This is a genomic window from Bradyrhizobium sp. (genome assembly GCF_004799445.1).
Lineage (GTDB): Bacteria > Pseudomonadota > Alphaproteobacteria > Rhizobiales > Xanthobacteraceae > Bradyrhizobium.
Genome location: NZ_SSNA01000170.1, coordinates 1 through 56,888, shown reverse-complemented (window position 1 = coordinate 56,888; position 56,888 = coordinate 1). Strand labels below are relative to the sequence as shown.

The 56,888-nt window shown below is 62.4% G+C and carries 54 protein-coding genes and 2 pseudogenes (1 of these 56 running past the window's edge); 38 read left to right on the top strand and 18 right to left on the bottom strand.

The annotated features are described in order from the left end of the window. The 3 genes from hflC to E8A46_RS22415 all read left to right on the top strand — a co-directional run. Positions 1-825: the 3' portion of a protease modulator HflC gene (gene hflC / locus E8A46_RS22425; protein WP_291565944.1), read on the top strand. 90 nt of this gene lie to the left of the window's left edge; the window shows 825 of its 915 coding nt (coding positions 91-915); its start codon lies beyond the left edge, outside the window; its stop codon occupies positions 823-825. Positions 826-910: 85 nt separating this feature from the next. Continuing rightward, the gene (locus tag E8A46_RS22420; protein WP_291565942.1) at positions 911-1,111 is read left to right on the top strand and encodes a DUF2065 domain-containing protein; all 201 of its coding nucleotides are present in this window, start codon (positions 911-913) and stop codon (positions 1,109-1,111) included. A 288-nt stretch (positions 1,112-1,399) separates the two neighbouring features. Next, positions 1,400-2,875: a Do family serine endopeptidase gene (locus E8A46_RS22415; RefSeq protein ID WP_291566066.1), complete on the top strand. Its 1,476-nt coding sequence runs from the start codon at positions 1,400-1,402 to the stop codon at positions 2,873-2,875. A 187-nt stretch (positions 2,876-3,062) separates the two neighbouring features. Here the strand turns inward: E8A46_RS22415 and serB are convergent, their stop codons facing one another. Further along, positions 3,063-3,959 carry a phosphoserine phosphatase SerB gene (gene serB, locus E8A46_RS22410; RefSeq protein WP_291565940.1) on the bottom strand — a complete coding sequence of 299 codons (897 nt, stop codon included), beginning with the start codon at positions 3,957-3,959 and terminating at the stop codon, positions 3,063-3,065. Between the two features lie 3 nt (positions 3,960-3,962). Between serB and miaA the strand changes: the two genes are divergently transcribed. The 8 genes from miaA (at position 3,963) to ilvC (ending at position 12,133) form a co-directional block, all read left to right on the top strand. After that, positions 3,963-4,898 (top strand): tRNA (adenosine(37)-N6)-dimethylallyltransferase MiaA, encoded by a 936-nt coding sequence (miaA, locus tag E8A46_RS22405; RefSeq protein WP_291565938.1) that lies wholly within the window; start codon positions 3,963-3,965, stop codon positions 4,896-4,898. 390 nt (positions 4,899-5,288) lie between these two features. Next, positions 5,289-7,064: an acetolactate synthase 3 large subunit gene (locus E8A46_RS22400; protein WP_291565936.1), complete on the top strand. Its 1,776-nt coding sequence runs from the start codon at positions 5,289-5,291 to the stop codon at positions 7,062-7,064. Positions 7,065-7,079: 15 nt separating this feature from the next. Next, entirely contained in the window at positions 7,080-8,063 is a 984-nt protein-coding gene (locus tag E8A46_RS22395) for a threonine dehydratase (RefSeq protein WP_291565934.1), read from the top strand. Between the two features lie 166 nt (positions 8,064-8,229). Beyond that, entirely contained in the window at positions 8,230-8,772 is a 543-nt protein-coding gene (gene ilvN / locus E8A46_RS22390; protein WP_291565932.1) for an acetolactate synthase small subunit, read from the top strand. A gap of 3 nt (positions 8,773-8,775) precedes the next feature. Next, complete coding sequence (locus E8A46_RS22385; RefSeq protein ID WP_291565930.1) at positions 8,776-9,471, top strand: class I SAM-dependent methyltransferase; 696 nt, start codon at positions 8,776-8,778, stop codon at positions 9,469-9,471. 8 nt (positions 9,472-9,479) lie between these two features. Beyond that, entirely contained in the window at positions 9,480-10,355 is an 876-nt protein-coding gene (locus E8A46_RS22380) for an EamA family transporter (RefSeq protein ID WP_291565928.1), read from the top strand. 9 nt (positions 10,356-10,364) lie between these two features. Beyond that, entirely contained in the window at positions 10,365-10,967 is a 603-nt protein-coding gene (locus tag E8A46_RS22375; RefSeq protein WP_291565927.1) for a LysE family translocator, read from the top strand. 146 nt (positions 10,968-11,113) lie between these two features. Further along, on the top strand, positions 11,114-12,133 hold the full coding sequence (gene ilvC, locus E8A46_RS22370; protein WP_291565925.1) for a ketol-acid reductoisomerase: 1,020 nt from the start codon (positions 11,114-11,116) through the stop codon (positions 12,131-12,133). 182 nt (positions 12,134-12,315) lie between these two features. On the opposite strand, the gene E8A46_RS22365 is transcribed toward ilvC, so the two are convergent. Beyond that, positions 12,316-13,317: a DUF2336 domain-containing protein gene (locus E8A46_RS22365; RefSeq protein WP_291565923.1), complete on the bottom strand. Its 1,002-nt coding sequence runs from the start codon at positions 13,315-13,317 to the stop codon at positions 12,316-12,318. A 434-nt stretch (positions 13,318-13,751) separates the two neighbouring features. Here E8A46_RS22365 and E8A46_RS22360 point away from each other — a divergent pair, with 434 nt between their 5' ends. The 7 genes from E8A46_RS22360 (at position 13,752) to E8A46_RS22330 (ending at position 21,569) form a co-directional block, all read left to right on the top strand. After that, on the top strand, positions 13,752-14,603 hold the full coding sequence (locus E8A46_RS22360; RefSeq protein WP_291565921.1) for an SDR family oxidoreductase: 852 nt from the start codon (positions 13,752-13,754) through the stop codon (positions 14,601-14,603). A 46-nt stretch (positions 14,604-14,649) separates the two neighbouring features. Beyond that, positions 14,650-15,465, top strand: coding sequence for an MBL fold metallo-hydrolase (locus E8A46_RS22355; RefSeq protein ID WP_291565919.1), 816 nt, complete (start codon positions 14,650-14,652; stop codon positions 15,463-15,465). Positions 15,466-15,628: 163 nt separating this feature from the next. Beyond that, positions 15,629-17,338, top strand: coding sequence for a sulfatase-like hydrolase/transferase (locus E8A46_RS22350; protein WP_291566064.1), 1,710 nt, complete (start codon positions 15,629-15,631; stop codon positions 17,336-17,338). A 245-nt stretch (positions 17,339-17,583) separates the two neighbouring features. Beyond that, positions 17,584-18,267, top strand: a complete 684-nt coding sequence (locus tag E8A46_RS22345; RefSeq protein ID WP_291565917.1) for a PilZ domain-containing protein — start codon at positions 17,584-17,586, stop codon at positions 18,265-18,267. A 42-nt stretch (positions 18,268-18,309) separates the two neighbouring features. Continuing rightward, positions 18,310-18,498 (top strand): hypothetical protein, encoded by a 189-nt coding sequence (locus tag E8A46_RS22340; protein WP_291565915.1) that lies wholly within the window; start codon positions 18,310-18,312, stop codon positions 18,496-18,498. Positions 18,499-18,679: 181 nt separating this feature from the next. Beyond that, a complete protein-coding gene (locus E8A46_RS22335) occupies positions 18,680-19,297 on the top strand; it encodes a hypothetical protein (RefSeq protein WP_291565913.1) in 618 nt (205 codons plus the stop codon). 649 nt (positions 19,298-19,946) lie between these two features. Then, complete coding sequence (locus tag E8A46_RS22330; RefSeq protein ID WP_291565911.1) at positions 19,947-21,569, top strand: ABC-F family ATP-binding cassette domain-containing protein; 1,623 nt, start codon at positions 19,947-19,949, stop codon at positions 21,567-21,569. Between the two features lie 84 nt (positions 21,570-21,653). Here the strand turns inward: E8A46_RS22330 and E8A46_RS22325 are convergent, their stop codons facing one another. Together E8A46_RS22325 and E8A46_RS22320 are read right to left on the bottom strand one after the other, a co-directional pair. Beyond that, a complete protein-coding gene (locus tag E8A46_RS22325; RefSeq protein WP_291565910.1) occupies positions 21,654-21,818 on the bottom strand; it encodes a DUF3309 family protein in 165 nt (54 codons plus the stop codon). A gap of 63 nt (positions 21,819-21,881) precedes the next feature. Further along, on the bottom strand, positions 21,882-22,484 hold the full coding sequence (locus E8A46_RS22320) for a Spy/CpxP family protein refolding chaperone (protein ID WP_291565908.1): 603 nt from the start codon (positions 22,482-22,484) through the stop codon (positions 21,882-21,884). 346 nt (positions 22,485-22,830) lie between these two features. Here E8A46_RS22320 and E8A46_RS22315 point away from each other — a divergent pair, with 346 nt between their 5' ends. Beyond that, the gene (locus E8A46_RS22315) at positions 22,831-23,004 is read left to right on the top strand and encodes a CsbD family protein (RefSeq protein ID WP_291565906.1); all 174 of its coding nucleotides are present in this window, start codon (positions 22,831-22,833) and stop codon (positions 23,002-23,004) included. An 86-nt stretch (positions 23,005-23,090) separates the two neighbouring features. Then, on the top strand, positions 23,091-23,927 hold the full coding sequence (locus E8A46_RS22310) for a hypothetical protein (RefSeq protein WP_291565904.1): 837 nt from the start codon (positions 23,091-23,093) through the stop codon (positions 23,925-23,927). Positions 23,928-24,379: 452 nt separating this feature from the next. On the opposite strand, the gene E8A46_RS22305 is transcribed toward E8A46_RS22310, so the two are convergent. From E8A46_RS22305 to E8A46_RS22295, 3 genes are all read right to left on the bottom strand, one after another. Then, positions 24,380-25,105, bottom strand: a complete 726-nt coding sequence (locus E8A46_RS22305; protein ID WP_291566062.1) for an alpha/beta hydrolase — start codon at positions 25,103-25,105, stop codon at positions 24,380-24,382. A gap of 184 nt (positions 25,106-25,289) precedes the next feature. After that, positions 25,290-25,859 carry a nuclear transport factor 2 family protein gene (locus tag E8A46_RS22300; RefSeq protein WP_291565903.1) on the bottom strand — a complete coding sequence of 190 codons (570 nt, stop codon included), beginning with the start codon at positions 25,857-25,859 and terminating at the stop codon, positions 25,290-25,292. 123 nt (positions 25,860-25,982) lie between these two features. Further along, entirely contained in the window at positions 25,983-26,774 is a 792-nt protein-coding gene (locus E8A46_RS22295) for an SDR family NAD(P)-dependent oxidoreductase (protein ID WP_291565901.1), read from the bottom strand. A 227-nt stretch (positions 26,775-27,001) separates the two neighbouring features. On the opposite strand from E8A46_RS22295, the gene E8A46_RS22290 reads away from it, so the two are divergent. From E8A46_RS22290 to E8A46_RS22280, 3 genes are all read left to right on the top strand, one after another. Then, complete coding sequence (locus tag E8A46_RS22290) at positions 27,002-27,481, top strand: MarR family transcriptional regulator (RefSeq protein WP_291565899.1); 480 nt, start codon at positions 27,002-27,004, stop codon at positions 27,479-27,481. 137 nt (positions 27,482-27,618) lie between these two features. After that, positions 27,619-27,936 (top strand): antibiotic biosynthesis monooxygenase family protein, encoded by a 318-nt coding sequence (locus E8A46_RS22285; RefSeq protein WP_291565897.1) that lies wholly within the window; start codon positions 27,619-27,621, stop codon positions 27,934-27,936. A 177-nt stretch (positions 27,937-28,113) separates the two neighbouring features. Then, positions 28,114-28,722 carry a hypothetical protein gene (locus E8A46_RS22280; RefSeq protein ID WP_291565896.1) on the top strand — a complete coding sequence of 203 codons (609 nt, stop codon included), beginning with the start codon at positions 28,114-28,116 and terminating at the stop codon, positions 28,720-28,722. Positions 28,723-28,818: 96 nt separating this feature from the next. Here E8A46_RS22280 and E8A46_RS22275 read toward each other — a convergent pair whose 3' ends face one another. The 3 genes from E8A46_RS22275 to E8A46_RS22265 form a co-directional block, all read right to left on the bottom strand. Continuing rightward, complete coding sequence (locus tag E8A46_RS22275) at positions 28,819-29,097, bottom strand: transglycosylase (RefSeq protein ID WP_291565894.1); 279 nt, start codon at positions 29,095-29,097, stop codon at positions 28,819-28,821. 96 nt (positions 29,098-29,193) lie between these two features. After that, positions 29,194-29,538: a hypothetical protein gene (locus E8A46_RS22270; RefSeq protein ID WP_291565892.1), complete on the bottom strand. Its 345-nt coding sequence runs from the start codon at positions 29,536-29,538 to the stop codon at positions 29,194-29,196. Between the two features lie 78 nt (positions 29,539-29,616). After that, positions 29,617-30,417 (bottom strand): sensor histidine kinase, encoded by an 801-nt coding sequence (locus E8A46_RS22265; protein ID WP_291566060.1) that lies wholly within the window; start codon positions 30,415-30,417, stop codon positions 29,617-29,619. 200 nt (positions 30,418-30,617) lie between these two features. On the opposite strand from E8A46_RS22265, the gene E8A46_RS22260 reads away from it, so the two are divergent. Beyond that, on the top strand, positions 30,618-30,908 hold the full coding sequence (locus tag E8A46_RS22260) for a cyclic nucleotide-binding domain-containing protein (RefSeq protein WP_363252324.1): 291 nt from the start codon (positions 30,618-30,620) through the stop codon (positions 30,906-30,908). A gap of 528 nt (positions 30,909-31,436) precedes the next feature. Here the strand turns inward: E8A46_RS22260 and E8A46_RS22255 are convergent. Both E8A46_RS22255 and E8A46_RS22250 read right to left on the bottom strand, forming a co-directional pair. Beyond that, positions 31,437-32,996: an ABC transporter permease/substrate-binding protein gene (locus E8A46_RS22255; protein WP_291565890.1), complete on the bottom strand. Its 1,560-nt coding sequence runs from the start codon at positions 32,994-32,996 to the stop codon at positions 31,437-31,439. Further along, complete coding sequence (locus E8A46_RS22250) at positions 32,993-33,781, bottom strand: ATP-binding cassette domain-containing protein (protein WP_291565889.1); 789 nt, start codon at positions 33,779-33,781, stop codon at positions 32,993-32,995. Before E8A46_RS22250 ends, E8A46_RS22255 begins: the two co-directional genes overlap by 4 nt. A gap of 129 nt (positions 33,782-33,910) precedes the next feature. Here E8A46_RS22250 and E8A46_RS22245 point away from each other — a divergent pair, with 129 nt between their 5' ends. The 7 genes from E8A46_RS22245 to E8A46_RS22215 all read left to right on the top strand — a co-directional run bounded on the left by E8A46_RS22245 (position 33,911) and on the right by E8A46_RS22215 (position 40,799). Continuing rightward, complete coding sequence (locus E8A46_RS22245) at positions 33,911-34,738, top strand: ABC transporter ATP-binding protein (protein ID WP_291565887.1); 828 nt, start codon at positions 33,911-33,913, stop codon at positions 34,736-34,738. A gap of 88 nt (positions 34,739-34,826) precedes the next feature. Then, positions 34,827-35,393 (top strand): YbhB/YbcL family Raf kinase inhibitor-like protein, encoded by a 567-nt coding sequence (locus E8A46_RS22240; RefSeq protein ID WP_291565885.1) that lies wholly within the window; start codon positions 34,827-34,829, stop codon positions 35,391-35,393. 206 nt (positions 35,394-35,599) lie between these two features. Further along, entirely contained in the window at positions 35,600-36,388 is a 789-nt protein-coding gene (locus E8A46_RS22235; protein ID WP_291565883.1) for an ABC transporter permease, read from the top strand. A 323-nt stretch (positions 36,389-36,711) separates the two neighbouring features. Next, a complete protein-coding gene (locus tag E8A46_RS22230; protein WP_291565881.1) occupies positions 36,712-37,785 on the top strand; it encodes a serine hydrolase in 1,074 nt (357 codons plus the stop codon). Between the two features lie 109 nt (positions 37,786-37,894). After that, positions 37,895-38,923 carry an ABC transporter substrate-binding protein gene (locus tag E8A46_RS22225; RefSeq protein ID WP_291565879.1) on the top strand — a complete coding sequence of 343 codons (1,029 nt, stop codon included), beginning with the start codon at positions 37,895-37,897 and terminating at the stop codon, positions 38,921-38,923. Between the two features lie 21 nt (positions 38,924-38,944). Beyond that, on the top strand, positions 38,945-39,640 hold the full coding sequence (locus tag E8A46_RS22220; RefSeq protein WP_291565877.1) for an NUDIX hydrolase: 696 nt from the start codon (positions 38,945-38,947) through the stop codon (positions 39,638-39,640). A 193-nt stretch (positions 39,641-39,833) separates the two neighbouring features. After that, positions 39,834-40,799 carry a polyphosphate kinase 2 family protein gene (locus tag E8A46_RS22215; RefSeq protein WP_291565875.1) on the top strand — a complete coding sequence of 322 codons (966 nt, stop codon included), beginning with the start codon at positions 39,834-39,836 and terminating at the stop codon, positions 40,797-40,799. A 57-nt stretch (positions 40,800-40,856) separates the two neighbouring features. On the opposite strand, the gene E8A46_RS22210 is transcribed toward E8A46_RS22215, so the two are convergent. The 3 genes from E8A46_RS22210 to E8A46_RS22200 form a co-directional block, all read right to left on the bottom strand. After that, positions 40,857-42,383, bottom strand: coding sequence for a tetratricopeptide repeat-containing sulfotransferase family protein (locus E8A46_RS22210; RefSeq protein ID WP_291565873.1), 1,527 nt, complete (start codon positions 42,381-42,383; stop codon positions 40,857-40,859). Positions 42,384-42,532: 149 nt separating this feature from the next. Next, entirely contained in the window at positions 42,533-44,593 is a 2,061-nt protein-coding gene (locus E8A46_RS22205; protein WP_291565871.1) for an alkaline phosphatase family protein, read from the bottom strand. 861 nt (positions 44,594-45,454) lie between these two features. Beyond that, positions 45,455-46,843 (bottom strand): caspase family protein, encoded by a 1,389-nt coding sequence (locus tag E8A46_RS22200; protein ID WP_291565869.1) that lies wholly within the window; start codon positions 46,841-46,843, stop codon positions 45,455-45,457. A 385-nt stretch (positions 46,844-47,228) separates the two neighbouring features. On the opposite strand from E8A46_RS22200, the pseudogene E8A46_RS22195 reads away from it, so the two are divergent. The 4 genes and pseudogenes from E8A46_RS22195 to E8A46_RS22180 form a co-directional block, all read left to right on the top strand. After that, a pseudogene (locus tag E8A46_RS22195) lies at positions 47,229-47,534 on the top strand (septal ring lytic transglycosylase RlpA family protein); the annotation flags it as partial. Between the two features lie 331 nt (positions 47,535-47,865). Then, positions 47,866-48,699, top strand: a complete 834-nt coding sequence (locus tag E8A46_RS22190) for a universal stress protein (protein WP_291565867.1) — start codon at positions 47,866-47,868, stop codon at positions 48,697-48,699. A gap of 46 nt (positions 48,700-48,745) precedes the next feature. Beyond that, a pseudogene (locus tag E8A46_RS22185) lies at positions 48,746-49,293 on the top strand (cytochrome b). Between the two features lie 26 nt (positions 49,294-49,319). Continuing rightward, positions 49,320-50,549 (top strand): APC family permease, encoded by a 1,230-nt coding sequence (locus E8A46_RS22180; protein WP_291565866.1) that lies wholly within the window; start codon positions 49,320-49,322, stop codon positions 50,547-50,549. 21 nt (positions 50,550-50,570) lie between these two features. Here E8A46_RS22180 and E8A46_RS22175 read toward each other — a convergent pair whose 3' ends face one another. Continuing rightward, on the bottom strand, positions 50,571-51,065 hold the full coding sequence (locus tag E8A46_RS22175) for a hypothetical protein (protein ID WP_291565864.1): 495 nt from the start codon (positions 51,063-51,065) through the stop codon (positions 50,571-50,573). 128 nt (positions 51,066-51,193) lie between these two features. After that, positions 51,194-51,889, bottom strand: coding sequence for a VIT1/CCC1 transporter family protein (locus E8A46_RS22170; RefSeq protein WP_291565862.1), 696 nt, complete (start codon positions 51,887-51,889; stop codon positions 51,194-51,196). A gap of 153 nt (positions 51,890-52,042) precedes the next feature. On the opposite strand from E8A46_RS22170, the gene E8A46_RS22165 reads away from it, so the two are divergent. The 3 genes from E8A46_RS22165 (at position 52,043) to ppk2 (ending at position 55,238) form a co-directional block, all read left to right on the top strand. Beyond that, positions 52,043-52,867, top strand: coding sequence for a universal stress protein (locus E8A46_RS22165; protein WP_291565860.1), 825 nt, complete (start codon positions 52,043-52,045; stop codon positions 52,865-52,867). Positions 52,868-52,934: 67 nt separating this feature from the next. Further along, positions 52,935-54,158, top strand: coding sequence for a DUF4010 domain-containing protein (locus tag E8A46_RS22160; protein WP_291565858.1), 1,224 nt, complete (start codon positions 52,935-52,937; stop codon positions 54,156-54,158). 192 nt (positions 54,159-54,350) lie between these two features. Beyond that, positions 54,351-55,238 (top strand): polyphosphate kinase 2, encoded by an 888-nt coding sequence (ppk2, locus tag E8A46_RS22155; RefSeq protein WP_291565857.1) that lies wholly within the window; start codon positions 54,351-54,353, stop codon positions 55,236-55,238. A gap of 158 nt (positions 55,239-55,396) precedes the next feature. Here ppk2 and E8A46_RS22150 read toward each other — a convergent pair whose 3' ends face one another. Next, entirely contained in the window at positions 55,397-56,842 is a 1,446-nt protein-coding gene (locus E8A46_RS22150; protein ID WP_291565855.1) for an XRE family transcriptional regulator, read from the bottom strand. Between the last annotated feature and the right edge of the window lie 46 nt (positions 56,843-56,888).

The following is a 56,888-nucleotide window of genomic DNA, read 5'->3' as shown; positions in this document are numbered from 1 at the left end:
ACCGAGCAGGCGCTGGTGGTGCGGCTCGGCGATCCCGTGCGCGTCGTCACCGAACCCGGCCTGAATTTCAAGGCGCCGTTCATCGACACCGTGATCCCGATCGACAAGCGTATCCTCGATCTGGAAAATCCGTCGCAGGAAGTGATCGCGTCGGATCAGAAGCGGCTGGTGGTCGACGCCTTCGCCCGCTACCGCATCAAGAACGCGCTCCGGTTCTATCAGAGCGTCGGCTCGATCCAGGCCGCCAACATCCAGCTGACGACGCTTCTCAACGCGTCGCTGCGCCGCGTGCTCGGCGAGGTCACCTTCATCCAGGTGGTGCGTGACGAGCGCGAGACCCTGATGGGGCGGATCCGCGACCAGCTCGATCATGAAGCCGGCGGCTACGGCATCCAGGTGGTCGACGTGCGGATCAGGCGCGCCGATCTGCCGGAGCAGAACAGCCAGGCGGTCTATCAGCGCATGCAGACCGAACGGCAGCGCGAGGCCGCCGAATTCCGCGCGCAGGGTGGCCAGAAGGCGCAGGAGATCAGGTCCAATGCCGATCGCGAAGCGACCGTGATCGTCGCCGAAGCCAATTCGACCGCCGAGCAGGTGCGCGGCGAGGGCGACGGCGAACGCAACCGGCTGTTCGCCGAAGCCTATGGCAAGGATCCCGACTTCTTCGCGTTCTACCGTTCGATGACGGCCTATGAAAACGGGCTGAAGAGCAACGACACGCGATTCCTGCTGCGGCCGGATTCCGACTTCTTCAAGTTCTTCAGCAACGCATCCGGCAAGCCGCCGGTGGCGCGGGCTGAACCGGCGCCGGCACCGAAGCAGTAACAGCGGTTTCGGTCCGGACCAGGGCCGAAGCGGACCCCGCTTCGGCCTCAATTAAAGTAAAAATCAAACGGGGGGTTTCAGTCCGATGAGGTCCATAGCGTTCGCCGACTTCCTCATCGGTGTGGGAATTCTGTTTGTGCTTGAAGGTCTGATGTTCGCGGCGAGCCCGGCCTGGATGCGCCGGGCGATGAAGAGCGCGCTGACGACCCCGGACAATATTCTCAGGGCGGTCGGCATCGGCTCGGCGGTTGCGGGCCTGGTCCTGATATGGGTGGTGCGGCGATAGGGGTAGCTCACCGTCATTCCGGGGCGATGCAAGGTATCGAACTACAATGTGCAATATTGCTCTTCTGAGGTCTGGTGCTTGCGCACCATCCCGGCATGACGGGTTCAAATCACCCGCCATATCAACGCCATCGTGAGTTCCTGCGGCTGTTTTTCGCCGAAATGCTGGGCTCAAACGCTTGCACGGTCACCCCGTTCGGGCGCACTGTGGACGTCAAATTCCGCCCATTTTCGAGAAGAGAGAGCTGATATGACCGTTGTGACCCCAGCCCTGAGCCTGCGCCCGCTGATGGCCGCGATCTGCCTCAGCGCCAGCCTTGGCGCGGCAAGTGTCTTGACCGCAGCGCCTGCGCTGGCGCGCGGTCCCGACGGTATCGCTGACGTTGCCGAGAAAGTCATCGATGCGGTGGTCAATATCTCGACCTCGCAGACCGTCGAAGCCAAGGTTGGCGCCGGCGTTGAGGGCAGGGGCGCGACGCCGCAACTGCCGCCGGGCTCGCCGTTTGAGGAATTCTTCGATGACTTCTTCAAGAACCGTCGTGGTCCGGGCGGCGGTCCGAGGGGCGGCGATATGCAGCCGCACAAGACCAATTCGCTCGGCTCCGGCTTTATCATCGACACCTCGGGTATCGTCGTGACCAACAATCACGTCATCGCGGACGCCGACGAGATCAACGTCATCATGAACGACGGCACCAAGATCAAGGCCGAGCTGGTCGGCGTCGACAAGAAGACCGACCTTGCCGTGTTGAAGTTCAAGCCGGTGAAACCCCTGGTCGCGGTGAAGTTCGGCGATTCCGACAAGCTGCGCCTCGGCGAATGGGTGATCGCGATCGGCAATCCGTTCAGCCTCGGCGGCACGGTGACGGCCGGCATCGTCTCGGCGCGCAACCGCGACATCGCTTCGGGACCCTATGACAATTACATCCAGACCGACGCCGCCATCAACCGCGGCAATTCCGGCGGCCCGCTGTTCAATCTCGACGGCGAAGTGATCGGCGTCAACACACTGATCATCTCGCCGACCGGTGGCTCGATCGGCATCGGCTTTGCGGTACCCTCCAAGACCGTGGCCGGCGTGGTCGATCAGCTCCGGCAGTTCGGCGAGCTGCGCCGCGGCTGGCTCGGCGTCCGCATCCAGCAGGTCACCGACGAGATCGCCGAAAGCCTCAGCATCAAGCCCGCGCGCGGCGCGCTGATCGCCGGCGTCGAGGACAAGGGCCCGGCGAAGCCCGCCGGCATCGAGCCCGGCGATGTCGTGGTGAAATTCGACGGCAAGGACATCAAGGAGCCGAAGGACCTGTCGCGCGTCGTCGCCGACACCGCCGTCGGCAAGGAGGTCGATGTCGTCATCATCCGCAAGGGCGAGGAGCAAACCAGGAAGGTCACGCTCGGTCGCCTCGATGACAGCGACAAGCCCGTGCCGGCCGCGATCAAGTCGCCCGAATCCACCGAGAAGCCGGTGACGCAGCGGGCCCTCGGCCTCGATCTGGCGACGCTGAGCAAGGATCTGCGCAGCCGCTACAAGATCAAGGACAGCATCAAGGGCGTCATCATCACCAATGTCGACGGCACTTCCGACGCCGCCGAAAAACGGCTTAGCCCCGGCGAGGTCATCGTCGAGGTGGCGCAGGAAGCGGTAAGCAACGCCGCCGACGTCAAGAAGCGTGTCGACCAGTTGAAGAAGGACGGCAAGAAATCCGTGCTGCTGCTGGTGTCGAACGCCGACGGCGAGTTGCGTTTTGTGGCGCTGAGCGTGCAGTAGCCTTCATGGTCATTGCCGGGCAAAAGCACGAAGCGCGTCTTCGCGTGAGATAACCCGGCAATCTATCGCTTTCGCAAGAATCTTTTGAAGATTGATGGATGCCCGGATCAAGTCCAGGCATGACGACTGTGGATACGGCCGCGCGCTGCGTCGTCAACCCCGCGTTCGCGGGGACGACGTGGAGAGATTATCCCCCGACGAACTCGTCCCTTCGATACCCCTGCGCATACAGAAGCGCGGTGAGGTCGCCGTAGTCGATCCGGGCCGCGGCGGCGGCGGCCACCGCCGGCTTGGCGTGGTAGGCGACACCGAGGCCCGCGTGCTCGATCATGCCGAGGTCGTTGGCGCCGTCGCCGACCACCAAGGTGTCGATGTCGTCGAGGTCGAAGGACTCAGTGAGCTCGATCAGGGTTGCGAGTTTGGTGGCGCGGCCCAGAATCGGCTCGGCGACCTCGCCGGTCAATTTGCCGTCCTGAACAATCAATTGATTGGCGCGGTTTTCCTGAAATCCGATCATCGCGGCGACCGAATTGGTGAACAGTGTAAAGCCGCCCGAGATCAGGCAGGTCCAGGCGCCATGGGCGCGCATGGTCGCGACCAGCTCGCGGCCGCCCGGCGTCAGTGTGATGCGATCTTTCAGGACATTGTCGACTACGCTGACGGGCAAGCCCTTGAGCAGCGCCACGCGCTCGCGCAGCGCCGGTTCGAACGCGATCTCGCCGCGCATCGCGCGCTCGGTAATGGCGGCAACATGCACCTTGAGGTCGGCAAAGTCGGCGAGCTCGTCGACGCATTCCTGGCCGATCATGGTGGAATCCATGTCGGCGAGAAAAAGCTTCTTGCGCCGGAACCCCTGAGGCTGCACGACAATGTCAAAAGGCAGGTCGCCGCGCGCCTCGCGCAGGCGGTGTTCGATGGCGCGGATATCCTCCTCGTTGCCGGTGAAGGGGATGTCGGCGGCCACTTCGTCGAACAGCCATTGTGCCGGTCCGGCCGATGGCAAAATGGCGCGCGCGCCATCGATCACCGTGCTATCGAGCGCGGGATTGGCGGGATTGCAGATGAGTGTGGCGACCAGGGACATGCAGTGAATTCGCAACCGGAGAACAGCAACGCCGTGCTTATCGCAGGGCCGACCGCCAGCGGCAAGTCGGCCCTGGCGCTTGAGTTCGCGAAAAAAAACGGCGGCGCCATCATCAACACCGATTCCATGCAGGTCTATCGCGATCTCAGGATCATCACGGCGCGGCCGGCGCCGGAACAGGAGGCACTGGTTCCGCACCTTCTCTATGGTCACGTCGATGCCGCGGTGAATTTTTCCGCAGGAAGCTGGGTCGTGGATGCCGCCAAGGCATTGTCTGAAGTGCGCGCACAAAACCGGCTGCCGATCTTCGTCGGCGGCTCGGGCCTCTACTTCAAGGCGCTGACGCGCGGACTGTCGGCGGTGCCGCCGATCCCGCCGGAAATACGCGAGGCCGTGCGCGCGCGGCTGGAGCGCGACGGCGTCGATGCGCTGCACGCCGAGCTCGCGCGGCGCGATCCGGCTGCCGCCGAGCGTTTGAAGCCGCGCGATCGCACCCGCATCGCCCGCGCATTGGAAGTGATCGAGGCCACCGGTCGTTCGCTGTCCGACTGGCACCGCGACGGTCTGCCGCCGCTGCTGCCAGAGGGAACATTCTGCGCGCTGTTTCTCGAGCCCGATCGCGATGCACTTTACGCGCGGATCGACGCGCGCTTCGATGCGATGTTGAAGGCCGGCGCGCTTGAGGAGGTCGAGCGATTGGCCGCCCGACAACTCGATTCCCTCTTGCCGGCGATGAAGGCGCATGGCGTGCCGGCGCTGATGGCGCATCTGAAGGGCGAGATCACGCTTGAAGCAGCGGCGGGAATCGGCCGCGCCGACACCCGCCATTATGCCAAGCGGCAGTTTACCTGGTTCCGGCATCAACTGCCGGAATTTGCCTGGGTGAAGCCAGAGGCGGCGGAGGAGTGGCTCGACCAGCTCCGCGCCAGTTCTCGTTGAGCCGTCATGGCCGGGACAAGGCGGGCATGACGCGGCTATGGTTGGCGCCCGCATGGCTGTACACCCCAAATTCACGCTCGCCGAACGCCGGGAACCCGGCTAAGCTCAGAATCGAGCGTTGATTTCTGCCCTTGGCTTGACTTTCGAGGCTCGGGCGGTATGTTCGCGCAACCTTTGGGAAGCTTGAGCGGTCCTATGCGTAATAAAATTACCAAACTGCTTATCGTCGTCGTACCCAGGCGCACCGCCGGGGATGGCTAGAAGCCATCCAAAATCGGGCGGTGTGCATGGGGCCTCTTTCGGGCCCCTTTTTATTTTCCAAACAATCCACCTCTACCCTCGACCTCCAAACCAAAAAGCCGCGTGAGAACAGCGCATCCGGAGCCAGCCATGAGCGACAAGAGCCACGATCCGAACCAGATGACGGGAGCCGCCATGATCGTGCGCGCGCTGATCGATCATGGCGTCAAGCACATCTTCGGCTATCCCGGCGGCGCGGTGCTTCCGATCTATGACGAGATTTTCCAGCAGAGCGAGGTCGAGCACATCCTGGTGCGGCACGAGCAGGGCGCCGGCCACGCCGCCGAGGGCTATGCGCGCTCGACCGGCAAGCCCGGCGTGGTGCTGGTGACCTCGGGCCCGGGCGCCACCAACATGGTGACGCCGCTGACCGATGCGCTGATGGATTCGATTCCGCTGGTGTGCATCACCGGACAGGTGCCTACCCACCTGATCGGCAACGACGCATTCCAGGAATGCGACACCGTCGGCATCACCCGGCCCTGCACCAAGCACAACTGGCTGGTGCGCGACGTCAAGGATCTCGCCAAGGTGCTGCACGAGGCGTTCTATGTCGCGAGCACCGGGCGTCCCGGTCCCGTGGTGGTCGACGTGCCAAAGGACGTGCAGTTCGCGACCGGCACCTATCACCCGCCGCGCAAATCCGACGTGCATGTGTCGTATGCGCCGCGGGTCAAGGGCGACGCGACCCAGATTCGCAAGGCGGTGGCATTGCTGGCCTCCGCCAAACGCCCGGTGATCTATAGCGGCGGGGGCGTCATCAATTCCGGCTCCGAAGCCTCGAAGCTGCTACGCGAGCTCGTCGAATTCACGGGCTTTCCGATCACCTCGACCCTGATGGGGTTGGGGGCCTATCCGGCGTCGGGCAAGAACTGGCTCGGCATGCTAGGCATGCACGGCACCTACGAGGCCAACATGGCGATGCATGACTGCGACGCCATGCTGTGCGTCGGGGCGCGCTTCGACGACCGTATCACCGGGCGCACGGACGCGTTTTCGCCGGGCTCGAAGAAGATCCATATCGATATCGACCCGTCCTCGATCAACAAGAACATCCGCATCGATATTCCGATCATCGGCGATGCCGCCAATGTGCTCGGCGATCTGCTGCAGGTGTTCAAGGCCGAGGCGAAGAAACCGGATATCCGCACCTGGTGGCAGGAGATCGCGAAATGGCGCGCGCGCAATTCGCTGTCGTACAAGAAGAACAGCGATATCATCCTGCCGCAATTTGCGATTCAGCGGCTGTTCGAGGCTACCCGCGGGCGTGACGTCTACATCACCACCGAAGTCGGCCAGCACCAGATGTGGGCGGCGCAGTTCTTCGGCTTCGAGGAACCGCACCGCTGGATGACCTCGGGCGGCCTCGGCACCATGGGCTACGGCCTGCCGGCGGCGCTGGGCGTGCAGGTCGCGCACCCCGACAGCCTGGTGATCGACATCGCCGGTGACGCGTCGGTACAGATGACGATGCAGGAGATGTCGACGGCGGTTCAATATGAATTGCCGATCAAGATCTTCATCCTGAACAACCAGTATATGGGCATGGTGCGGCAGTGGCAGCAGCTGCTGCACGGCAACCGGCTGTCGCATTCCTACTCCGAGGCGCTACCGGATTTCGTCAAGCTCGCCGAAGCCTTCGGCTGCGTCGGCATTCAGGCGATCAAACCCGGCGATCTTGACGGCGCGATCAAGGAGATGATCAGCGTCAAGCGCCCGGTGCTGTTCGATTGCCGGGTGGCGGCGCTGGAGAATTGCTTCCCGATGATTCCCTCGGGCAAGGCGCACAATGAAATGCTGCTGCCGGCGGAAGCCAACGACGAAGCCACCGCCGCGGCCTTTGCCAGCGGCAAGGCGCTGGTGTGATGGTGAGAAACGCCCATGTTTGACCTTGGCCAATTGGAACGTGCCCATGGCGTCGTCGGCGCGGCGATGCCGCCGACGCCGGCGCATCGGTGGCCGCTGCTTTCCGGGCGACTTGGCGCTGATGTTGTCGTCAAGCACGAGAACCACACGCCGACCGGCGCCTTCAAGGTGCGCGGCGGGCTTGTCTATCTCGAACGCCTGAAGCGCGAGCGGCCCGGCACGGCCGGCATTATCTCGGCAACCACAGGCAATCACGGTCAGAGCCTCGCTTTCGCGGCGAGCCGCTACGGCGTGCCGGCCACGATCTACGTGCCGCACGGCAATTCGGTCGAGAAGAACCGCGCGATGCGCGGGTTCGGCGCCAAGCTGGTCGAACATGGCGCGGATTTCCAGATTGCCCGCGAAGAGGCAGGTCGCCGCGCCAGCCAGGACGGGCTCGAAATGGTGCCGTCCTTCCATCCGGATCTGGTTCTGGGGGTTGCGACCTACGCGCTCGAATTGTTCAGGAAGGCCAGCGATCTCGATATTCTCTATGTGCCGATCGGACAGGGCTCGGGTATTTCTGGCTGCATCATGGCGCGCGACCTGCTCGGCCTGAAAACCGAAATCGTCGGCGTGCAGTCAACGGAAGCGCCATCTTATGTGCTGTCGTTTGCGGCCGGCACGGTGGTGACGACCGAGAGCAGCAATACGCGGGCCGACGGCATGGCGACGCGCGTCCCCGACGCGGATGCGCTGGCGATCATCCGCAAGGGTGCCTCGCGGATCGTGCAGGTCACCGACGGCGAAATAGCCGCGGCGATCCGCACCTACTGGACCGACACCCACAACCTCGCGGAAGGCGCCGGCGCCGCCCCTCTCGCCGCAGCCCTTCAGGAGAAAGCAAAAATCCGCGGCAAGCGCGTGGGCCTCGTTCTGAGCGGCGGCAATATCGATTTCGACTTGTTCAACCGATGGGTTGCTGGCGAGGCCGTCGCCAGCGACAGGGTGATGGTGTGAGGGTGTTAGACACAAATTCGACGGTCATCGTCCGGCTTGACCGGACGATCCAGTACGCCGCGGCGTCTCGATCGTTCTCGGGCGTCTCCGGGATACCGGATCCCCGCTTTCGCGGGGATGGCGAGAATTGCGGTATGACGACGAAAAGGACAATGGGGACCTCAAAATGAACCAGCCCGCCTCCGCCTACTTCATGGAAGAGCGTCACGATCCGAGCGAGTCCCATACGCTGTCGGTGCTCGTGCAGAACGAGCCGGGCGTGCTCGCCCGCGTCATCGGGCTGTTCTCGGGGCGCGGCTACAACATCGAAAGTCTCACCGTCTCCGAGACCGAGAACCAGAAGCACGTCTCGCGCATCACCATCGTCACGACCGGCACGCCGATGGTGATCGAGCAGATCAAGCATCAGCTCGACCGCATGGTCCCGGTCTATCGTGTCGTCGACATGACTCTGACCGGGCGCTCGATCGAGCGGGAGCTGGCGATGGTGAAACTGCGCGGCACCGGCGAGCACCGGGTCGAGGCGCTGCGGCTGGCAGAAGCCTTTCGCGCCCGGGTGATCGACGCCACCACTGAAAGCTTCGTGTTCGAGATCACCGGCAACTCCGCCAAGATCAACCAGTTCATCGACCTGATGCGCCCGCTCGGCCTGGTCGAGGTTTCGCGCACCGGGGTCGCCGCGATCGGGCGCGGGGCCGAGGGGATGTGAACCATGCTGGCGCGCGACTGGTATTACAATGAACGGCGTCGGCTCGGGCTCGATTCCGCTGTCGCGTCGATCTACGACCGCCATGACGACAGCGATTTGCGCGCCCGCGCCGCGCTGACCATGCTGGGGGTGCAGCGTGGCTGGCAGGTCGCCGACATCGGCTGCGGCAATGGCGTCCTGGCCTGCGAAGCCGCGCAGATGGGCGCCGAGGTCGACGCCATCGATATCTCGCCGGCCATGCTGACGCTCGCCGGCATCCAGGCCAAGGACCGCAACGTCGCGATCCGCACCCAGCCCGCCGGTCTCCTGAGCTTTGCCTATAAGCCCAATTCGTACGACCTGATCGTGAGCGAATTCACGCTGCATCATCTGCCGGATTTCTGGAAAGCCGTGGCGCTGTCGCGGATCTTTTCGGCGCTCAAGCCAGGCGCGAATTTTTATCTGCGCGACATTGTCTTCGTCAGCACGCCGGACGGCGTGGAGCGCGATGTGGAAGCGTGGGCCGATTTCAGCATCAAGAACCACGATTTCGACCGCGACAGCGTCGTCACGCATATGCGCGACGAATATTCGACCTTCGGCTGGGTGATCGAACGCATGCTGACCGATGCCGGTTTCACGCTGATCTCGGTGGATTATCACGCGCCGCTGCACGGCACTTACCTGTTGCGGAAACCGAAACACGGCGAGCAGGGCTAGCCACGTCGATGAAGCCCGCCGACGTTTTCCTGGCTGTCCTGGTGGCGGTCACCTGGGGTCTCGGGTTCGTGGCGAGCCGGCTGGCGCTCGACGAACTCTCGCCCGCGTTGATGACGGCGATGCGTTTTGCGATCGCGGCCGTGCCGTGCCTGCTCGTGCGCCGGCCGAAAGTGTCATGGACGGTGCTGATCGCGATCAGCACTACGCTGTTTCTCGGGCAGTTTCTGGCGCAGTCCTGGGCCATTGCGCACGGTGTGCCCGTCGGTCTTACCAGCGTGATCGTTCAGAGCCAGGCGCTGTTCACGGTGGCATTTGCCGCGCTGGCGTTCCGCGAGATTCCCAGGCGCCTGCAGGTGACCGGCATCGGCGTTGCCGCGATCGGCCTAGTGATGGTCTGCGGAACCGTCGGCTTCGATTTCAGTGCCGGCGCCTTCGCCGTGCTGTTGATCTCGCCGGTCAGCTTCGCGATCGGCTATCTGCTGCTGCGGCAGGCGCGGGACGTGCCGATGTTCGATCTGTTCGCATGGCTCTGCCTGGTGCCGCCGCTGCCGCTTATGGCGTTGGCGCTTGCCGTCGACGGGCCGCAGGCGACATGGCAATCGCTGTGGCAGATGTCGCTGACCGGCTGGGCCAGCATGCTCTTCGTCGGTGCGATCTCCACCTGCGTCGCCTATTGGCTGTGGGGACGGTTGCTGCGGGATCATACGGCCGCGCAGGTAGTGCCGTTCGCGCTGCTGGTTCCGTTCGTCGGCGCGGCGGCATCGAACGTCGTGTTCGGCGAAACCTTCGGGCCGCTGCGGCTGGCCGGCATGCTCACCGTGGTCGGCGGCATCGCCGTGATGCTGCTGTCGAAGCGCCCCCAAGCCATGCCGAAGATCGCGTGAGGCAACATCATGTCGCACTCGCTGCTGATCGCCTTTTTCGTTTTCGCCGCCGTGATGTATTTCACGCCGGGGCCGAACAATATCATGGTGCTGTCGTCGGGACTGACTTACGGCTTCCGTCCCACATTGCCGCATATCGCCGGCATCACGGTCGGTTGCGCGTTCATGGTGGGGGCAGTGGGTCTCGGCTTCGGGACCATCTTCGTCGCCTATCCCGTGCTGCAGACGATCCTCAAATATGCCGGGGCGGCCTATCTGATCTATCTGGCCGTGGCGATCGCGATCTCGGAGCCGGTCACGCCGGGGCAGGACCATCGGCGTGGCCCGATGACGTTCTGGGGCGCGGTGCTGTTCCAATGGGTGAACGTCAAAGGCTGGGTCATGGTGATCGGGACCATTACCGCCTATGCCGGCATTGCCAGCTTCCCCTGGAACATCGTCATCCAGGTGGTGCTGTGCCTGCTGCTGGGGGTGGCGGCTCCCTCGATCTGGGCGCTGTCCGGCAGCTCGCTGCGCGCGCTCATGACCTCGCCGAGGGCGGTGCGGGCCTTCAACCTCGTGATGGCCGTGCTGCTGCTGGCCTCGCTCTACCCGGTCTTCATGGAGGCATGATGAGCAGCCGCGCCATGCAGAAACGGGTTTCCCCTGAGCGGGAAAATGCTCTAGACAACGCCGGAAATTCGCGGGCGCCCGGCGGGCTTACCCACCTGAAAGCCTGACCCATCGGCCGATTCCGGCCCCCTCAAGAGGAAACCACCATGCGTGTTTATTATGATCGCGACGCCGACCTGAACCTGATCAAGGGCAAGAAGGTCGTCATCGTCGGCTATGGCAGCCAGGGCCACGCCCATGCGCTGAACCTGAAGGATTCCGGCGTCAAGGACGTCGCCATCGCGCTGCGCAAGGGGTCAGCCTCCGCCAAGAAGGCGGAGACCGCCGGCTTCAAGGTGATGGAAGTCGCCGAGGCCGCCAAATGGGCTGATCTGGTGATGATGCTCACCCCCGATGAATTGCAGGGCGATATCTACCGCGAGCATCTGCACGACAACATGAAGAAGGGCGCGGCGCTGGTATTCGCCCACGGCCTCAACGTGCATTTCAATCTGCTCGACCCGCGCCCCGATCTCGACGTGCTGATGATCGCCCCCAAGGGCCCCGGCCACACCGTGCGCTCGGAGTATCAGCGCGGCGGCGGCGTGCCCTGCCTGATCGCGATTGCCAAGGATGTCTCCGGCAATGCCCATGACCTCGGCCTGAGCTATGCCTCGGCGATCGGTGGCGGCCGCGCCGGCATCATCGAGACCTCGTTTAAGGAGGAATGCGAAACCGACTTGTTCGGTGAGCAGGTGGTGCTGTGCGGCGGCCTGGTCGAACTGATCAAGGGCGGCTACGAGACGCTGGTGGAAGCCGGCTACGCGCCCGAGATGGCCTATTTCGAATGTCTGCACGAGGTGAAGCTGATCGTCGACCTGATCTATGAAGGCGGCATCGCCAACATGAACTATTCGATCTCCAACACCGCCGAATACGGCGAATACGTCACCGGCCCGCGCATCATCACCGACGAGACCAAGAAGGAGATGCGGCGGGTGCTCGCCGACATCCAGGGCGGCAAATTCGCCCGCGACTGGATGCTGGAGAACAAGGTCAACCAGACCTCGTTCAAGGCGACCCGCGCCAAGCTCGCCCAGCACCCGATCGAGGAAGTCGGCGCCAAGCTCCGCGACATGATGCCGTGGATCAAGAAGGGCGCGCTGGTCGACAAGACCAAGAACTGAGGCCTGATCCACGGTCAAGATGCGAGATCGCGCAGGCGCGATCTCGATGATCAAGAAGGGCGGGCTGGTGGACAAGACCAAGAACTGAGGCCTGATCCGCGAGCCGAGCTGGAAGACATGCCAGGAGATTGAGACGGCGTGCTCAGTTGGCGCGCCGTTGATCCCTGAGGCTTTTAAGAAACCTATTTCTCGATTTTGCTGTGAACCTGCCAGAAGCGCGCGGTGCGCTGGGCGGTATCCGTGGACAACCGGCCGTAGTCGCTCCGGGCCAGCTTCAGGGTTTGTTCCGAGATCGGCCGCTGCAGCGGCCGATGCCGCAGGATCGATTCGACTGTCGCCCAGCCCAACCCGGCGGATTTACAGGGAATGAGGATGAGGTCGGAGCGGGGTCCTTCCAGCAGTCGCGCCATCATGCCGGTCGGCACGTTGTTGAGAATGGCGAGCGCGGCGGCCACTTCATCGAACTTCCCCGTCTCGGCAAACTTGATGATGGCCGCATCGTCCAGTTCGTTCAGCTCCTTCATGAGCTTTACCAGCGCTTCGACGCGGCTGAAGTCCCGCGCCGGCGGGACTTCCTCCTCCGCCGCGCTGGCGATCGTCTGCAGGACCCGCTTGATCTCTTCCTGCAGGCGGGAAGGCGCGATGGCCATCAGCCGGGCGCGCACGGCGTCAGTCGCGCGTCGCAGCAGGTCACGGAGGAATTTGAGCGGAAGGTTGATGCGAAGCCCGAGGATTTCAACCAGCTCATCGTCGGCGTCGGCATGGGCGACCATGCCGGAATAGCCGGCATCCGAAAAGCGCGCGCTCGCGTTACCGGCAAGTTTTCGGATTACCGTGCGCTGGCCGCGATCGATAATGACGTCGGTGACGGCTTCCGGCAGGTCGGTGCGGCCGGAGATGGCGAGCAGGTGATCCTGGCTCTTTGTGCTCGCGATCTCGACGAGAACCTCGGTCGAGAGACGGCCGGATTTGGTCAGCACGGCTCCTGCGACGGCAATCGCGTCGTCCCGCGCCAGTTGCTCGATGATTTGCGGCGGTGCGTAGTCGAGCGGCGCCAGGCGCGCGCTGAGTGCGGCCCTGGCCCGGCTTTCGACGCGGGCGATGAGCAGGCACAGCACGTCGTCAAAGACCTTGATTTGATCGCCGTTGAGACGCTCTCCCTCATTCAGCAGGAGATCTGTCACCTGTCGAAGGGTGTCAACCCGTCTCTCCCGCGAGCCACTCCTCACGGCGTCTTCGAGTTCGTCGATGATGGAATGAACCGGCTGTTGCACTGTCGTTCCGGAGGGCCTGCTAGTGATCCGCAACAGTGGCCGCCGTGCCCTACGCTCGCGTTAATGCAGCCATCCGTAGAAATACGGGATGCGCGATCACGCAGGACCGACGGCGTGACGATGCCGCGTCCGGGCTGGGTGCCGCGCATGGCCCGGACGAGCGTCATGGAGAGACCTTCGCGGCAAGGGGGCAAATGCCGTGTGTCAAAAAACACCCTGGCCGGCTGAACTTGGACAGGCACAAATCGTCAACAGCGGCGGGGTTTTTCCCCCCTTCGCCGATTGCGCAAGACCCCGTTCGGGTTACAAATGGTCCGCCGCGCCTCTGGGAGCTGGAGTCAATCATGCAATCTGTCGTCATTACCGGAGCCTCCACCGGCATCGGCTGGGCCACGGCGAAGCTCCTGCTGACCCGCGGATTTCGCGTGTTCGGCAGCGTACGCAAGCAGGCCGACGCCGACCGCCTCAGAAGCGAATTCGGGGCGAATTTTACCCCGCTATTGTTCGACGTGACCGATGAAGCCGCGGTGCTGGCGGCTGCCCGCGAGGTCCGCGCCGCGCTGAATGGCGAGACGCTGGCGGGGCTCGTCAACAATGCCGGCATCGCGGTGGCCGGACCGGTGATGGGGCTCGCCGCCGATGAATTCCGCCGCCAGCTGGACGTCAACGTGATCGGGCCAATCATCGCCACGCAAGCTTTCGGTCCGCTGCTCGGCGCCGATCCGTCGCTGAAGGGAGCGAAGGGGCGGATCGTGATGGTCAGCTCGGTCGCCGGAAAGAACGGCAACCCGCTGCTGTCGGCCTATTCGGCCTCCAAGCACGCGATCGAGGGCCTGTCGGAGAGCCTGCGCCGCGAAATGATGCTGTTCGGCATCGACGTCATCATCGTGGCGCTAGGCGCGGTGAAGACGCCGATCTGGAGCAAGGCCGAAGAAGCCGACATTTCCGGCTACAGGAATTCGCCGTTTTTCCCGGCGCTGGAGAAAATCCGTAAATTCACCCGGCAGCTCGGCGAAAACGGATTGCCGCCGGAAAAGATTGCCGAAGCGATCGTGGACGCCCTGACATCGGCGAGCCCAAAAGTGCGCTACTCGATCACGCCGGATCCGATGCGGCACTTCATCACGGCGGTGCTGCCGAAGCGGATGGTCGACAGGATCATCGCCAGGCGTCTCGGATTGATGCCGCCGGCATGAGTCCGGCGAATCTGCGTTGTCATCTCCGGCGATCAGGAATTGTTTGATGCCGATCCATATCTGCAACACATGCGGCACCTCCTACCCGGAAACGCCCGAACCGCCCTCCGGCTGCCCGATCTGCGAAGATGAACGGCAGTTCGTGCCGCGCGGCGGACAGCTTTGGACAACGCCGGAGCGGCTTTCGGGCGGACACGCCAACGCCTGGCGGCGGCTGGAAACGGATCTGTTCGAGATCCATACCCAACCGGGTTTCGGTATCGGCCAGCGCGCGCTGCTGGTGCGGACCCCCACGGGGAATGTTCTGTGGGACTGTATTGCGCTCCTGGACGACGCGACCGAAACGCTGGTTCGCGCACTGGGCGGCCTCGTCGCGGTCGCGATTTCACATCCGCATTACTATACCTGCATGCAGGATTGGGCGCGTGCCTTTGACTGTCCTGTCCACCTGCACGTTGCCGACGCCGATTGGGTGATGCGTCCCGATCCCGCGATCCGCCATTGGGATGGCGAGACGCTGGAGATCGCGCAAGGCGTGACGTTGCTGCGGCTGGGCGGCCATTTTCCGGGCGGCACGGTGCTGCATTGGGCTGATGGCGCCGATGGGCGCGGCGCGATCTTGAGCGGCGACATTGTGCAGGTAGCGGCGGACCTCAGCCGCGTGTCATTTCTCTGGAGCTATCCGAACATGCTGCCGCTCGCAGCAGCGACGGTGCGCCGTATCGCCGACACCCTGGCGCCGTGGCGGTTCGACCGGATCTGCGGTGCCTTCCCCGGGCGGCAGGTGATGTCCGGCGGCGCCCGCGCGGTAGAGCGTTCGGCGGCGCGCTATGTTGAGCTTTTGCAGGCCGGGCCATCATAAAGCGGCCCGGTGAGCAACCGGCGGTTACCGATTCTGTTGCGCCGGGATGACGTTTCCCTTACATTTTTATGACACGCCGCAGGCTCCGGCTGCGCCGTGCGTCTCCTGGTCGTCGCCAGCCAAGGCCAAAGGGTCTGCCGGGTTGCAGTTGCGTCCCAAACCCATGGCGATCCCGCCAAATTCAGGACCCTCCGCTGCCGCCGCCTCGACCGGCCTTGCCGCGGTCGGAATCTGGCGGCTGCTGGCGGTCGCCGCGCCCCATCTGGCGGCGCTGGCCGTGATGCTGGAGACCGAAACCGACTTCACTTCGCGCGCCGGGTTTCTGCTGTCATGGGGAATTCTGAACTTCTTCTGGATCGCGCTATTGCGGCGTCCGGCGCTGTCGGGCGCGCTGTCGCTGACGCTAGTCGTGGTGCTGATCCTGCTGTCGCGGCTCAAGCACGATATTGTGCAAATGACCGCGAACTTCGTCGACCTGATGGTGATCGACCGCGACACCGCGGCGTTCCTGTTTACGATCTTTCCCAATCTGCGCTGGTCGGTGATAGCGACCGCCCTCGTCATCGTCCCGTTGATGTATTCGCTGTGGTGGCTCGATCCGTTTCGTATCCGCCGCCTGCCGGCGCTGGCCTGCCAGCTCGCCTGTCTGGCGGCGCTGGTCGGATTTTCCATCGTATGGCCGGATGAAGCCTGGCGCGGCTACTATGACGACGGCTACCTGTCGAAATTTTCCCGTTCGGGCGTCACCGCCGTGTCGGATTTCATCCATTACGGATTCATGGAATCGGACGCGGTCGCCACCTCGCGTCTGAAGATGCCACTGCTGGATTCCTGCAGCCCGGTGGGGCGGCGGCCGAACATCATCATGGTTCACGATGAGTCCAGTTTCGATATTCGGCAGGCGGGTGGCGTCAAGGTGCCCGCGGGCTACGGCAGGCATTTCAAGTCGTTCGACGGCGTCGAGCGCAAATTCCTGGCCGAGAGCAATGGCGGCCCGAGCTGGTTCACCGAATACAACGTGCTGGCCGGATTGTCGTCACGCTCGTTCGGCCGGTTCGCTTATTTCGTCACCCGCATCGCGTCGGGCCGCGTCGAACGCGGGCTGCCGCTGGCGTTGCGCCGCTGCGGCTACGACACGATTTCGCTCTATCCCGCCTTCGGCGCGTTCATGAGTGCGCGCAGTTTCCAATTGACCACCGGCATCCAGCATTTTTACGACGCGCATGATCTGGGTGCCAGGGATGTCGAGCCCGACAGCTTCTTCTACGATAAAGCATTGGGCCTGATGTCGCAGCACTCCCCTAAAACGCCGCTGTTCATGTTCGTCTATCTCGCCGCCAATCACTTCCCCTGGGAGACTCGGTTTCGTCCCGATCTGATGCCCGCCTGGCGCGATCCCGGCAACGAACCGGTGGTCGATGAATATCTGCGCCGGCAGGCGATGAGCACCGACGACTACACCGCATTCGTCGCAGGGCTGAAAAAGAAGTTTCCGGCGGAGCCGTTCCTGATCGTGCGCTATGGCGACCATCAGCCGGAATTCTCGCCGCATGTGCTCGATCCCGATCTCGATGAGGCCGGTGTCGGCAAGAAGCTGGAGAATTACGACCCGCGTTATTACGCGACCTATTACGCGATCGACGCGATCAACTTCGAGCCGGTCAAGAGTCCCGCCGTCATGCAAACGATCGACGGGCCCTATCTGCCGCTGGTGATCCAGGAAGCCGCCGGCATCCCGCTCGATTCTTCGTTCGAGGAGCAGAAGCAGATCATGTTGCGATGCGAGGGCCTGTTCTATTCCTGCAAGGATGGTGCGGAGGCCCGACGCTTCAATCGATTGCTGATCGACGCCGGGCTGATCCAGGGATTGTAGGGTTCCCGGCGCAGCAGGCCGCAACACCGCGACGAAATATCTCCTGATCGGCGGCATCCTGGCGACGGCGTTGACGTGAGCCCGGGAAACAGGGGGCAAAAGCGGGAACGTCGTCGCAAGGTCGACGTCATTCACCGGCTGCCGAAGACTTTGGTAAGGTTAAAGGACGATAGGCATCTTTCTTCCCTCTTTCGTTAAGCTGGCGCCACTAGGCAATGGGCCTGTTGTCCCAGGGGATCTCTGCCGTGTCGACCGAAAGGTTTCTCAAGCAGCGCGCCGTCAATATCGCGGTGAACGGGCACTATACGCTCCCGAACTGGTATGATCCGCAGGGAAAGCTTCGCACCTTCGCCTGCCGCACCACGCGTGTTTCGCCATACCGGATGATGGTGGACGTGCCCGTCGTCGGCAAGGTTGGCGACAGCCTGACATCGTATTTCCGTGATTTCGGCAAGCTCGATGGCCACATCAGCGACACCAGGCCCGGCGGTTTTCTGCTCGAACTCGACGTGAGCTACGCCACGCGGGAGAGGCTCTCGAACAAGCTCACCTGGCTGGAAGAGAAGCAGAAAGATCCCGCGATCATCGATCTGCGAAGACATCCGCGCGTGGTCCCGGCCCAATCGCATTCGACGCTGACCCTGGCCGACGGCGCGATCCATACCTGCTTTATCATCGACATGTCGGCGACTGGAGCCGCGGTCTCCGCTGAACTGCAGCCGGAGATTGGCACGCCGCTTGCCGTCGGGACCTGCGTCGGTCGCGTCACGAGGATTTTTGCCGGTGGCTTTGCGGTCAAATTCGTCGAGAAGCTGAACCAGAACGACCTCGACCGCTTTATCGCCCGGCCGATAACCGGGTCCGCTTCCGGTGCCGCGAAGGCTGTGTCCGAGCCCGATGAATCCCTTGTCGAGAAGATGGACGCCTAGAAGCCGCTGTCCTGGGGTGGTTCGGGTGTAAAGCGGATCGTAATGGTCGCGGTCTGGCAGGAAGACGGCACGGATGCCGGCAAGCTCGATGGTCGGCTGATCCGGATTAATCGCGACCAACGTGCCGGCGCGCAAATCATTGGCGTCAATGAATGCCGGCTGGCAGATCACGTCCAGCCCCACGATCGCGGCGGCCCGCCGCGCGTCGCTAACGGCGCGCAGATTGCCTGAAACCTGAACGCCGATCCCGCCGGTGCATTTCCCGACCGCAACCCGCGGGTCTGATCACGGCCGATGGCGATCGGTTCAGCTATTGCCTCAAGCGCGATTGATTGGACAAATGGGGCTGCGCGCTATAACCGCCCGCAATCAACCCTGTGGTCTGAAATCAATGCGTGGAAAGAGGCCCGACATGAGAAGACGCTGCATCGCCGCCCTGATTACCCTGATGGGTGTCACCATCTCCGTCGCGGCCCTGGCTGCGGATGAGAGCCGCGCAAAAATGATGCAGGCGGCGGCCCTGGCGGTGCGCTCGGTTATCGATAACGAACGCGTCACGGTCTGGGACACGACGGGCGAACTTCCCGCCGCCGCCCACGACTTCGTGGCCATCTCTTTGGCCCAACCCGGCAATGCCGTCTTCGGTCACGCCAGCGACACGGTCGGCACGGCAGGGTCACGCACCGTGATCATCGAATTGAAGGACCATCCGGTGGCCCCGATTCCAAATAATTCCGGCTATCCCGATGCCTATCCCCGGCCTCACATCGAGAAGATTCTGGAAAACGATCGCGTCATCGTCTGGCGTTATCGCTGGAACCTAGGCGAACCCACACCCATGCACTTCCATGACAAGGATGTTGTGGTCGTGTACCTGGAGGACACAGCCCTGAAATCGACCGAGCCGGACGGCAGAAGCATTCTGAATGAATACAAATCTGCCGACATCCGATTCAACCGGCGCGACCGCACCCACACCGAGCTCCTGGTTCGAGATGCGGGAAGTGCTGTCATCACCGAGCTGAAGTAGAAACCGCCCGTCAGGACGCGATAAAGTACCTGCCGCTGTCCCCTGAGCGACGTCGGGACAGCGGGTCAGGGCTCGCCGTGCCGCGAGCCTGACAGGTCGGCAAAGTCGGACCGGGACGCTGAGATTTTAGCTGAGCGGTAGCCAGACGATGCCGCAGGGGCTGTTACAACGGGTACAGTGAGCCGGCTGGCCGAAGGTGTTGGCCAATTCCCATTCCTGCGATTCATTGCTCCATTGGGCGGTCGCCTGGGCGATGATGTCGTCAGATTGGCAGTGCGAGCAGACCGGCGTCGACCGTGTCGCTGGCGACGACTTGCGCCGGTTGACGATTGGGGCTGGCTCCTGGGTCGAATTATGCGTTGAATTGAATGGATTGAGAAGCAAAGCGTGTGTCATGCTATTTCCCGTTGAGGTCGGGCTGGACGCAGCCCTCGTCACCGCCTGAACTTACCGCCGAGATGACGAGTCTGTCTCCAACGCGTCGTACTGCGCTGTGGATTACGATGATATCGGCCGAGGCGGCGGGAGTCTTGCTCGACCAGGTCCTTGCATGCAAAAGAACCGGTCCTGGTGCTTTCGAAACACACTTCCGCAAGCGCACCCCATGGCTTAAGAGCGGCCGAAACGTTCTCTCCAGCCGCGCGTGCACATGATTCGACTTGACAATATCAGCAAGCAGATCGGCCACCAAATTCTCTTCATCGAGGCCTCCGCGGCGCTCCTGAGGGGTGAGAAGGTCGGCCTGGTCGGCCCTAACGGCGCCGGCAAGACGACGCTGTTCCGAATGGTCACGGGCCAGGAGCAACCCGATGAGGGCCAGGTCGCGGTCGATCGTGGCGTCACCATCGGCTATTTCAGCCAGGACGTCGGCGAGATGTCCGGCCGCAGCGCCGTGTCCGAGGTGATGGACGGCGCCGGCCCGGTCAGCGCCGTGGCTGGCGAGCTGAAGGAGCTTGAGGCCGCGATGGCGGACCCGGCTCGCGCCGATGACATGGACGATATCATCGCGCGTTATGGCGAGGTGCAGCACCGCTTCGAGGAGCTCGACGGCTACGCACTGGAGGGCCGCGCGCGCGAGGTGCTGGCGGGTTTGAGCTTCAGCCAGGAGATGATGGATGGCGACGTCGGCGCGCTGTCGGGCGGCTGGAAGATGCGCGTCGCGCTGGCGCGTATTCTCCTGATGCGGCCCGACGCCATGCTGCTGGACGAACCCAGCAACCACCTCGATCTCGAGAGCCTGATCTGGCTGGAGCAGTTTCTGAAGGGCTATGAGGGCGCGCTTTTGATGACCTCGCACGACCGCGAGTTCATGAACCGCATCATTACCAAAGTGGTGGAGATCGATGGCGGCTCCTTGACCACCTTTTCCGGCAATTACGAGTTCTACGAGGCACAGCGCGCGCTGAACGAGAAACAGCAGCAGGCCCAGTTCGAGCGTCAGCAGGCCATGCTGGCGAAAGAGATCAAATTCATCGAGCGCTTCAAGGCGCGCGCCTCGCACGCGGCGCAAGTGCAGAGCCGGGTCAAAAAGCTGGAGAAGATCGAGCGGGTCGAACCGCCGAGGCGCCGCCAGACCGTCGAGTTCGATTTTCTCCCCGCGCCGCGCTCCGGTGAGGACGTCGTGAGCCTGAAGCGGGTGCAGAAGGGCTACGGCAATCGGATGATCTATGACGGGCTGGATTTCATGGTCCGCCGCAGGGAGCGCTGGTGCGTGATGGGCGTCAACGGCGCCGGAAAATCCACGCTATTGAAACTGGTGGCGGGCTCCACGCCGCCGGACGATGGCACGGTGGCGCTCGGCGGCAGTGTGAAGATGGGCTACTTCGCGCAGCACGCCATGGATTTGCTCGACGGCGAACGCACCGTGTTCCAGTCACTGGAGGATGCGTTCCCGCAGGCAGGGCAGGGCTCGCTGCGGGCGCTGGCCGGCTGCTTCGGATTTTCCGGCGATGACGTCGAGAAGAGGTGCCGGGTGCTGTCGGGCGGCGAGAAGGCGCGGCTGGTGATGGCGAAGATGCTTTTCGACCCGCCGAATTTCCTGGTGCTGGACGAGCCCACCAACCATCTGGACATGGCGACCAAGGAGATGCTGATCAACGCGCTGTCCGAGTTCGAAGGCACCATGTTGTTCGTTTCGCACGACCGGCATTTCCTGGCAGCCTTGTCGAACCGGGTGCTGGAATTGACGCCCGATGGCATTCACCAGTATGGCGGCGGCTACACCGAATATGTCGCGCGCACCGGCCATGAGGCGCCGGGCCTGCACAGCTAGCGCTGGTCATCGTCGCGGTTTGGGAACGGTTGCGACGAGATGGTCCAAAAGAAAGCGGCCCGCCACAGCGGACCGCTTAAGAGTTTAAAGTCTGCCGAGCAGCAACAAAATCAGCAGAATGACGATGATCAGGCCCAGGCCTCCACCGCCATAATATCCGGTGCCATAGAAGGGGCCGCCACCGATTCCGCTAAAGCCGCCAAGCAGAGCGATTACAAGAATGATAAGTATAATTGTCCCAATCGACATTTTCGTCTCCGTGCGTTTGTCGTTTCAGTCCACTTTTTCGAGTCTAGGCGCCCATTTTCTCGATCACGGAGCCGGCCAACGACTCACGTCGATAAGTTCTTTCGCGAAGCGCCGCTTCTGTTGATCATCGAGGCTTGCATATAGCGGTTGGGCGGCGTCGGCGAGCGTCTTCTGATCGACGGAGCGATCGCTCAGGAACTGCGCCTCGTCGCGCAATTGCTCGATAACGTCGCCGGGAGCTTTCTGCTGTGTGCGGTTGGCTTGTACGGCGGTCTGGCGATCACCGTACCTCTTGCCCATGTCGCTCATGGCACTCTCGAAGCCAGGCCAGTTCTTCTCTTGCTCCGGTGTCAGGCGCAGGTCAGCTTTGATACGGGCCGTGCGCGCAGCGAAGTCATTGGTGATCTGGTTTGCGGTGAGTTCAGCGCGGTCCGAGCGGTCGCGGGCGTAGGTCGAACCATGTCGTTGCGGAATTCCCAGCACTCCCTCAACGCCACCGACGATGCCGCCCACCGCACCGCCGACCGCGCCTCCAACCGGCCCGGCAGCACGATTGCCCTCGGCGGCGCCTTCTTCCGCGCCCCTGACAATGCCTTGAGCCTGCGCCACCAAGGGCAATGAAAGAACTGCCGCGATACCCGCCGCCATTATAAAACGAAATCTCATGTGCGATCTCCTCGGAAAACTGATACATGGCACGATCCACATATTTTCGACGGTCTGTTTTGATTTAGCGCAATCTCAGCAAATGAGAGCGTCCGTGCCGAAACTCAGGGTGCCGGCGCCGGCGCTGGAATTGGCACAGTGCCACTTGCCGGATTCGGATAGAGTACGGGCTCTCGGCGAGACGCCCGGGCCATGCGATCGAGGCAATTGCTTGATTGGCCCCTGTCATTCACGTCTATGCGAAAGACATCTGCAAAAAAGTGTTGATCCAAATCAACGACGACCACCGGTTCGCGCCGCAGCTTGAACACTTCTCCCCGCTCGGGGACTATCGGAGGAAACGACTATGGACAAGGATCGGGTCGTCGGATCGGCGAAGCAAATCAAGGGCACACTCAAGCAGGTGGTCGGCAAGGCGGTCGGCGACACCAAGCTGGAGGCAGAAGGCAATGCTGACAAGATTGAGGGTCAGGTTCAGAACGCTATCGGCGGCGTCAAGGATACACTCAAGGGGAAATAGGCCAGCTCTGCGAGCTTATTCTCCTCGTTAGCCCTGGGATCTCGCCCATAGCCGAAACGGCAAGGGCTTCTCATCTGGAGACATCAATGGTTTTTGAATCGGTTGAAATTTCCACCTCCGCCGAAGAGAGTCCCGCAGTATCATGGCCAGCCATTGCGGCCGGTGCAGTTGCGGCAGCCGCCCTGACCTTGGTTCTCCTTGCATTCGGTGCTGGCATGGGGTTCTCGGCCGTATCCCCGTGGGGCAATTCCGGCATATCGGCGAGCACATTCCAAATTACCACAGGTCTTTATCTGATCGTGGTCGCGCTGCTCGCCTCTGCCATGGGGGGCTACATCGCCGGGCGGTTGCGTACGAGATGGGTCGGCGTCCATACTCACGAGGTCTTCTTCCGCGACACAGCTCATGGCTTTTTGGCGTGGGCATTCGCCACGGTGATCGGCGCTGGGTTCTTGGCCGCGGCGGCCAGCAACATCGCTGGCGGCGCATCACCAGGACTTGCACCGGGAACCAATGTGTCGGCAACCACGGCGACCCGCAGCCCTTTGGATTATTATGTGGACGCACTGTTGCGATCCAATCCTGCTGCAAACCCAAGTGCGAGCGATCTGGGAGTTACTCGCCACGAAATTGCAAGCATTCTGACGAAGGGCCTTGCTGACGGCGATGTTGCCGGGCCAGATCGCACCTATGTGGCGCAAGTCATTGCGGCCCGCACGGGAGTTAGTCAGGCGGATGCCGACAAGCGGGTTTCGAACGTCATCGACCAGGCAAAAATTGATTTGGACAACGCCCGAAGGGCAGCGGCCAAGTTGTCTCTGTGGCTCACCGCCGCTCTGCTTGTCGGCGCCTTTGCTGCCAGTCTGGCAGCCACGCAAGGCGGAAAAGTCAGGGATTACAACGCGAGTCTTACCGGCGGGTAGGCAAGACCGGAACAGAGGAGGAAATCATGGGTCGTGGAATTCTGCTGTATCTGTTGGGAGTTCCCATTCCAATTATCATTCTTCTCGCCCTCTTGCGATATTAGATAGCCGAGGCGTTCTCCGACATATTGTGCCGCTCGTCTTATTTGACACCGCGCTTGCCATGTTGCGACAAACATCAACTCAACCCTCCCCGTTTGCGGAGCGAGCAGCTCACGCAATATTACATTTTATCGCGGCTGCCTTCCTGCAACTTATCTCACTGGAGCCGACGCCCGCGGCCGGAGCAAAGCCGGACCGAAGCCGCCTGTCGGGCTACGGCCGCTGGTGCGGACCGGGCTATGTGAGAGCCTGTGGTCCATACCGGTGCTGGTGCCGTCCCTGCTGGTAAGGCAGACCAAAGCGGAGGCCGCCGGATCAGGCGGCCTCTTCATTGCTGCACCCGACATTCGCTATTTTTTCTGGCCGGCCGCGGCCAGAATCAGGTCGGCAACCTGTTTTGAGTGAGAGACCAGGGAAAGGTGACCGGCATTCAGTTCCACGGTTGTTGCTTTCATGCGTGTGGCGAGGAAGCGTTCCAGATCAGGCGATATCGTCTGATCGTTCTTCGACACCGCATAGAACGCCGGTTTGGAGTGCCAGGCAGCAACCGTCGTTCTGTCGCCAAACAGCGAGGCGGCGGTGGGCTGCTGTTCGGCATAGAGAACCTCTGCCTTGCTGTGCTCGACGCCGTTGGCGAAATATTTAAGGAACGCATCCTCGGAGAGCTTGGTGTAACCATCGTGATCCTGGACGCCGGCCCGCGCCGGCATGGTGGGAAACTTTCCGGAAAGCGCGACGAAATCCTCCCCGGCATCGGGGGCTCGCGCGGCAATATAGACCAGCGCGGTAACCTTCGGATCGATTCCCGCCTCGCTGACCAGGGTGCCGCTCCAGGAATGTCCGACCAGCACGGTCGGGCCGTCCTGCAGCGCCAATGCCCGACGGGTCTCGGCGACGGCATCGGCGAGCGAGGTGAGGGGATTCTGTACGGCCGTGACATGCAGGCCGGCCGCCTGAAGGCGCGCAATGACCTCGCTCCAGCTCGAGCCGTCCGCCCACGCGCCATGGACCAGCACGACGTTGCCCGCCTTGACGGGCGCCGCCGCTTGCGCACGCGCTCCGATTCCGCCGAGCATTGCTGTGAGGATGCAAACGGCTGCCGTCGCAACTATTCGCGTTAATATCGTCATCGATCAAACTCCGTGGTTGGATTTCTCTGGGAGCATCGTGCTCCCTCAACATATTCGGTTGCACCGAAGCCAATGTTACGTGACGCTGCGACCGCAGCCGGCCCTTTGCGATCGGGACGCGCGACCGCGACTATTTGAGTTGGGTGTTCGCGATCGGCAGGATGGAAGCGATATACCAGCCGTTTCCATCGCGAACCAACGTCTGGCTGATCAGAAACGTGTTGTCTTGTGGAGGCTTTCCTGGAAGGCCTCGCGTGAAAACGATGGGAACGAGAATCTGCATGACGTCGTTTGAGATCGCGGCCACACGAAATTGTGACATGTCGGGTTCGAGATGCCATGTGCCTTCGTAATATTCCCTGAAACGATCGGCGACCGCCTCGCGCCCTCTGGTTTCGACGCCCCGCGAAAACCAGAGCATGCTGGGTGAATTCCAGAGCATGGCTTTCACGTCGTCGATGTTATGTGCATTCTGCGCGGCTACGAACTTCGTAAAGAGAGATCGTGCTTCAGCTTCGCTCGCCGCAGCCGATGCCCGTCCGCCTGACGCGACCGTCATGATGACAAGACAAAGCGCGGCCGCGATCGAAAGATAGCGCCTGTACCGTTCAGGCTGCCGCGGCATCGCGTCGATTGCCGAATTCACGGAATTGGTCATGTCTATCTCGCCTCGTTTCAATGCCAGCCCAAGCCGGCGCATTTGAGCATTCAAAATCGGGACGGTTCGGCCGTGTATACGACAGAGGCGGACGCTCCGTTTGCCAGAACGCATGCCCCTGTTTCTGTGACCTTCGTCCCCGCGGTGGGCGGTCCGGCGTTCGGGTCAGGCGGCGTATCGCGCCGCCGGCGCGCCGTTCATCAGGCCGCCGACGAGCGCCTGGCGTGTCTTCTGATGATCGTCCCAAAGCGTCTGCTCAGGCAGCGAGGGGAACACCCACGACTCGCCGCGATCCAGGCCTTTCAGCGCCGCGTCCACCAGATGTTGCGGCTTCATTACCGCGCCGGCCGGAAGGTTGCTCACTGGCAGTCCCGCCTGATTCCAGAAGTTGGTGTCGACCGCCGGCGGCGTGACCACTTGCACCAGGACGCCCTTGCCGGCGACCTCGCCCTGCAAGGCCTGCGAAAAGCTCACGACATAGGCTTTGGAAGCATTGTAGACGCTGAACTCCGGCCATGGATGGAAGGCCAGCACCGATGCGAAATTGACGATAGCGCCGGCGCCGCGCGCCAGCAGGCCGGGAAGCACGGCATGGGTCAGCCGGGTCAGGGCGGTGATGTTGACGGCGATCGTCTCGTCGAGCGCCTGCGAGCCCAGTTTGGCGAGCGGGCTGAAGGTTACGGCGGTGGCGCTGTTGATCAGGGCGGTGATCGCCGGATCGCTGGAGATCCGCGCCTCGACCCGCGCCAGACCCTTTGCCTCCGCGAGGTTGGCGACGATGCTATCCACCTTGACATTTGCCTTTTGCTTCACCGCCTTGGCGACCGCGTCGAGCGTCTGCTGTTGACGGCCGACAAGGAGGAGGTCGTATCCCCGTTCGGCCAATCCGGCCGCGTAAAGGGCGCCAAGGCCGCCCGTCGCTCCGGTCACAACCGCGGTTCCTTTTAGATCGGACATTTGAAGTCTCCTGCTTGCTGATTGGAGGTTGGAAATAGTGGCATAGGCCACCACTTATTAGTGGCATATGCCACGATTTCAAGCCGCCGCCCGGCACATCATCTGAAGGTGAACAGGCGTGATCGCGCCGTGAGGCGGCCTGGCACCGGTGAAGGTGCTGGCATATGCCACCTCTTTCGCGAAGCTCGCGGACCGCTATATTGACGGCCTGACTCCGGAGATCGCCCGTGAAAGCCGACATCAAGGGCCGCGCGCCCAGGACTCCAGCGGAAGCGGACTTGCTGAGCTTCTGCAACAACGCCGCGCTGCGCAAAGCCGCCCGGGGCCTGGGAAAGCTCTACGACGCCGTGCTGGAGCCAAGTGGCCTCAAGGCAACCCAGTACAGCCTGCTCACGCAGATTTACGACCTCGGGAATCCGACCATGGCGGAGCTCGCCCGGAGTCTGTTGATGGATTTGTCCGCCATGCGCCATTCCCTGGGGCCGCTGATCCGCGATGGCTTGGTCCGGCTCCGGGTCGAGGCAAGGGACCGCCGGGTCAAGCGGGTGGCTCTGACGCCCGCCGGGGTGGCGAAATTCGAGGAGGCCGCGCAGCTTTGGCGAAAGGCGCAAGGCCGGTTTGAACAGGCGTTCGGCGCCGCGCGCGCGGCGAAGCTTCGTTCCGAGTTGAGGCTCCTGACCTCCGAAGGATTCAAGGACGCGTTCTAGGCGGCCTCTATGGCTCGATCGTGGTCTCGGGACGTCTTCCTGGGTGCGCCACCGCTTCGTCAGGTCCGATCGCGTCGCGGCTGGTTGCGGCCTTACGAACAGGTTTTCACGAAAGCGCAAAACAAGATGGAGACAGCATGACCCGGATTTCTGCCAAAGGCGGTGTGGTCACCCTGATCAATGTGTTCACAGTTGAGCCGGCGAACCAGCAACGACTCGTTGAACTCCTAACCGAAGCCACAGAGGTGGTACGTCGGGCACCGGGTTTTGTTTCGGCCAGCCTGCATCGCAGTACGGACGGCACAAAGGTCACCATGTATGCGCAGTGGCGGAGCATCGAAGAGTATCAGGCGATGCGTCAGGATCCCGCACCACTCCCGTTTTTTCAGGAGGCGCTCACGATCGCGACGTTCGAATCCGGCGTATACGAAGTGGTGCGAACCTTCGCCCCATAGCGGGGCCGACGGCGGTCTGGCCTAGTATATTCTAAGGTGCCGGATCTGACGATCAGGCCTCGGCAGGCGGCAATCCCGCTTTTCGTCAGGGTTCAGCATGCTATTCTTGGCTGCCCCTTGGAGGGCAAAATCGGGGAGGGGATCATGGTAGGGAGTTTTGGAAGGCACTGTGCCTGCTTGGTCGCAGCCGGGTCACTTGTTTTGGTCGGCACGTTCGAGAGCCGGGCGGCGGCCGATGACGCCAATATCTGCGCCAGGGACTCCGGCGAGATCGCCATCGCGGCATGTTCGCGCGCCATCAAGTCGGGCCGTTACAAGGGGCACGACCTTGCGCGCCAATATCTGAATCGCGGCGTCGAGCGGAGGTTGAAGCAGGATTTTGAGCTCGCGCTCGCGGACTATGGCGAGGCAGCCCGGATCGACAACAAGTACGCGGATGCATTCTACAATCGCTGCGTCATTTACAATCTCAGGGGGGATTACGATCACGCTCTGGCGGATTGCAGTCTGGCGATCAAGCTCGGGCCGAGTCCCAGTGCGACGGCGGAAAGCGGGGGCGAGCGTCTCGGGAAGGATCGTACAATCTCGGACTACTATTCGGAGCGAGGCTTCGCGTATCTCAAGAAAGACGATTATGTCCGCGCGGTGTTGGACCTTGACAACGCCGTCCGCCTGAATCCCAGGAATGGCAGGGCGCTGAAAAACCGGGGACTTGCCTATCAGGCCAAGGGAGACACCGCGCGCGGCGATGCCGATCTCGAGGCGGCCAAACAGCTCGGCGAGTGACATCCGGGAGTCTGTGACCCGCCGGCGTCGCGCCCATGGAAACCGCCGCCGGGAGGCAATCTCACCGCAAACAAGAATAGGGAGGCTAACCTTCCGTCACTTGGCCATTCGCCAGACGAACAGCACCACGGCGGAACCCACCGCTGCGGCGACGAGCGAAATGATCAACCCACCGCCAAGCGCAAGCATGGCGATGTGATAACCGACGAATGCCCCGGCCACGCCCACGAGTGCGCTGGTCACGATGCCGCGGGTCGATCCGGAGAACTGCCGGGCGAGCCAGGAAGGCCCGGCCAGCCGGTCGAAGAGAAGGCCGGCAACGATGCCGATCGCGAGAACCAGAACAAGGAGCACGACCGGGTCAGTGGCACGCATGGCAAATCCTCGGCATCGACTTCGACGATAACTCGGCGGCCCCCATCGCTCCTGCAACCTGCGTCCGGAGCGATCGGGAGGTGCGGCCCGGATAGCCTAGTAAGGCGGATAATAGTAACGGCGGCCGTAAAAAGGCCCACCGTAGTATGGTCCGCCGCCGTAATAATAAGGTCCGCCGCCGTAATAGCCGGGCCCGTAGCCGTAGCCGTAACCATTTTGCTGGGCGGCGATCGCGCCGATGGTTCCAAGCGCCATTCCAAAGAAAGCGAGTCCCGCAGCGTCGCCTCCACGGTAGTAACGACGACGACGGGCCGCACTGAAATCCGTCGCATCGCTCGACCCGGTGGTGGCCGAGATACCCTTCGACGCGGGAGCAGCCGAACCGGCGATGGCGAGCGGCGGCTCACCCATCGTCACTACCAGCACAGCAATCGTAGCCATTACGACGCCTCGGCCAGCCGAAGAAAGCAGTCCTTTGCGTGCGCGCATTTTCGTCTCCTTCATTACGAACTTTGAACCTTACACAACGTCGACGGCCGGATTCGCGGCCCTTCGGGGAATCAGCACGGCAAATCGCGCACCATGGCCATCGTCGCCGCGGCCGATCTGCAACTCGCCGCCGATCTGCCTTGCGAAGGATTGAATGATCCTCATCCCCAGTCCCTTGCTGGCGCCGGGATCGAACCCTTCCGGCAAGGCCGGGCCGTCATTGGAAACCGAAAGCGCGTAGCCATAGGCCGGATCAGGCTGCAGGCGGATGGCGATCCGGCCATTGCCGTATTTGGCGGCATTGGTGATCAACTCACTGACGATGAAACCGAGTGGAATCGCGGTCGCGGCCGGCAGATCGATTTCAATGCATTCGACGAGGACCTGTTCCGGGCGCTCATCCGACGACAGCATCGCGGAGAAGTCGCGAGCGAAGTCCTCGAGGAATTGCCTGAATTGGATGGCTTGCACGCCGTCGTAGGAATGAAGACGGTGGTGGATGCGCGCAATCATGGAAACGCGATTGGCCGCGACGGCCAGTTGCGCGGCCACTTCCGCGCTGGTTGCTGACCGGCTCTGCAACGAAAGCAGGCTGATGGTCATCTGCAGGTCGTTCATCAGTCGATGATCGGATTCTCTTTTCGATAGTTCCTGTCTCTGAATCAATTCGTCTTTTTGCTGAAGCAGCGCCTCGCTTTGCGCGAGAGCGTTTCGCAATTGAATCTCGATGTGCCTGTCATCCGTCGGCTCCGCGGCGGGCAGACATTGATCCGGATTCTGAAATATGACGCCCGGGGGTAAGCCCGAGCCGTACGACGTACGTTCAGCCATCATGGTGTCGGCCCCCTGTGTGAGAGTCTGGCACTCGCTGCCTGCCACAACAATGGAACCCTAGGGGCCGCAAGAGAAGGTCAGATTGATGCAAATCAACTGTGTAGGGGCATCCGACAGAATATTTTTTTAAAGCGCCGGCTAAGGCTGCTCGGACAACTCAGGCCTTCCTCGCCAAGGTCGGCGAGGGAAGAACTGTGTTGGCATTCCGCAAGAACGAGATCGCCTTCTCGCAGGGCGACGTTGCGGCCAAAGTCTTCTACATCCAGAAAGGCAAGGTCAAAGTTGTCGTGCTGTCCGAGCAGGGCAAGGAGGCGGTCGTCGGAATTTTCGAGCCTCGGCAGTTCTTCGCCCGAGGCAGCTTGCGGCTCCGTTCGGGAGGTCGCACGGCGTGTTGGAAGAAAAGCGCCAGGCCGGGCGCCGGTGTGATCAATAGTGCTCACTCGATGTGCAGGGCTGACGCCCAAGTGATATTTGACAGTGATATTTGACGCGCGACCGCATCCAGAGCCGGAAAATCGAGCGCGTCACAGAGCCGTCCAGGATACGGAGCGGAACGGTATTTTCCGTTGCTGGCCGGAATCAAATCCACCTTACAAAACTGTAACTGTGGTTCTTGCGCCGGGTTGATCTGGATCAATGAAACCACCCGGCTGCAGGGATTTCATTGAATCAAATTGATCCAGTTTGCGGGAACTGCAATGTGCCGCATCCGCCTTTCGCTATTCGCCTCGCTATTGGCAATGGCCCTTACGGTCGCGCCCTGGTCGAATGGCCAGGCCGCCGGATCCTTCCAGACCAGGGCGGCGTTTTCGAATGTCATGAGTGCCGGCTACTCGACTCCGTCGTCCCCCGTCGCGGTGGCTCACGCAAATATGCCAGGGATCGAGTTCGGCTGCGGCAAGGGTCGCGTTCGCGATTCGCAAACCCATGGCTGCCGCGGCCCGGCCGATATCAGGTGAGCTGCTTCCGGCTCGGGCATTTCTTGTCGAAACGGCGGCGTTACCCGCATGAAGCCGTTACTGCTTGGCGGTCTTGTCCCACAGCCAGCGCGCCACCGTGTCTGGAGAGGATGCGCCGTCGCCGCCGGCGGCGCGCAGGTTCGCCGCGCGCATGTCGGAGATATCGATGCGGCCGAGCAGCGGCTGCAATGCTGCCTGCAGCGTCCGGTCGCCCGCGCGTTTCGGCGCGATCAACACGATCGCGTCGTAGGGTGGAATCGCGTGCCTGACATCGTCCAGCACGACGAGGTCGTATTTCGCGATCAGTCCGTCGCTGGTATAGCCCGCGATCACGTCGACCTCTCCGGAGGCCGCCGCGGCATACATGAAGTCGGGTTGCATCTGCCGCTGCGCGCGAAACTTCAGCCCATAGGCCTCTCGCAGGCCCGCCCATTCCGGCCGCGAGAAGAATTCGTAATCGGCGGCCATCGACATCGCCGGCGCGTGGGAGGCGAGATCGGCGATCGAGCGAATGCCGAGCGCCTCGGCGCGCTTTTTCGGCATCACCAGGGCGTAGGCGTTCTCGAATCCGAGTTCGCCGAGCAGCGTGACGTTCTGCCGTGCCAGCGCCGTCTTTAGCTCGGTCAGCAATTCCTGGCGAGGCCTGATCTCGCTGTGGTGAAACTGGTTGGCCCACAGCGTGCCGGAATAGTCGACATAGACGTCGATATCGCCGGAGAGCAGCGCGTCGTAAATCACGCTGGAGCCGAGGCCCTCGCGGGTGGTGGCCGATAACCCCGCCGCTTGCAGCCGCTGCGCGATCAGCGCGGAGAGCACATATTGTTCGGCAAAGGTCTTGGCGCCGACAATATAGCTCGATGGCCCGCGCGCCATCGACGGCACCAGCGCTGCGGCGACCAGCGCCGCGATGCCGAGGACGCCCGCGATCGCGCGGACGCGGCTGCGCGCGCGGATGCCGGCTTCGACCAGGGCCAGCAATTGATCGACGCCGAGCGCCAGCACGGCGGCGGCAAGACAGCCGAACAGCACGAACACCCAGTTCTGGGTCTGCAGCCCGGCAAAGATGTAATTGCCGAGACTGGTCTGGCCGATCGGCGTGGACAGTGTCGCGGTGCCGATCACCCAGACCGCCGCGGTGCGGATGCCCGCCATCATCACCGGCAGCGCCAGCGGCAATTCGACCGACATGAGCGACTGAAGCTCAGTCATGCCGACGCCCTTTGCGGCCTCGAGGATCGCCGGCTCGACGCCTCTTAAGCCGGTGATGGTGTTACGCAGCACCGGCAGCATCGAATAGAGCGCGAGCGCCAGCACCGCCGGCAGGAACCCGAACGCCGAGAAGCCGAATCCGAACCAGGCAAAAGACAGCGATGCCAGCGCCAGCAGCAGCGGATAGAACAGTGCGAGCAGCGCCAGTCCCGGCACCGTCTGCACGACGCTGGCAAGCCCGAGCAGCGCGCCGCGCATCAACGGCCGGTTGCGCGCGGCAATCGCCAGCGGCAGGCTGAGCAAGAGGCCGAGCGCCAGTGCCGTGACGCTGACCCGGATATGATTGCCGAGATAATCCGGCAGGTGCGCCAGGGCCTCGCTCCAGCGTGGATCGGAAAACAGGCTCATGCCGCGCCGTCCCGCGGCAACAGCACGCCAAGCCGCTCAGCCTGCCGCCGCGGCGTGCGCAAGAGTTCGCCGACATAGGCGTCGTCGCTTTTCGAGAGCTGCAATGGGGTGCCCTGCGCCAACAGCCGCCCGGCGCGCATCACCGCGATGCGGTCGGCGAGCAGGATCGCCTCGGTCATGTCGTGGGTGATCATGACCGTGGTCAATCCGAGTTTCCGGTGCAAGGCGCGGTAATCGTCGCCGAGCGCGTCGCGGGTGAGCGGATCGAGCGCGCCGAACGGCTCGTCCATCAGCACGATCTTCGGCCGCGCCGCGAGCGCGCGGGCGACGCCGACGCGCTGGCGCTGGCCGCCGGACAATTCATGCGGAAAGCGATCACGGTACTGCGCGCGGTCGAGCCGCACCAGATCGAGCAGCTCGTCGACGCCTGACGCGATCTCGGCGGCAGGCACGCCCTGCAGTTTCGGCGTGATCCCGATATTGCCGGCGACGCTCATATGCGGAAACAGTCCACCGCTCTGGAACACGTAGCCGATGCGGCGGCGCAGCGCGACGGGATCGACGCTGCGCACGTCCTCGCCTTCTATCCGGATGCTGCCGGTATCCGCGTCGATCAGCCGGTTCGCCAGCCGCAGCAGCGTGGTCTTGCCGGAGCCGGAGCCGCCGACAATGGCGAGAAACTCGCCTTCGGCGACCTCGAGCGAGACGTCATCCACGGCCTTGACGCGGCCGCCGTCGAAACTCTTGGCCACATGCGCAAATGCAATCGGGGGTGGCGTTGGCATTGCGGTCCAGCCTTGTGCTTGCGGCTCTTACCCTCCCCTGGAGGGGGAGGGTGGCCATGATGTACCACTTCGTTGAACTTGTCCCGCCAAGGCGCTAAGCCATCGTCCGAACCTGGGGGAGGATTGCGGGTGGATAAGGCAAGGCCGACGGCGGTCACACTTGACAACGCCACGGTGGCGTTTCGGCTGGCCGACAACCGCGTCTACACCGCGGTGGAGCAGGCCCGGTTGGCCGTCGAGGATGGCGAGTTCGTCGCCATCGTCGGGCCGACGGGTTGCGGGAAATCGACGTTGCTCAATGTCGCGGCCGGTCTGCTCAAGCCGGTATCGGGAAGCGTGCGGATCTTTGATGCCCCGCTCACCGGGCTGAACCGCGGGGCCGGCTATCTCTTCCAGGCCGATGCGCTGTTTCCCTGGAAGACGGCGATCGACAATGTCGCGATTGGCCTTGAAATCGAAGGCGTACCGCGCCGCGACGCACTGCAGCGCGCGCAAGTCTGGCTCGCCTCGGTGGGACTTGGCGCCTTCGGCAATCGCTATCCGCATATGCTCTCGGGCGGTCAGCGCAAGCGCATTGGCCTCGCGCAGGTCTTGATCCGCGATCCCAAGATTCTCCTGATGGACGAGCCGTTCGGGCCGCTCGACGCCCAGACCCGCCAGATCATGGGCAATCTTCTGCTGGAGCTGTGGAACGCCGACCGCAAGGCGGTCCTGTTCGTCACCCACGATCTCGAGGAGGCGATCGCGCTGGCAGATCGCGTGGTGATCATGTCGGCGGGGCCCGGTGCGCGCATCATCGGCGACTGGCGCGTTCCGCTTCCGCGCCCGCGCGATATCATGGAAGTCCGGCTGGACAAGGAATTTCACTCACTTCATCGCGAGATATGGAGTGTTCTTAAAACTGAAGTCCTGAAGGGCTACGAACAATCGTCGCAGGCCCCGGCGGCAGGGCCGTGATGCCGCCTTGATCTCGATGCGCCGACCGCTACACTCCGCTCCGCCAACTCCAAGCAATCAATAAGGCAAGCAAAAAGAGGAAAATGTCATGCTTTCACGTGGTTCAATTCTGGCCGTTTCCGTCGCGCTGGCAACCCTGTGCGGTTCCCAAGGCGCCAGCGCGCAAGGCGTCTTCACGCTGACCTCGCCGAGCTTCAAGGACGGCGAGCGGCTGGCGGTGAAAAACGCCGGCAACAACAAATCCAATCCGAACTGCGTTGGCGAGAACATTTCGCCGGCTCTGTCCTGGGCCAACCCGCCGGAAGGCACCAAGAGCTACGCGCTGCTGATGTTCGATCCGGAAGGCCGTCCGCCCGGCGGCGTCAGCCACTGGGTGGCCTACGGCATCCCGGTTTCGGTCACCGGTTTTGCCGAAGGCGAAGTGTCGAAGCCGAGCGACAAATATGTCGGCGGCACCAGCCTGATGAAGCTGTCGAACTATTTTGGTCCCTGCACTCCGCCCGGCCCGATCCATCACTACACCTTCACGCTGATGGCGACCGACCTCGAGCCGACCGCGCTTGCGCCCGGACTGACGCGTGACGAGGCGATCAAGGCGCTCGATGGCCATGTCAAGCAGGCGACTGGCTTGATCGGGACGTTCTCCAAGCCGTAATGCGGAAACTAGCAGCAAAAGAAACTGATGCAGCCCTCCGTATTCTTGAATGAGATCGTGCCACGAATGCGCTCTGCTCCCTCCCCCCTTGCGGGGGAGGGTCGGGGAGGGGGGTCGGGAGCCACCGGCCTCTCATCTGTGGCCACCCCCATCCCCACCTCCAACCCCTCCCCGCAAGGGGGAGGGGAGTCCCAGGGATCGCAACCATGTCGCGCGTGATGCTGCTCGCCTTGCAGGTGCTGGTCGCCGTCGTCGGCCTTGCGTTGTGGCAATTGCTGGCGACGGTGCCGATCTTCGGCCGCACCTGGCTGCCGCCGTTCTTCTTTTCCAATCCCGTCGACGTCGGCAGCCAGATCGTCGACTGGTTCGCCAGCGGAGTGATCTGGAAACACCTCGCGATCACGCTGTGGGAGTCGATCCTTGCCTTCGCGATCGGCTCGCTCGGTGGCGTGACGGTCGGCTTCTGGTTTGCGCGCCAGCCGCTCGTCGCCGCGGTGTTCGATCCCTATGTGAAGATGGCCAACGCGCTGCCGCGCGTGGTTCTGGCGCCGATCTTCACGCTGTGGCTTGGGCTAGGTATCTGGTCGAAGGTCGCGCTCGGCGTCACGCTGGTGTTCTTCATCGTGTTCTTCAACGTCTATCAGGGCGTCAAGGAGGTCTCGGTCACCGTGCGCGACAATGCGCGCATGCTCGGCATGAGCGAACGGCAGCTGATGCGCCACGTCTACTGGCCCTCGGCGCTGTCCTGGATGTTCTCCTCGCTGCATACCTCGGTCGGCTTTGCGGTGGTCGGCGCCGTGGTCGGCGAATATCTCGGCTCGGCGGCGGGGCTCGGTTACCTGATCCAGCAGGCGGAAGGCGTGTTCGACGTCGCCGGCGTCTTCGCCGGTATGTTCGTGCTGTCCGCCTTTGTCATTCTCATCGATATTGCCGTCACCCTGGTCGAACGGCGCCTTCTGGTCTGGCGGCCCGACGCAGGCGAGGCGCGGGCGTAGGGTTTCATGTCGTTCCGGCCGCGCACGCGATGTGGCGGATTGAAGGGGGAGCGCCGATGCCGTCGACCAAGCAACATTGCGGACATCGCGCTACGGAGAAATTGGCGCTCCGGTTTTGCTCTCTCGCGTTGCCAATCATTCTCGTTGCGGTCAGTTGGGCGCCATCGGCCCGCGCGCAAAGCGCCGCGGGACCCGACAGCCCCGAGAGCGGAGGCGTTCCCGGGCCGGCGTTTTCAGAGACCGGCCCTGATGCGGCTGCTTATGGAGCGGCGGCAGGCTTCCCGGTTGGAACGCGTACGACGGCCAGCCAGCTCGGAAACCTCGTGGGCACGTATAGCCATTTCGATCAATTGATTCCATCGCGCGTGGTACGCTGCGCGACCACGCCGTGGCTGTTCAAGCGGGCGCCGGAGCCAGCGATCTCTTTCAATTTCGGACCGGATCGGCTCTCGATCGAGACCTATCTTGGCCGCAACCCGACCACCGGGCTTTTGATCGCGAGGGACGACACGATTCTGTACGAGCACTATCAGTACGCGCGCACCGATCGTGACCGCTTCCTTTCGCAGTCCATGGCAAAGACGATAACGGCGATGTTGATCGGCATCGCCATCTCCGAGAACAAAATCAAGTCGATCGACGACCTTGTCGCAGCCTATGTTCCCGGCCTCGCGGAGACCGAATACGGCAAGACGTCGATTCGGGACCTGCTGCATATGTCGTCAGGCGTGGCATTTTCGGAGCTCTACGACGGGCACGACGACGTCACCAAGCTCGGACGCGACCTGTTCGGCGATCCTGGAAAGGATCCGATCGCCAGCGTGGCCCAATTCAACACACGCACGGTTCCGCCCGGAACCCAGTGGCACTACGCCAGCGCCGAGACCGAGGTGCTGGGTCTCGTGTTGCGGGCGGCCATCGGCGAGCCCGTCGCGGACTACCTACACGACAGGATCTGGGGCGCGATCGGCACGGAGGCCGACGCCTCGTGGGCCATGGATGGCACCGGGCAGGAAGCCACCTTCTGCTGCTTCAACGCGACCTTGCGGGACTATGCGCGACTGGGTCGGCTGCTCGCGCATGACGGCGCATGGGAAGGACGCCAGTTAATACCGCAGCGGTGGTTGCTCGACGCCACGACGGTGCCTCCATCCAGCGGCTATCTCGCGCCGGGAGCCGCCACCCCGTACTTCGGCTATGGATATCAAGTATGGATCCTTCCCGGCGCGCAGCGGAGATTTGCACTGCTCGGACTCCGCGGCCAAATGATCCTGGTCGACCCAGCCTCCAAGCTCGTCATGGTGCACACCGCCGTGCGCAAGAATACCTCGGACCGCGCCTCAAATGCCGAAACGATTGCCCTGTGGCGCGGCGTGGTCGAGCAGTTTGGAAAATGATGATATGTCTTGCGGACACGGCGCAATGACGGCGGGCAATAACCGCCTTCTCAAGACCCGTGCGCTGCTTTATCGTGCGCGCGACGAGCAGCTGGTACGGAGCAAATCAATGAGAACGATGTTGGGAAGGCTTGCCGCCACATTGCTGGCGATGGTCCTGGTCTCCGGATCTGCGGCGGCGCAAACCAAGGTGACGATCGCCGTCGGCGGCGGCGCCTGCCTTTGCTATCTGCCGACCGTGCTGGCGAAGCAGCTCGGCGAGTATGAGAAGGCGGGGCTCGCGGTCGAACTGGTCGATCTGAAGGGCGGTTCGGACGCGCTGAGGGCCGTGCTCGGTGGCAGCGCCGACGTGGTGTCCGGTTATTTCGACCACTGCGTCAATCTCGCCGCCAAGAAACAGGAACTGCAGTCCTTTGTGGTTTACGACCGCTATCCGGGCGAAGTGCTGGTGGTGTCGCCGGCGCACACCAGCGAGATCAAATCGATCAAGGATCTTGCCGGCAAGAAGGTCGGCGTCAGCGCGCCCGGTTCCTCGACCGATTTCTTTCTCAAATATCTCCTGAAGAAGAACGGCATCGACCCGGCGGGCGTTGCCGTCATCGGCGTCGGCCTGGGCGCCACCGCCGTGGCGGCGATGGAGCAGGGCCAGATCGACGCGGCGGTGATGCTGGACCCCTCGGTGACCGTGCTGCAGGGCAATCATCCGGACCTGCGCATTTTCTCCGACACGCGCACCCAGAAAGATACGCTCGACGTGTTCGGCGGCGAATACCCCGGCGGCGCGCTCTACTCGACGACCGCGTGGGTCGCTGGCCACGAAAAGGAGGTGCAGGCGTTGACCGGCGCGATCCTGAACACGCTCGGCTGGATTCACGCGCATTCGGCCGAAGAAATCATGGAGAAGATGCCGCCGGAAATCGTCGGCAAGAACAAGGAACTTTATCTCGCCGCGCTGAAGAACACGATCCCGATGTATTCGCAGACCGGCTTGATGGACCCCAAGGGTGCCGACGCCGTGCTCGCGGTGTTCAGCGAGAGCTCACCTGAAGTCGCCAAGGCCAATATCGATGTCACCAAGACCTACACCAACAAATATGTCGATCAGGCCAGAAAGACGACGGGCTTGAATGCCAGGTAAAACCGGCGGGTCGATGGTCGCATGAGGACCCCTCGGATTCATCGCGTCACGACCCTTGATCTGCCCGTTCGCCCCGCGCCCTGGCCATTCGCAGTGGCCCGGCGCTCTGACATCGATGCGCATTTTGCACGGGAGCAGCTTGCGAAGCCGATCTGGAATGGCCGGGTCCTGCTCGCGCGTAATCCGGTTTGCACCGAAGGCCGCTTTGGCGCCGAGTACTTCGAAACTGATTTCGCAAGCTTCCTGGCGTGGCGCGACTGGGGTTTTCCCGATTCCGACATTTTCAACGGCTTCGGCATGGGCGCCTTGCGTTCGGCCGACGGCGCGTTCCTGCTCGGCGAAATGGCACAGCACACCTCCAATGGGGGGCGCATCTACTTTCCGGCGGGAACGCCCGATCTCGACGATATCAAGGACGGCGCGGTCGATATTGCCGGCAGCGTCGCCCGTGAAACCCTGGAGGAAACCGGTCTCGCGGAGGCGGATTACACGGCGAGCGCACACTGGGATTGCGTGATTTCCGGCGCCACGATCGCGATGATCCGGATATTGCACGTCGACATGCCGGGCGAGGCATTACGCGCGCGGATCGAGGCCAATCTTGCCCGGCAACGCCAGCCTGAACTTTCCGCGATCCATCTGGTGCGCGGAACCGGCGATCTTTCGGCGGCGATGCCGCGTTTTGTCACGGCGTTTATGGAGCGGGAGTTTTCCTGATCATTGTGATTTTCACCGTCATTGCCTGCGACAGCCGCGAGGCGCTTGCGCAAGGGAGCGCGAGCGACGAAGCAATCCCGTCATTGTGCATCGGTCCTGGATGCTTCGCTGGCGCTCGCAATGACGAACTGGCGCCATTCGGACGCGCCATGTACCGTTTGGACCATACGAGGCAACCGGAGCTCGCGATTTCATGAGCAAGAAACCTTCGCAATCTGTCAGCGATCAATTGAAGCCGTTTGTCGCGCCGTTCCGCTTCGACGGATCGGGCGCGTTCCATCTCAGGTCGCACCGGACCAATGACAAGGGCGGTCTCGACAAGGACAAGGCCGAAAAAATCCTCGAAGCCAACAGAAAGCGGCTCAACGATTTTCAGGAACGGCTCTACGCGCAGGACCGCTGGTCGCTGCTCGTGATCTTTCAGGGCATGGATGCGGCAGGCAAGGACAGCGCCATCAAGAGCATCTTCGAAGGTGTCAATCCGCAGGGCTGCGATGTCACCTCGTTCAAGCAGCCGACATCGCACGAGCTCAACCATGACTTCATGTGGCGCAGCATGGTGGCGCTGCCGGAGCGCGGTCGCATCGGCATCTTCAATCGTTCCTATTATGAGGAATGTCTGGTGACGCGGGTGCACCCGGAATTGCTCGGTCAGGAGAAAATCCCCCATAAGCTGGTCACCAGGAATATCTGGCGCGAGCGGTTCGAGGACATCGCCGCGATCGAGCGTTACCTTGCGCGCAACGGCACCGTGATCCTGAAATTCTTCCTCAACGTCTCCAAACGCGAGCAGCGCGAGCGGTTTCTCGACCGGCTGGACCAGCCCGCGAAGAACTGGAAATTCTCGATGAACGATATCAGCGAGCGCGGGCTGTGGCCGCGATACATGGCGGTGTATCAGGACATCGTCCGGCATACTTCGACGGCGCTGGCGCCATGGTACGTGGTGCCGGCCGATCACAAATGGTTCGCCCGGGTGGTGATCGGATCTGTGATCGCTAGCGCGCTGGAGGGGCTCAATCTGCATTTTCCACGCGCCGACAAGGCCTCGCTGCTGGAATTCAAAGAGGTGCGCAAGGCGCTGGAGAGCGAAGGGAAGGGGCGGGGGACCAAGAAGGCTGGAGCGAAAGCCGCTCCGAAGGTGCGGGCCAGGAAGTAACCGCCTTTTCTTTTCGCTATACCCGGGCAAAGGCAAGCCGAAGGATAGAAAAAATCCTCACGCCAATTCGCTTGCCGGCATTTCGCGCGCCAGCCGGGCGCGCAGCGGCGCCAGCCGCTCGGCGTGGTGCCGCCATTTGCCGACCGACGACGAATAGATCGGGCGCCGGACCTGAACCGCGCTTGCGGTGGCGGAAGGCGCCGGGCTCTGGTGAAATCGCAGGACCTCGTCGCCCCACGAAAGTCCGGCGAAGTCGATGAGACGTCGACTGGTGGCCACCTGATCCCGGATGATGTCCTCGTAACTGATTTCCAGCAGCACGTCCGGCGGCAGGGTTGCCCGCCAATGCCGCGAAAGCCGGCGATAGGCCAGGTAATATTCCGCCAATTCGATCTGATGATACGCGAACGAGAACTTGCCCTGAAAGTGCGCCTTGTAGATCGCCCAGCAGGCATCCAGCGGATGCCGCTGGATCAATATGATTTTGGCCGCCGGCAGCGCGGCGTGAATCAGGCCGCAATAAAGGTAGTTTTGCAAGGTCTTGTCGACGAAGCGAACATTCTTTGGCACGCGGAACGCCGTCACCGAATCGACGTATCGCTTGCCGATGCCGGCGAGGTCGGCTCCGCCTGATTTATCCTTCAGGGCGCGGCGCATCTCGGCCGCAAACGCGCCGGTTTCTCCCGCTGAATCCATCGCGGGGTGGCTGGCGATGATCCGCTCGACCAGCGTCGTTCCGGTGCGCGGCAGCCCGGCGACGAACACCGGCGCCGCCGCGGAATGGCCCGGTGGCGCGGCGACGATCCAGTCTCTTGTGTGGGTGTGGATGATCCGGTCGAGTTCCGCGATCTCGGCGGCGGAATCGTGGGCTATCGAGCGGTGCTGCAGATGGCAGCCGGCATCGACATGACCGAACGCGCGGTCGTGCAGTTCCAGATCTTCGCATTCCTTGCCGAGCGCGAAGCGCAGCATCACTTCACTCGGCTGCGCAAGTCGGCCCTCGCGGATCAGCGCTTCCATTTCCTCGATATGATTGCGGTCGGGCGTCTGGACGCGCAGGTCCGAGCGCAAATAGTGCGCCAGGCCATAGTGGCGGTCGCGCGCGATGGCGGCATCGCAATGCGCCTCGGCCTCGTCCAGCGACCCCGTCATGCGCTCGGTCGCGGCCAGATTGAACAGATATTGCGGCACGTCGGGACGCGCGGCGACCGCGCGCAGGAAAAATTGTTTCGCCCTTTGATGCATTCCAAGCAGGCCGAAGATCGCACCGCAGGCGTCGAGCGTTTCCGGAGCGTGGTCGGTCAGCTTCGCGGCGGCCTCGGCAGCCTCGAGCGCGCCGCGGGCCTCGCCGGACACGAACAGGCATTTGGCGCGCAGGATTAGCGCGATCGGGTCCTTCGGCATCAGCGCAACCGCGCGATTGGCGCAGATGATCGCGGCCTCAGGGCGCCCGCGCTGCAAAGCGGTTTCCGTCAATAGCGCCCAGCCGGTTCCATCGTCCGGCGCGCGTGCGAGCAGCTCTGAACAAATTCGTTCAGCGGTCGCCAGATCGCCGCTGGCGAAGGCGCGTCGCGCTTCGTTCATCGGTGACAGGTCGGCTCGCCGCGGTGCAGTGGGTGGCAAAGGTTAGCTCCATCATAAAGGCCGGGCGAGATACGCCCGGCCATATGCACTTGTGTAATGATGTCGGTCAGCGAGAGGCTGCTTTCGTTGCCAAAAGCAGCCTTTGCCGATTAGTGGTGCCCGTCGTGATCCCCGCCATCGCGATCGTTGAACGAGAAATTGCCCCAGAGATCGCCGATAGCCGGGCGGTTCACCGGCACATAGGGATTGTCAGAGGAGGTCTTTGGGTTCGGCAGGTTGTCTCGGGTGCGGTTCGAGAGCCTGGGAAGATCCCAATTCCGTTCGATGAATTTTATGATCGAGGCATGATCGGAATATTCATGCGAGACGTGGCCGCCTTGCGAATATTTCGACACGACCAGCATGGGAATGCGGGTTCCGTCGCCGAAATAGTCGACCGGCTGCACGTAACCGGAATCGTAATAGCCGCCACCCTCGTCGACGGTGATGAGAATCGCGGTGGATTCCCAGAGCTCTTCCTTGGACTTCACCTGATCGATGATCTTCCTGGCGAAGGATTCGAACAGATCAAGCCTGGACGAGGAAGGATGGCCATCGTTGAAGGTGCTCGGCTTGACCCACGACACGGCCGGCAGCGTGCCGTCTTCGATCGCGTCATAGAGATCGAGCGTATCCTTCAGGTGCGCGTTGCGCGCCGAAGCATTGGTCATGACGGAGGCGGAATACAGGAACGGATTGCAGATGTTGCAATACAGGTACGCGATCGGGTCAAGCGATCCGAAGTTCGCGCCCTCGCCGGGGGCGGTCTTGAAGTCGTTCCAGCGCTCGCCGAAAAACGCCCACGACACGCTGGCCTGAGTGAGCGTATCGCCGATGTGCTTCTGTTTGATCACCGGCGGCAGCGTGAACGGTCCGTTGTTGATCGGATCGGTGGCGCCGCTGCCGATGTAAGCCGGCACATAGTTGTTGAGCAGATAATAAGCGTTCGGTGCGCAGTTCGGCGATACGTGGATCGCATTCAGATAGGTGACGATCGGGGTGACGCCCGGCTGCGTGGGGTCGGAGCAGTTGGTGTAGCTGCCGCCGCCGTAGCCGTCATTGGTGTACCAATTGTTGGTACCCGGCGCCGGATTGGGGTTCTCGACCTCATCGACGTAAACCGGCGGGTTCGAGCCCGGCACCAGGACATGGTTGGGGGTCGCGGGGTCGCCATTGCTGCCGGCGTAATACAGCGCATCGGCATAGCCGAACATCATCATGTTGGCGAACGTGCCGCCCATTACCGGCTGATGGTAGTTGTCGTTGAGGGTGTATTCGCGCGCCAGCTTGGTCAGATAGGGTGCATCGCCTTTGGCGACGTTGTAGAAGCCGAGCGCGATATCGCCTTCCTTGAGCGGCTTCGGCGTCGGATTGCCATTGCTGCCGGAGGAGACGGTCATCTCGACGAACGGGAACAGATCGGCCTGACAGCCGCTCGGATTGCGATTGGTGGCCTTGGTGACGTCACAGTCGAGCTGCTGCCACATCTGGTAGAAGCGATGTACCGGGCTGCCGCCGTAAGTCTTGTAGAGGCTCGAGGTTTCGTCCTCGCCCTGCGGCAGCGTCACCAGCGGGTAGGGGCCGTTCGGCAGGCTGGCGTAGTCCAGGACGCGCGTATCCGGCGAATTCCCCGGTATGCCCGTCGCGCCAGTCGTCAGCAACGGAAGATCCTGCTTGCGCAAGCCGTAATCGCCGCGAGCGGCTTCCGACAGCGTGGTGAGGCAACCCGGACCGTTGAGGGCAGCTTGTTCGACGGTGGTGTAGCAGGTCTGCGGCGCGTAGGACGTTCCCGGCGCCTGCAGCTTGTTGGTCGTGGTGTTGTAGGGCGTCTTCGGCGTGGGGTTGATCGAGTAGAAATTGTTGACTGTGGTCGAGAACTGCGCCGCCTTGGCATAATTCGGACCCGGCGAACCATCCTCCTTGATGATTCCCTTGGACAGAAGATTGTCGACATGCTCGCCCTCGCGCGGCTCGTAGGTCGCGAACACATGGTCGAAGGTACGGTTTTCGCCCACGATGACGATGACGTGCTTGATTGGGCTGTCGGTCTTGCGGTCGTTGCTGCTCGCTCCCCCGACCTGGCCGGCATGGGCATTGCTTCCCATCAGCGACAATATGGCTGCGGTGACGACCGTGCGATCGCGTAGACTTTTCGTCCGTTGCTTGAGCATAGAGACTCCTCAATTTGAAAGCGAAATGAGCTGTTGTCATCCGGCAACAGTGGCGGGGACGCTAAATGCGCCACGTGTCAGATGTGCTTCGGGCAGGTGTCAGTTCTGTTAAGGGACAATGAAGGGACCAAACCGCGACGGGCTTGGGTAGGCACGGCAGGATGGATGGAAGAGCAGCCAAATACTCGCCGGCCGCGCGCGGCGAACGGTTTGGCGCGACGCGATCAGGGTGGACGGGGTTGTGGCTCTCGAAGAGGGGCTCGGCGGAGCGAAGCCAGCGTCATATTCAAACGCGCCAGCCCGCGATGCGGATGGGATTCGCCGGGCGGCTTTGGCTATCGAAACGCAGCCTCAATCCCCCGGCCGCTTCATTTCCGCATAAGTGGCAAGGTTTGACGATCGATGCCGCGGCGGTTTTTAAATCAGCCGGACGCCGAGACCATGGGAGACCGCGGCACAGGAATGCGCGAATATCGATGTTCCGCCGGCGAGACCAGTCGATAGGCTATCATCTTGGGTGTCTGCCAGGAATCCAACAACCCGCCGCAGACGATGCACTCGGCCCGGCCGGGCTTTCCTTTCGCCGATATGGACTCGGCGACCTCGTAAGCCGCCCCGCAGGACGGGCAAGAAAAATCCGATAGCTTCATGGCAATTATTTACCGGTTTTTGAACTTACATGGATTGTTCTGGATCAATGCGACGACAAAAAGACGACGTTCTCGACCAGGAGAGCGCACAGACCTTCAGGCGGTGTCGCGGATGTGTTGCGACCTATCCGAAAAAATACTCCGGCATTCGATGCGGTGGACGCAGGCAGCGGCAGCTCTCGCACGCGCCGTGCCACCATCGGTCGGATCATCAGCGCCCGAACAGTCCGCCGATCATGCCGCCGATCATGCGAACCGGATTGGGGCCGCCGCCGCCGCGGCGACCGCGACGATGGGCCGGATGGCTGTCATCGGTTTCGTCGCCGGTGCCGGCGGTTGCATGCGCCGCTGGGGCGGTTTCATTCAGCAGGGCCTGATGCTGCGCTGCATTGAGGAAGCCGGTCGTCGGATAGCCACGCGCCGCCTGCCAGCGCGTGATGACGGCGCGGGTCGCCTCGTCGAACTTTCCGTTGACCTTGGTGTCGAAGCCGAGACGGGTCAGCCGGTGCTGCACGTCGCGACGTTTTCGCTTGTTGAGACCGATCTGGTCTTCGGTTTCCTGAGTTGCCTCGTCGGTCGAGGTCGCCGGATTGACCAGTGCCGACAGGTTGCGGGTGGTCGTGCCTGGGCCGTTCTCCAGCGCGGCGATCCGCGCCAGAGCGATCGATTTGAACTGGCCCGTCGGGTAGCTGGTCAGATAGGCATTGAGTTCTGCAGGCTTGTTCGAATCCCCGATCGAACGCCAGAACTCGAGCTCAACCTCGGAAGTGGCGCTGGCCGTGGATGGCGGGGTATTCCCTGCCACGACGGCGCCGGTCGCGGCCGGCGCCGCAACCGGATTGAGGTAGACGGCGCCGGTCAAATTGGTCTGCCCCCAGGGCAGTTGCGCCTTGTTGGTCTCTTCATCGACCTGGGCGCGGACCTGCGTCATCGCCTGCTGAATCTCCACGCCCGGCTGGGTGATATTGGCCATCAAGGCCCGGGTGAAGGGACTGTTGGTGCCGACCTGGCCATCCAGCGCGGTTTGTCCGGGACCGGTGGCGAACGCGATCAGGGTGCTTTCGCCGGATGACATTTCGGCGAGGCCGGCCTGCACCGAAACACGCCGCGTGCTCGCGCCGGCCCGGATCTTCGCTGCAAACGGATTGTCACGGCAGGCATCGAGGAACATCAGTTTGATCTTGGCGGCCTTCATGGTCCGGTCGAGCGTGAGATCGAGGCTAATCGCATTGCCAAGCTTGACGTCCATTTCGGATTTGATGTCGGCATCGACCGGCACCAGGTAGTTGACGCCGTCAACGGCGATGCCATGGCCGGCATAAAAAAATACCGCAACATCCGCGCCTTGCGTCTTCTGGCCGAATTCGAGCAGCCGCCCGGTCATCTCGTCGCGGGTGAGATTGATGCCCTCGACGACGTCGAAACCCGCGTCGCGGAGCACGCCGGCCATCGACCTGGCATCGATCGGCGGGTTCGGAAGCGGTGTTACGTTTTTGTAAGCGCCGTTGCCGACGACAAAGGCGACGCGGCGTTCGGCCCTGGCGGCATCCGCGCTGATGAGAAATCCCAGGAGTGACAATGCCAGGATCCAGAAGCGCATGGCCTATTTCTTCCCTGATCTTAAGAATCGCTGTTGATTTTCAAGAAATCCAGGCCGGTTCAAACGCACTGCCATGAAATTTGAACTTCCGGCGGGTAGCGAGGTCACGGGTCAACTCAAGGTTCGCGTGCAGCAACCTTTATCCGGATCAATGGTTCCACGGCGCGCGCCGATTGTCATGCCGCATTGCACAGCGCCCTCCATGGCGCAGCTCCCGCGACAGCACTCGGGTAGGTTCACGCGCTGGCCTGGAGGCTCGCCTCAACTAGCCGCGACCTTGGTGCATGGTCGCGGTTCGGCTCGATGCGGCTGAACCCCGCTCGCGGGAACCCGGAAGATCGACGGGCGTTGGCGGCCAATGGTCGTTCTCAAATTATCATTGGCGATGGCGTTGTCTTCGGTCGTGATCGCCTCAGTTCATGCCGAAAACGGCATGGCGTCGTTCTATGGCGCCGGAAAGACCGCAAGCGGCGAAATAGCCGGCACAACAGGGCTCACTGCCGCGCATCGCACCTTGCCGTTCGGCACCAATGTGCTGGTTACAAACGTCCGCAACGGCAAGACCGTCGTGGTTCGCATCACGGACCGCGGTCCTTATCGCCGTGGCCGCATCATCGACGTCAGCCGCGCTGCGGCGCGAGAACTTGATATGATCGACAGCGGCACGATAAGGGTCAGCGTGATCCCCGTGCAGGCCGGCATCATCCCCGGCACCCGGTATGGCGGCGGAGGCGTGATTTGCCCGAGAGGTTGCCTTCGCGCTCTTGTATCCCGCTCCGTGGCGAAAAATATTCTGTTGCTCGAGTGACAACCGGCTCAAAAACAATCCGCTTGCCGGAGTAGTGGCCGGGACATCGCCAATGCGGCGCCTCTGACTCTCGGCAGCGTCGGCCGCCTTTGGCTGTCATCCTTGCGCCAGATCATGATCAAGTGTCGGCATTAGCTGGAGGACGCAGGCTTGAGCTGAATCAAACCTTCGAGCCAGTTGCCGCGCTAAGCTTATATCCTGGTATGAGGCTTTCATGGCGTTTAAAGATATTCTGGTCACGCTGACTAGCTATCCCGAGCCGACGCCGTTATCCGTGGTTGACGGCGCAGTTTCGGTCGCTTCAGCTCTCGGCGCCCACATCGCGGCGCTTTCCTGCGAATTGCACGTCCAGGTTCCCGGCCATTTTATGTCGGGGGCCGTGGTGGGCCTGCCGGGGGTCATTGCTGGTGAAGCCAGCAAGAGCCGAAGGAACGCCGAAGACCTGCTGGCCGCGTTCGACGCCGCCGCCGCGAAGGCCGGAATTTCCCGTGAGTCGATGCTCCTGAAATGCAAGACGTTCGAAGTACCGGACTTGCTGATCGAATATGCCCGGCTTCGAGATCTCACCATCATGCCGGAGTCAAACGATCGGTGGTATGCCGAGGCCGTGATGTTCGGCTCCGGCAGGCCGACCCTGGTCCTGCCGCAAAACCCGCGCTCTCGCCCGTTCGAACTCGGAACCGTCGCGGTGGCCTGGGATTTCAGCCGGGTCGCTGCGCGCGCGGTATCGGATGCGATGCCGCTTTTGGAAAAGGCGAAGAAGGTCCGCATCGTTACCGTTCTCAACGAGAAGCAGCTTGATCGAAAACATTCCGCCGAAGAACTGTCGAAGAACCTTTCGCGGCACAGCATCGATGTCGTGCTTGACCGGGTTGACGCCAAGGGCCGGTCGATCAGCGCCGTTCTCGAAGCCTATGTCGCCTCACACGAGGTGGATCTGCTCGTCATGGGCGCGTATGGACACTCCCGCCTGCGGGAATTCATCCTGGGTGGCGCGACCGACGGCCTGTTGTCAAAGCCGCCGCTGCCGATCCTGTTTTCGCATTGACGAGCGTGGACCAATCGGAGGATTAGTCGTGCAACTGACCAATCCCATCAATCGGTACGGAGTAACTCCCCAGTTCCTGCACTGGCTAACGGTCATCCTGGTTTTGACGGCGTGGACGCTGGGTACCTTCGGCGACGACTTGCCGAAAGGCGCGGCGCGGGATGCGGGACTTTTTGTCCACATTTCCGCGGGATTGCTGATCCTGACGGCGCTCATCATGCGGTTGGCCTGGCGCGTGGTCGAGCCGCCGCCGCCCCCTGAGCCGAATGAATTCGGCAGATGGCTGGGCGCCTTCGCCGACCCCGCGGCGCGTCTTGCGCATTACACGCTTTACGCGTTGCTGATTGCGGCCCCGATCGCCGGCATCGTTGCGCAGTTTGCGCGCGGCAATGCGCTGCCGCTGTTGGACTCGCCGAGATACCGTCACCCTGGATACGCGATCGAGCCTTTGCCCATAATGTAACGGAGGTCCACGAGATCCTCGCCAATGCGCTTGTGATCGTTGCGAGCTTTCACGCTGTCGCGGCACTGGTTCACCACTTTGTTTTCCGCGATAATACGCTCATTCGCATGCTTCCTCGCGGCAAGCTCTAGCATCGGTGCGCGGCCTCGAATGTTCAATGAAGAGTGACCCTTCGATGGAATCCGCCGTGCCGCTGCGTCGGCGGCTCGGCCTCGCATTGCTGGTGCTCTACGGCACCGGCATCACGGTGGGCGCCGGCATTTACGTGCTGATCGGTGCCGTCGCTGGTCATGCCGGGATTTATGCCCCGTGGTCGTTCGTGGTCGCCGCCGCCGTCATGGCGCTGACCGTTGCCTCCTATGCTGAACTTTCGACGCGCTTCCCGGTCAGCGCGGGCGAAGCCGCCTATGTCAGGGCGGCGTTCCAGTCCCGCGCGCTTGCCACCGCGATTGGTCTGTTGACGGTCGTGACCGGCGTGGTGTCTTCGGCCGCCGTGACGGTCGGATCGGCGGGCTATATCCAGCAATTCACCGATCTGCCGCAAGGCCTTATCGTGGTGATCGTTATCGTCCTGCTCGGCGCCGTGGCAGCGTGGGGCATTCTGGAATCGGTGGTGCTGGCAAGCCTGTTCACGCTCATCGAGGTCGGCGGTCTGGTGACCGTCATCCTCGCCGGCATTCACGCCGACCTTCCCATTGTCGCGACGATAACCCGGTTGCCGCCGCTGGATGCCGCGGCCTTGTCCGGCGTCGGTTTCGGCAGCTTGCTCGCGTTTTTCGCATTCATTGGCTTTGAGGATCTGGCCAATGTCGTGGAGGAGGCGAAGGTGCCGCACCGCGATATCCCCCGCGCCATGGTGTTGACCCTTGGCATCTCGACGGTCCTGTACGTCCTGGTCGCCGCAGTCGCCGTCAGCGCCGTGCCGATCGAACGATTGTCCTCCTCATCGGCGCCGCTCAGTCTGGTGTTTCGCCAGGTCGCGGGCGTCAGTCCGGCGACAATCAGCGCGATCGCGATCGTGGCTACGCTGAACACGATCCTCGCGCAGATGACGATGGCGGCTCGCGTTGTCTACGGGCTGGCACGCGAAGGCGGGTTGCCGGCCATTTTCGCGCGAGTGCACCGCCGAACCGGCACGCCTTTGGTCGCTACCGCCTGCATTGCCGCGTGTGTCGTTCCACTGGCGCTGTTCGTGCCACTGACGCCGCTTGCGGAAGGCACCTCCCTGGCGACGCTCGCGGTCTTCGCGCTGGTGAACCTTGCCCTGCTGCGGCTGCGGTATCGAGGCGTGCAGTCGGACAATCCGCACGTCAGCGTTCCGATATGGATACCCGCCATCGGATTTGTGACCTGCCTCGCCATGATGGCGGGGGCCCTATTCAGATGAATCGCGAGAGCGGCGCCATGGCTAGTATGGATGCTTGCTGCCGCCGAATATCTTCCGCATGCGGTCCTCGATATGACCGCTGCTGGCGATGCCCACCATCGCAACATGGAGGGCAACCAATCCCACGCCAAAATAGGCGACGACCTCGTGCATCTCGTCAATCCACATGGTGCCCCACAGCGTATGTGTGAGCAACATCAGGATTAACGCGCACAAGGGCAGCGCTGCCAGGATCAGGAATATCGTTGCGAGCGTCTTGGGAACCCGGTCGGCATTTTGAAACAACGCCTTGACTCCGCGCGGGCTGTAGACGGTCGGCGGAAACTGGGCATGGTGCGGCCTGATGACGGCCCAAAAAACAGCAACGGCCATCAGGGCGGCGATAGCGTAGCCGATCATGACGTGGGTATGCGGAAATTCCTCGCCGGTGGAATAGGCGATGACCAGCAGGACTAACAGCACGATGCCCGATAGCCGGATCAGCAAATCCCAGATCATATCCGGGCGCACGGGCATCTCGGCTCTGATATCCTTCATGCGACGGACCTCGTAGCAGGATAAAGTTAATTTATAAACTTTGCTGATCGATGGGCTTTGACCTACATCAATTGCGGCCGTGCAAGCAGCAAGCGCCGGTGACAAAATCAAGCGAAGGCATGCGCCAGCGCATAGGCGGCTGCGGCGGCAAGCCCACCTACCAGCAGCGTCTGTGCGGCTGATTTTACCTTATTGATGCCGGTGAAATGGCCCTTGATACCGCCGAACGCAAGAAGAGCCACGCCCGTAAATCCGACCGAATATGCGAATGCGTCCGAAATGCTCGACGTCAAAATATAGGGCGTGAGCGGAATCAGCCCGCCGACGAAATACGAAGCGGCAATCGTTCCGGCGCTGATCGGCGCACGTTTCGGATCCGGTTCGTCCAGACCAAGCTCAAAGCGCATCATGAAGTCGAGCCAGCGCTTGCGATCCGCCGTAACCGCGCCGACTACCGTTGTCAGTGCCTCACGCTCTAAACCGTAGCTGCGGAATATTTCCGTAACCTCCTGCACCTCTTTTTCGCGGAGATTGTCGATTTCCCAGTCTTCTCGCGCTCGCTCCGACCCGTAATGTTCGGCGTCGGTGCGGGCCGCGAGATAACCTCCGAGACCCATCGCGATCGCACCCGCGACGATTTCGGCGAGCCCCGCGGTCACGATCACCTTGGTCGAGGAGACGGCGGCGGCCAGCCCCGCCGCCAGTGCGAAAGGAACGGTCAGGCCGTCGGCCATCCCGATCACGACATCGCGCACGGTTTCGGTGGCAGTGAAATGCTTTTCGATATGCGGAACTGTAGGCATTCTGGAGCACCTCGTCGCAGATCGCGTAAACGGGATAATTGAAGGCGGCCAGCCCAACTAGCACCGCTTACTGAAGCGGATTTGCGATGCATCAATAACGGCATCCGCCATGCAGGGCATTTTTAGGTTTTGCCTTTGCGAAGGAGTGCCCTCATGTCTTATGCAGCCCTGATGGTCTATGTCGATGCCGATGGCATTCCGGAACAAAGGGTTCGAATAGCCGCAGATCTTGCAGCAAAGTTCAATGCAGCCCTGATTGGAATCTCGGCCCGCGCCGTTCCCCCGCCGTTCGTTGCGGAAGGTGTGATCATCGAAGAAGCAACGGAGGGCGACATCAAGCAGATGCAGGCAGGGTTGATCGAAAAAGGAGATTGGTTCCGCGGTGTTGTCGGCATGGATCGTCCGGGCGTCGAATGGCGAACCGAGCTTGATTTTCCGGCCGAGGCGCTGACGCGTGAATCCCGCTCCGCCGATCTTGTCATCCTCGGGCAGCAGGCCCAGGGCCGTTACGACAATTACCGAAGCCTATATCCCAGCGAGGTGCTTCTGAAACTGGGCCGGCCTGCGCTACTCGTTGCCCCGGGCATCGCCTCGTTGCGGGCCGAACATGTCGTCTTGGGCTGGAAGGATACTCGCGAGGCCCGTCGGGCCGCGCTGGATGCGATTCCGTTTTTACGCGCCGCCAAACGTGTTTCGGTGGTCGAAGTCTGCACCCGGGACGATGAACGAAATGCGTTAGCCCGGACCGAAGACGTCGTCCGCTATCTGGGGCGACACGGAATCGCCGCGGATCCTCGGCCAATTATTCACCGCGACAGGCCTGATGCGGATCACCTGGTCCAGTTTGCTCTGAACGAGGACGCCGACCTGCTGGTGGCCGGAGCCTATGGCCACAGCCGGGTAGGGGAATGGGTCTTCGGCGGCATGACGCGGAGCATCCTCGCGTCGTGTCCGCTTTGTTGCCTCATGTCTCATTAGGCTGCCACGGCCTGCCTTAAGGCCCTCCGTTCTATCCCGAAGCGAGGATAACGCCATAACCACACCCGTGCTCATCAACCTCATAGTGGCAATCGGGATCGGCCTACTGATCGGCGCTGAGCGCGAGCGGCGCAAAGGCGAGGGTCCGGCGCGTTCTCCTGCGGGGATACGAACGTTCGCCGTTACGTCGCTTGCTGGTGCGATTGGTTTCATTGTTGGAGACGAGTTATTACTTGCGATTGTGACTGTGGGGGTCACCGCATTGACCGTGATCGCCTATTGGCGCGGTCACGGTGAAGACCCCGGCTTGACGACTGAAATCGCGCTGATCCTGACTGTTCTGCTGGGCGGACTTTCAATGCAACAGCCCGAACTTGCGGGCGGCCTCGCCGTCGTCGTGGCCGTTCTGCTTGCCTCGCGAACTCGGCTCCACCGCTTTATTCGCTCGGTGCTTACAGAAAATGAACTCAACGACATTCTGATCTTCGCTGGTGCGACCTTTGTCGTTCTGCCGCTCATTCCGGATCGTTCGATGGGGCCGTACGGCGCCCTCAACCCGCATTCAATCTGGATTCTGGTAGTTCTAGTGATGGCGATTGGCGGCGCCGGCCACATCGCGGTTCGCATGCTCGGTACCAGATTTGGACTACCTATGGCTGGGCTCGCGTCAGGATTCGTCTCAAGCACCGCCACAATCGCGGCGATGGGCACACGGGTGAAAGCCGGTAGCGACGTTATGGCGGCCGCTGCAGCGGGCGCGGTGCTGTCGACGGTCGCGACGATTGCGCAACTGGCGATTATTCTTGGTGCCACAAGCTTGCCGACCCTTCGAACGCTTTCAATTTCGCTCGCAAGCGCGGGCTTGACTGCGGTCGTCTACGGGACAATTTTTACGGTTCTGGCGTTACGTCAGAAAGGCGGGGAAGAGGCAAAAATCGGACGCGCGTTCAATTTCACGACGGCTCTGGTGTTTGCCTCGACCCTTTCATGCATCATGGTCGCCTCCGCCGCGCTTCGGGAATGGTTTGGCGAGAATGGGATTATTCTGGCCGCAGCGCTTGCCGGATTCGTCGACCCGCATTCGGCGACGATCTCGGTGGCTTCGCTCGTCGCATCGGAAAAGATGACCGCGGTCGACGCCGTGCTGCCGATTCTCGCGGGACTTTCCACCAATATGATCAGCAAGCTGGTTCTTGCCGCCACCCACGGGGGCCGCTCATTTGCCGTTCGTGTAGTCCCCGGATTGATATTGGTCGGGTTGGCTGCGTGGGTGGGCGGGCTTTTCTCCTGATCGGTGCCGGATTAGAGTTTCGAGCCGTTTGCTATTTGGCGGCACCTTTGACCCTCGGCGGCGTTGTCCGCCTTTGGCTGTCATCCTTGCGCCAGATCATGGTCCGGCGTCTCCAAGCCGTCATATTTGACGATGGTTTCCAGCATGGGCTGGAGGACGATTCGTTAACGTTGCGCGATCCCTGGAGGGCCAATGGCAAAGAGCCGCAAATCTGCCGGGGCTGAGCGATCCGTCCTGCGCGACGCCAGGGAAATCGCAGCCGTCGAGCAGTACTGGCACGCGGCCGGACAGCCGAAGCCGCGCAAACCTCCGAAGAACTATAAATACATCGACGAACTCGCCCATCTGCAGTTTGAACTCATCAAACTGCAGGAATGGGTCCGGTTGCAGGGCCTCAAGGTCGCCGTCATCTTCGAGGGCCGCGACGCGGCCGGCAAAGGCGGGGTCATCAAGCGCATCACCGAGAGCCTGAATCCGCGCATCTGCCGCGTCGTGGCGCTCGGCACGCCGACCGAGCGCGAGCGCGGCCAGTGGTATTTTCAACGCTACGCCGCCGAGCTGCCGCGACGGGGTGAAATCGTGCTGTTCGATCGCAGCTGGTACAACCGCGCCGGGGTCGAGCGCGTCATGGAGTTCTGCAGCGAGGACGAATATCAGGAGTTCCTGCGCTCCTGCCCGATTTTCGAGGAGATGCTGGTGCGCTCGGGAATCTGTCTGATCAAATACTGGTTCTCAGTCAATGACGAGGAGCAGGAGCGGCGCTTTCAGGAGCGCATCCGAAATCCGATCAAACGCTGGAAGCTCAGCCCGATGGACGTGGAATCGCGCAAGCGCTGGGTGGAATATTCGAGGGCGAAAGACGTGATGTTCGCGCACACCGACCGCAAGAAGACGCCGTGGCACGTCGTCAACGCCGATGACAAGAAACGCGCCCGGCTCAACTGCATCCGGCATCTGCTGAATCAAATTCCCTATCAAGACATGAGACCGGTCGAGGTTGAGCTTCCGCTGCGCCAGCCGGATACCGGCTACAAGCGGCCCCGGAAGTCGAGCCAGCGTTTCGTCCCCCAGGTCTATTGAGGGGGGAGCTACTTACTGCGCCATCCCACGTTCATTCGTCATGCCCCGCGAAAGTTCGCGGCGGGTGATGACGGCGACGGCATGAGGCCGCTTTCACGTTGATCCACCCGACTGATTTGGCCGACCGGCTGCCCTCCAAGGGAGGGTGAAGCCGCCCTTCACAGCTCCCGCGCGTTGGAGAATGCGAACGACGACACCCGCCTGGTGTTCTCGTCGAGGATCAGGGTGCGGGTGATCGGCGGCTCGGCGCGCTGGCTGCAGTTTTCGCGTTCGCAGAGCCGGCAGTTGACGCCGATCGGCGTGCCCTCGGTTTTCTCCAGATCCAGGCCGCTCGCATAGACCAGCTTGGCGGCGTGGCGGATCTCGCAGCCGAGCCCGATCGCAAAGCGCGGTTGCGGTTGCGGGTGCGGCGCCACCGGCCGGCGCACCATCTGCGCGATCGAGAAATACCGCGCGCCGTCGGGCAGTTCGATGATCTGCTTGAGCAGGCGGTCCGGCGTGTCGAAGGTCGAATGCACGTTCCACAAGGGACAAGTGCCGCCGAATTTCGAAAACGGAAACGTGCCGGATGAAAACCGCTTGGAGACATTGCCGGCGTTGTCGACTCGCAGCATGAAGAACGGCACGCCGCGCGCATTGGGCCGCTGCAGCGTGGTCAGGCGGTGACAGACCTGCTCGAAGCCGGCATTGAAACGCTGCGCCAGCACGTTGACGTCGTAGCCGAGCTGCTCCGCAGCCGCGTGGAACGGCTGATAGGGCATCATGGCGGCGGCGGCGAAATAATTCGCAAGCGTAATCCGGTAGAGCCGGTGCGGGGTGTCGTCGAGCGAGCCGGCGCGGCCGATGATGGTTTCGATCGCGCCGGAGCATTCGGCAAGCCCGATCTGAAAGGCGAGTTGAAACGCCCGGCCGGGGCCATCGACCAGCTCCGAGATCAGGAGCTGGCGGCGATGGCGATCGAACCGCCGCAGCGTCTCGCGCATCACATCGACCGGCATGATGCGGGTCTGGATCGAATGTTTTTCGCGCAGCCGCGCCGAGAGCGCGGCGAACAATGCTTCCGCCGGGACGTTCAACTCGTCGCGCAGGTTTTCCGCCGCGGTTTCGAGCTCGCCGAAATAATTGCGGTTGGCCTCGATCAGATCGCGGACGCGCTCGATCGGATTGGCCTCGAACCGCGTGCCCTCATCGCGGTCGGCCATTTGAGCGGCGACCATGGTCTCGCCGCGGCGGGCTTCGGTATAGGCGGCGTAAAGCCGTTGCAGCGAATGGGTGACGCCGGGGCAGAGTTCGGAGAGATCGCGCAATTCCTGTTTCGGCAGGTCGATCTGCCGGAACAGCGGATCGGAGAAGATCTCGTTCAGTTCGGCGAAGAAGCGGTCCTCGTCGGCGGTGGCGAGATCGCGCAGATCGAGGTCGTAGGCTTCCGCCAGCCGCAGCAGGATCTGCGCCGTCACCGGGCGCTGGTTGCGCTCGATCAGGTTGATGTAGGAGGGCGAGATCCCGAGGCCCTCGGCGATCTGGGTCTGTGACAGGCCCAATTGCTGGCGGATGCGCCGGAAACGGGGGCCGACAAACAGTTTCTTTCCGGAATCACCCGCCATTGGCAGCCTCGCTGATCGCTGTTCCTGCTTCGCAGGTCGTCTGGGG

Coding starts and splice junctions, on each gene's coding strand:
- E8A46_RS22420 (WP_291565942.1), top strand. CDS start 911: ATGAGGTCCATAGCGTTCGCCGACTTCCTCATCGGTGTGGGAATTCTG.
- E8A46_RS22415 (WP_291566066.1), top strand. CDS start 1,400: ATGGCCGCGATCTGCCTCAGCGCCAGCCTTGGCGCGGCAAGTGTCTTG.
- serB (WP_291565940.1), bottom strand. CDS start 3,959: ATGTCCCTGGTCGCCACACTCATCTGCAATCCCGCCAATCCCGCGCTC.
- E8A46_RS22400 (WP_291565936.1), top strand. CDS start 5,289: ATGAGCGACAAGAGCCACGATCCGAACCAGATGACGGGAGCCGCCATG.
- E8A46_RS22395 (WP_291565934.1), top strand. CDS start 7,080: ATGTTTGACCTTGGCCAATTGGAACGTGCCCATGGCGTCGTCGGCGCG.
- ilvN (WP_291565932.1), top strand. CDS start 8,230: ATGAACCAGCCCGCCTCCGCCTACTTCATGGAAGAGCGTCACGATCCG.
- E8A46_RS22385 (WP_291565930.1), top strand. CDS start 8,776: ATGCTGGCGCGCGACTGGTATTACAATGAACGGCGTCGGCTCGGGCTC.
- E8A46_RS22380 (WP_291565928.1), top strand. CDS start 9,480: ATGAAGCCCGCCGACGTTTTCCTGGCTGTCCTGGTGGCGGTCACCTGG.
- E8A46_RS22375 (WP_291565927.1), top strand. CDS start 10,365: ATGTCGCACTCGCTGCTGATCGCCTTTTTCGTTTTCGCCGCCGTGATG.
- ilvC (WP_291565925.1), top strand. CDS start 11,114: ATGCGTGTTTATTATGATCGCGACGCCGACCTGAACCTGATCAAGGGC.
- E8A46_RS22360 (WP_291565921.1), top strand. CDS start 13,752: ATGCAATCTGTCGTCATTACCGGAGCCTCCACCGGCATCGGCTGGGCC.
- E8A46_RS22355 (WP_291565919.1), top strand. CDS start 14,650: ATGCCGATCCATATCTGCAACACATGCGGCACCTCCTACCCGGAAACG.
- E8A46_RS22350 (WP_291566064.1), top strand. CDS start 15,629: ATGGCGATCCCGCCAAATTCAGGACCCTCCGCTGCCGCCGCCTCGACC.
- E8A46_RS22340 (WP_291565915.1), top strand. CDS start 18,310: ATGGTCGCGGTCTGGCAGGAAGACGGCACGGATGCCGGCAAGCTCGAT.
- E8A46_RS22335 (WP_291565913.1), top strand. CDS start 18,680: ATGAGAAGACGCTGCATCGCCGCCCTGATTACCCTGATGGGTGTCACC.
- E8A46_RS22330 (WP_291565911.1), top strand. CDS start 19,947: ATGATTCGACTTGACAATATCAGCAAGCAGATCGGCCACCAAATTCTC.
- E8A46_RS22325 (WP_291565910.1), bottom strand. CDS start 21,818: ATGTCGATTGGGACAATTATACTTATCATTCTTGTAATCGCTCTGCTT.
- E8A46_RS22320 (WP_291565908.1), bottom strand. CDS start 22,484: ATGAGATTTCGTTTTATAATGGCGGCGGGTATCGCGGCAGTTCTTTCA.
- E8A46_RS22315 (WP_291565906.1), top strand. CDS start 22,831: ATGGACAAGGATCGGGTCGTCGGATCGGCGAAGCAAATCAAGGGCACA.
- E8A46_RS22310 (WP_291565904.1), top strand. CDS start 23,091: ATGGTTTTTGAATCGGTTGAAATTTCCACCTCCGCCGAAGAGAGTCCC.
- E8A46_RS22305 (WP_291566062.1), bottom strand. CDS start 25,105: ATGCTCGGCGGAATCGGAGCGCGTGCGCAAGCGGCGGCGCCCGTCAAG.
- E8A46_RS22300 (WP_291565903.1), bottom strand. CDS start 25,859: ATGCGCCGGCTTGGGCTGGCATTGAAACGAGGCGAGATAGACATGACC.
- E8A46_RS22295 (WP_291565901.1), bottom strand. CDS start 26,774: ATGTCCGATCTAAAAGGAACCGCGGTTGTGACCGGAGCGACGGGCGGC.
- E8A46_RS22285 (WP_291565897.1), top strand. CDS start 27,619: ATGACCCGGATTTCTGCCAAAGGCGGTGTGGTCACCCTGATCAATGTG.
- E8A46_RS22275 (WP_291565894.1), bottom strand. CDS start 29,097: ATGCGTGCCACTGACCCGGTCGTGCTCCTTGTTCTGGTTCTCGCGATC.
- E8A46_RS22270 (WP_291565892.1), bottom strand. CDS start 29,538: ATGGCTACGATTGCTGTGCTGGTAGTGACGATGGGTGAGCCGCCGCTC.
- E8A46_RS22265 (WP_291566060.1), bottom strand. CDS start 30,417: ATGGCTGAACGTACGTCGTACGGCTCGGGCTTACCCCCGGGCGTCATA.
- E8A46_RS22255 (WP_291565890.1), bottom strand. CDS start 32,996: ATGAGCCTGTTTTCCGATCCACGCTGGAGCGAGGCCCTGGCGCACCTG.
- E8A46_RS22250 (WP_291565889.1), bottom strand. CDS start 33,781: ATGCCAACGCCACCCCCGATTGCATTTGCGCATGTGGCCAAGAGTTTC.
- E8A46_RS22240 (WP_291565885.1), top strand. CDS start 34,827: ATGCTTTCACGTGGTTCAATTCTGGCCGTTTCCGTCGCGCTGGCAACC.
- E8A46_RS22235 (WP_291565883.1), top strand. CDS start 35,600: ATGTCGCGCGTGATGCTGCTCGCCTTGCAGGTGCTGGTCGCCGTCGTC.
- E8A46_RS22225 (WP_291565879.1), top strand. CDS start 37,895: ATGAGAACGATGTTGGGAAGGCTTGCCGCCACATTGCTGGCGATGGTC.
- E8A46_RS22220 (WP_291565877.1), top strand. CDS start 38,945: ATGAGGACCCCTCGGATTCATCGCGTCACGACCCTTGATCTGCCCGTT.
- E8A46_RS22215 (WP_291565875.1), top strand. CDS start 39,834: ATGAGCAAGAAACCTTCGCAATCTGTCAGCGATCAATTGAAGCCGTTT.
- E8A46_RS22210 (WP_291565873.1), bottom strand. CDS start 42,383: ATGAACGAAGCGCGACGCGCCTTCGCCAGCGGCGATCTGGCGACCGCT.
- E8A46_RS22205 (WP_291565871.1), bottom strand. CDS start 44,593: ATGCTCAAGCAACGGACGAAAAGTCTACGCGATCGCACGGTCGTCACC.
- E8A46_RS22200 (WP_291565869.1), bottom strand. CDS start 46,843: ATGCGCTTCTGGATCCTGGCATTGTCACTCCTGGGATTTCTCATCAGC.
- E8A46_RS22190 (WP_291565867.1), top strand. CDS start 47,866: ATGGCGTTTAAAGATATTCTGGTCACGCTGACTAGCTATCCCGAGCCG.
- E8A46_RS22180 (WP_291565866.1), top strand. CDS start 49,320: ATGAAGAGTGACCCTTCGATGGAATCCGCCGTGCCGCTGCGTCGGCGG.
- E8A46_RS22175 (WP_291565864.1), bottom strand. CDS start 51,065: ATGCCCGTGCGCCCGGATATGATCTGGGATTTGCTGATCCGGCTATCG.
- E8A46_RS22170 (WP_291565862.1), bottom strand. CDS start 51,889: ATGCCTACAGTTCCGCATATCGAAAAGCATTTCACTGCCACCGAAACC.
- E8A46_RS22165 (WP_291565860.1), top strand. CDS start 52,043: ATGTCTTATGCAGCCCTGATGGTCTATGTCGATGCCGATGGCATTCCG.
- ppk2 (WP_291565857.1), top strand. CDS start 54,351: ATGGCAAAGAGCCGCAAATCTGCCGGGGCTGAGCGATCCGTCCTGCGC.
- E8A46_RS22150 (WP_291565855.1), bottom strand. CDS start 56,842: ATGGCGGGTGATTCCGGAAAGAAACTGTTTGTCGGCCCCCGTTTCCGG.